The organism is Desulfovibrio sp. MES5 (genome assembly GCF_002237645.1).
Classification (GTDB): Bacteria; Desulfobacterota; Desulfovibrionia; order Desulfovibrionales; family Desulfovibrionaceae; genus Desulfovibrio.
Genome location: NZ_MJUZ01000048.1, coordinates 1 through 57,671, shown reverse-complemented (window position 1 = coordinate 57,671; position 57,671 = coordinate 1). Strand labels below are relative to the sequence as shown.

General features: G+C 58.7%; 40 protein-coding genes and 1 pseudogene (1 of these 41 running past the window's edge). 33 read left to right on the top strand and 8 right to left on the bottom strand.

The window, feature by feature from the left end:
• The 7 genes and pseudogenes from BCS36_RS11610 to BCS36_RS11580 form a co-directional block, all read left to right on the top strand.
• Positions 1-924 carry the end of a cytochrome c-type biogenesis CcmF C-terminal domain-containing protein gene (locus tag BCS36_RS11610; RefSeq protein WP_291303053.1) on the top strand. The gene continues 1,077 nt to the left of window position 1, outside the view, so only the last 924 of its 2,001 coding nucleotides appear in the window; its start codon lies off the left edge, out of view; its stop codon occupies positions 922-924.
• An 18-nt stretch (positions 925-942) separates the two neighbouring features.
• Positions 943-1,566, top strand: a pseudogene (locus BCS36_RS11605) (ATP-binding cassette domain-containing protein); the annotation flags it as partial.
• Positions 1,567-1,769: 203 nt separating this feature from the next.
• Positions 1,770-2,447: a heme exporter protein CcmB gene (locus tag BCS36_RS11600; RefSeq protein WP_291303052.1), complete on the top strand. Its 678-nt coding sequence runs from the start codon at positions 1,770-1,772 to the stop codon at positions 2,445-2,447.
• Entirely contained in the window at positions 2,447-3,139 is a 693-nt protein-coding gene (locus BCS36_RS11595; RefSeq protein ID WP_291303051.1) for a cytochrome c biogenesis protein, read from the top strand. The genes BCS36_RS11600 and BCS36_RS11595 overlap by 1 nt, the downstream gene beginning before the upstream one ends.
• A 72-nt stretch (positions 3,140-3,211) precedes the next feature.
• Complete coding sequence (locus BCS36_RS11590) at positions 3,212-3,349, top strand: CcmD family protein (protein WP_291303050.1); 138 nt, start codon at positions 3,212-3,214, stop codon at positions 3,347-3,349.
• Positions 3,342-4,037, top strand: a complete 696-nt coding sequence (locus BCS36_RS11585) for a hypothetical protein (RefSeq protein ID WP_291303049.1) — start codon at positions 3,342-3,344, stop codon at positions 4,035-4,037. Before BCS36_RS11590 ends, BCS36_RS11585 begins: the two co-directional genes overlap by 8 nt.
• 465 nt (positions 4,038-4,502) lie before the next feature.
• Positions 4,503-5,303, top strand: a complete 801-nt coding sequence (locus tag BCS36_RS11580) for a tetratricopeptide repeat protein (RefSeq protein ID WP_291303048.1) — start codon at positions 4,503-4,505, stop codon at positions 5,301-5,303.
• Here BCS36_RS11580 and BCS36_RS11575 read toward each other — a convergent pair.
• Complete coding sequence (locus BCS36_RS11575; protein ID WP_291303047.1) at positions 5,300-5,581, bottom strand: hypothetical protein; 282 nt, start codon at positions 5,579-5,581, stop codon at positions 5,300-5,302. The two genes, BCS36_RS11580 and BCS36_RS11575, sit on opposite strands and share 4 nt — an antisense overlap.
• Positions 5,582-5,817: 236 nt before the next feature.
• Between BCS36_RS11575 and BCS36_RS11570 the strand changes: the two genes are divergently transcribed.
• Together BCS36_RS11570 and cls are read left to right on the top strand one after the other, a co-directional pair.
• Positions 5,818-11,208 (top strand): 7TM-DISM domain-containing protein, encoded by a 5,391-nt coding sequence (locus BCS36_RS11570; protein ID WP_291303046.1) that lies wholly within the window; start codon positions 5,818-5,820, stop codon positions 11,206-11,208.
• A 717-nt stretch (positions 11,209-11,925) separates the two neighbouring features.
• Entirely contained in the window at positions 11,926-13,344 is a 1,419-nt protein-coding gene (gene cls, locus BCS36_RS11565; RefSeq protein ID WP_291303045.1) for a cardiolipin synthase, read from the top strand.
• 605 nt (positions 13,345-13,949) lie between these two features.
• Here the strand turns inward: cls and BCS36_RS11560 are convergent.
• The 4 genes from BCS36_RS11560 to BCS36_RS11545 form a co-directional block, all read right to left on the bottom strand.
• Positions 13,950-15,548, bottom strand: coding sequence for a sensor domain-containing diguanylate cyclase (locus BCS36_RS11560; RefSeq protein ID WP_291303044.1), 1,599 nt, complete (start codon positions 15,546-15,548; stop codon positions 13,950-13,952).
• Between the two features lie 407 nt (positions 15,549-15,955).
• Positions 15,956-17,782 (bottom strand): glutamine--fructose-6-phosphate transaminase (isomerizing), encoded by a 1,827-nt coding sequence (gene glmS / locus BCS36_RS11555; RefSeq protein WP_291303043.1) that lies wholly within the window; start codon positions 17,780-17,782, stop codon positions 15,956-15,958.
• 275 nt (positions 17,783-18,057) lie between these two features.
• The gene (locus BCS36_RS11550; protein ID WP_291303042.1) at positions 18,058-19,977 is read right to left on the bottom strand and encodes a SurA N-terminal domain-containing protein; all 1,920 of its coding nucleotides are present in this window, start codon (positions 19,975-19,977) and stop codon (positions 18,058-18,060) included.
• 108 nt (positions 19,978-20,085) lie between these two features.
• Positions 20,086-21,732 (bottom strand): sigma-54-dependent Fis family transcriptional regulator, encoded by a 1,647-nt coding sequence (locus BCS36_RS11545; protein WP_291303041.1) that lies wholly within the window; start codon positions 21,730-21,732, stop codon positions 20,086-20,088.
• A gap of 339 nt (positions 21,733-22,071) precedes the next feature.
• Here BCS36_RS11545 and BCS36_RS11540 point away from each other — a divergent pair, with 339 nt between their 5' ends.
• From BCS36_RS11540 to BCS36_RS11490, 11 genes are all read left to right on the top strand, one after another.
• Positions 22,072-22,356, top strand: coding sequence for a UxaA family hydrolase (locus BCS36_RS11540; RefSeq protein WP_291303040.1), 285 nt, complete (start codon positions 22,072-22,074; stop codon positions 22,354-22,356).
• A gap of 4 nt (positions 22,357-22,360) precedes the next feature.
• Positions 22,361-23,521: a UxaA family hydrolase gene (locus tag BCS36_RS11535; protein WP_291303039.1), complete on the top strand. Its 1,161-nt coding sequence runs from the start codon at positions 22,361-22,363 to the stop codon at positions 23,519-23,521.
• A 123-nt stretch (positions 23,522-23,644) separates the two neighbouring features.
• Positions 23,645-24,892 (top strand): nickel-dependent lactate racemase, encoded by a 1,248-nt coding sequence (gene larA, locus BCS36_RS11530; RefSeq protein ID WP_291303038.1) that lies wholly within the window; start codon positions 23,645-23,647, stop codon positions 24,890-24,892.
• A 311-nt stretch (positions 24,893-25,203) separates the two neighbouring features.
• Complete coding sequence (locus tag BCS36_RS11525; protein WP_291303037.1) at positions 25,204-25,971, top strand: SDR family oxidoreductase; 768 nt, start codon at positions 25,204-25,206, stop codon at positions 25,969-25,971.
• A 57-nt stretch (positions 25,972-26,028) separates the two neighbouring features.
• A complete protein-coding gene (locus BCS36_RS11520) occupies positions 26,029-27,099 on the top strand; it encodes a glycine betaine ABC transporter substrate-binding protein (protein WP_291303036.1) in 1,071 nt (356 codons plus the stop codon).
• A gap of 95 nt (positions 27,100-27,194) precedes the next feature.
• The gene (locus tag BCS36_RS11515; RefSeq protein WP_291303035.1) at positions 27,195-28,040 is read left to right on the top strand and encodes an ABC transporter permease; all 846 of its coding nucleotides are present in this window, start codon (positions 27,195-27,197) and stop codon (positions 28,038-28,040) included.
• Positions 28,037-28,816, top strand: a complete 780-nt coding sequence (locus tag BCS36_RS11510; RefSeq protein WP_291303034.1) for an ABC transporter permease — start codon at positions 28,037-28,039, stop codon at positions 28,814-28,816. Before BCS36_RS11515 ends, BCS36_RS11510 begins: the two co-directional genes overlap by 4 nt.
• Positions 28,813-29,583 carry an ABC transporter ATP-binding protein gene (locus BCS36_RS11505; RefSeq protein ID WP_291303033.1) on the top strand — a complete coding sequence of 257 codons (771 nt, stop codon included), beginning with the start codon at positions 28,813-28,815 and terminating at the stop codon, positions 29,581-29,583. Before BCS36_RS11510 ends, BCS36_RS11505 begins: the two co-directional genes overlap by 4 nt.
• A gap of 9 nt (positions 29,584-29,592) precedes the next feature.
• Positions 29,593-30,366, top strand: coding sequence for an ABC transporter ATP-binding protein (locus BCS36_RS11500; protein ID WP_291303032.1), 774 nt, complete (start codon positions 29,593-29,595; stop codon positions 30,364-30,366).
• Between the two features lie 486 nt (positions 30,367-30,852).
• Positions 30,853-32,313 (top strand): NAD-dependent succinate-semialdehyde dehydrogenase, encoded by a 1,461-nt coding sequence (locus BCS36_RS11495; protein WP_291303031.1) that lies wholly within the window; start codon positions 30,853-30,855, stop codon positions 32,311-32,313.
• A gap of 82 nt (positions 32,314-32,395) precedes the next feature.
• A complete protein-coding gene (locus BCS36_RS11490; protein ID WP_291303030.1) occupies positions 32,396-33,253 on the top strand; it encodes an NAD(P)-dependent oxidoreductase in 858 nt (285 codons plus the stop codon).
• Between the two features lie 457 nt (positions 33,254-33,710).
• On the opposite strand, the gene BCS36_RS11485 is transcribed toward BCS36_RS11490, so the two are convergent.
• Positions 33,711-35,261, bottom strand: a complete 1,551-nt coding sequence (locus BCS36_RS11485) for a sigma-54 dependent transcriptional regulator (protein ID WP_291303029.1) — start codon at positions 35,259-35,261, stop codon at positions 33,711-33,713.
• 221 nt (positions 35,262-35,482) lie between these two features.
• Between BCS36_RS11485 and larB the strand changes: the two genes are divergently transcribed.
• Positions 35,483-36,256 (top strand): nickel pincer cofactor biosynthesis protein LarB, encoded by a 774-nt coding sequence (gene larB, locus BCS36_RS11480; protein ID WP_291303028.1) that lies wholly within the window; start codon positions 35,483-35,485, stop codon positions 36,254-36,256.
• A 793-nt stretch (positions 36,257-37,049) separates the two neighbouring features.
• On the opposite strand, the gene BCS36_RS11475 is transcribed toward larB, so the two are convergent.
• Both BCS36_RS11475 and BCS36_RS11470 read right to left on the bottom strand, forming a co-directional pair.
• Positions 37,050-37,274, bottom strand: a complete 225-nt coding sequence (locus BCS36_RS11475) for a hypothetical protein (protein WP_291303027.1) — start codon at positions 37,272-37,274, stop codon at positions 37,050-37,052.
• Between the two features lie 28 nt (positions 37,275-37,302).
• Positions 37,303-38,856 (bottom strand): M23 family metallopeptidase, encoded by a 1,554-nt coding sequence (locus tag BCS36_RS11470; protein WP_291303026.1) that lies wholly within the window; start codon positions 38,854-38,856, stop codon positions 37,303-37,305.
• 471 nt (positions 38,857-39,327) lie between these two features.
• Between BCS36_RS11470 and BCS36_RS11465 the strand changes: the two genes are divergently transcribed.
• From BCS36_RS11465 to BCS36_RS11410, 12 genes are all read left to right on the top strand, one after another.
• On the top strand, positions 39,328-40,716 hold the full coding sequence (locus BCS36_RS11465) for a DnaA/Hda family protein (RefSeq protein WP_291303025.1): 1,389 nt from the start codon (positions 39,328-39,330) through the stop codon (positions 40,714-40,716).
• A 149-nt stretch (positions 40,717-40,865) separates the two neighbouring features.
• Positions 40,866-42,020 (top strand): DNA polymerase III subunit beta, encoded by a 1,155-nt coding sequence (gene dnaN, locus BCS36_RS11460; RefSeq protein WP_291303024.1) that lies wholly within the window; start codon positions 40,866-40,868, stop codon positions 42,018-42,020.
• On the top strand, positions 42,020-44,425 hold the full coding sequence (gene gyrB, locus BCS36_RS11455) for a DNA topoisomerase (ATP-hydrolyzing) subunit B (protein ID WP_291303023.1): 2,406 nt from the start codon (positions 42,020-42,022) through the stop codon (positions 44,423-44,425). Before dnaN ends, gyrB begins: the two co-directional genes overlap by 1 nt.
• A 238-nt stretch (positions 44,426-44,663) precedes the next feature.
• On the top strand, positions 44,664-47,231 hold the full coding sequence (gene gyrA / locus BCS36_RS11450; protein WP_291303022.1) for a DNA gyrase subunit A: 2,568 nt from the start codon (positions 44,664-44,666) through the stop codon (positions 47,229-47,231).
• A gap of 14 nt (positions 47,232-47,245) precedes the next feature.
• Complete coding sequence (locus BCS36_RS11445) at positions 47,246-48,163, top strand: hypothetical protein (RefSeq protein ID WP_291303021.1); 918 nt, start codon at positions 47,246-47,248, stop codon at positions 48,161-48,163.
• A 5-nt stretch (positions 48,164-48,168) separates the two neighbouring features.
• A complete protein-coding gene (gene purF, locus BCS36_RS11440) occupies positions 48,169-49,572 on the top strand; it encodes an amidophosphoribosyltransferase (protein ID WP_291303020.1) in 1,404 nt (467 codons plus the stop codon).
• A gap of 61 nt (positions 49,573-49,633) precedes the next feature.
• The gene (gene hisS / locus BCS36_RS11435; protein WP_291303019.1) at positions 49,634-50,884 is read left to right on the top strand and encodes a histidine--tRNA ligase; all 1,251 of its coding nucleotides are present in this window, start codon (positions 49,634-49,636) and stop codon (positions 50,882-50,884) included.
• Between the two features lie 19 nt (positions 50,885-50,903).
• On the top strand, positions 50,904-52,778 hold the full coding sequence (aspS, locus tag BCS36_RS11430) for an aspartate--tRNA ligase (RefSeq protein WP_291303124.1): 1,875 nt from the start codon (positions 50,904-50,906) through the stop codon (positions 52,776-52,778).
• 43 nt (positions 52,779-52,821) lie between these two features.
• On the top strand, positions 52,822-53,340 hold the full coding sequence (gene def, locus BCS36_RS11425) for a peptide deformylase (RefSeq protein WP_291303018.1): 519 nt from the start codon (positions 52,822-52,824) through the stop codon (positions 53,338-53,340).
• Positions 53,313-54,326, top strand: a complete 1,014-nt coding sequence (gene fmt / locus BCS36_RS11420; RefSeq protein WP_291303017.1) for a methionyl-tRNA formyltransferase — start codon at positions 53,313-53,315, stop codon at positions 54,324-54,326. The genes def and fmt overlap by 28 nt, the downstream gene beginning before the upstream one ends.
• A 565-nt stretch (positions 54,327-54,891) precedes the next feature.
• On the top strand, positions 54,892-55,776 hold the full coding sequence (locus BCS36_RS11415; RefSeq protein ID WP_291303016.1) for a DUF116 domain-containing protein: 885 nt from the start codon (positions 54,892-54,894) through the stop codon (positions 55,774-55,776).
• Positions 55,760-57,448 carry a transcription antitermination factor NusB gene (locus BCS36_RS11410; RefSeq protein ID WP_291303015.1) on the top strand — a complete coding sequence of 563 codons (1,689 nt, stop codon included), beginning with the start codon at positions 55,760-55,762 and terminating at the stop codon, positions 57,446-57,448. Before BCS36_RS11415 ends, BCS36_RS11410 begins: the two co-directional genes overlap by 17 nt.
• The last annotated feature ends 223 nt before the right edge of the window (positions 57,449-57,671 follow it).

Below are 57,671 nucleotides of genomic sequence, written 5' to 3'. Positions count from 1 at the left end.
GCCCTGGCAGCCATCATTCTTGTGGCCACCATGTGGCCTGTGATCAGCAAGCTGTGGGCCTCGGCCCCGCGCGGGCTGGACGCCAACTTCTACAACCGCGTCTGCCTGCCCCTGGGCGCAGTGCTCATGCTCATGATGGCTACCTGCCCCTGGCTTGGCTGGGGCGGCGGCCTGCGCAACAAAACAGCCTTTTTCAGCATTTTGGGAGTTTTTGTGGTCAGCGGCGCGGCCATCTGGTTTATGGGCTATCGCCAGCCCACGGCTTTGCTGGGCGCGGCTTCGGCCATCGCCATTGTTACGGGAATGCTCTTTCAACTGGCCGACAAGGCCGTGCGTCGGCAGCCCAACACCCTTGGCGCTCTCGGCGCGCACCTGGGCATGGCGCTCATGGCTCTGGGCATTGCCTTTTCCGGCCCGTACAAGCAGGAACGGGACATGCACTTTACCGTGGGGCAGTCACAGACGCTGGCTGGCTACACGGCGACCCTGCTGGAACTGAACGAAGGCGCGCGCCCCGGCTACGACTATATTGCCGCCCGCATCCGCGTTGTGGACAAGGACGGCAAGGAGCTTGGCATTGTGGCCCCGGAACGCCGCTTGTACGAAAAATTCGGCACCATGCAGTTCTCCGAAGTTGACGTGATCCCCAGCTTTGGCAATGAAATTTATGCCTCGCTGCTGGGTCTGGACGAAGATTCGCACGTTGTTGTGAAGCTCAGCGTAGAACCCTTGGTCAACTGGCTGTGGATTGGCGGCGCCATCATGAGCATTGTGCCCCTTGTGGGGCTGCGCCGCCGCAAGCAGGCCAGCGCCGCCGAGGCCGCTGAACTGGCCGAGGGCCTGGACGAAGAGGACGGGGATGAAAGCGGAGAGACCACAGGCGCAGCCAGCGCCGGCTCCGCAGGCAGGAACAAATCGGCCTAGTCCGCCGGAGTGCCGCCAGTGCTGGAGCTTGTGCGCGTTGCCAAGACCTACGGGGTCAAGGTCATCTTCAAGGATGTGAGCTGCGCTTTTGCGCCCGGCAGCGTTTCTATGCTGGTGGGGGGCAACGGCGCGGGCAAAAGCACGCTCATGCGCGTCATGGCTGGGCTTTCGCGTCCCAGCGCGGGCGAAGCCCGGCTGGCGGACAACGTCCGTGTGGGCTATCTCGGGCACGCCACGTTCCTGTATCCCGGTCTTACGGCTCTGGAGAACCTTGCCTTCTGGCGCGACGCCTGCGGCCTTGCGCTTTCACGCAAGGACATCATGGCCGCCCTTGAGCGCGTGGGGCTTGAAGCGCACGCGCAGGAACGGGCCGGGATTTTTTCGCGCGGCATGGCGCAGCGCCTGAATCTGGCCCGCATACTCATGCAGGAACCCAACCTCCTGCTGCTGGACGAGCCGGGCACAGGCCTTGACGCCAACTCGCTGGCTCTTTTGCGCCGTGAAGTAGTTGAAGCCCGGTCGCGCGACGCCTGCGTCATCCTTATCAGTCATGATCTTGCGGGCGACGCGCCGCTGGCGGACCGTCTGCTGGCTCTGGACGGACGCAGGCTGGCCTATGACGGGCCGCCCGCAGGCTACACAGCGGGCGCAAGCGCCGCACCGGACAATGCCCCTGACGGCGCCCCGGGCGACGCCGCTGAAAAAGCCGCTGCCCAAATGGCGCACGACGCAAGCGCCGCACCGGCAGGCGACGAGCATGAAAGTGGGCCTGAAAGCGGGCAAGAAAACTCCCGCAGCGGCAAAAATTCCGGCACAGACGGCGACACGCCGCAGGGAGGCCCGCAGTGCTGCGCCTGACCCTGGCCATGGCCCGCAAGGACCTTTCCCTCACGCTGGCGCGCGGCAGCGGTCTTGTGCAGGCCCTGCTGCTCGGCCTGCTGCTGCTCTTTGTTTTCAGCCTGTCGCAGGGCGTGGGCGAACGCATGACGCCGCAAAGCGCGGCTGCCGTGTTCTGGCTCAGTTCCGCCTTTTGCCAGGTGCTGATCTTCAATCAGCTGTACGCGCTTGAAGAGGCCAACAACTCCCGCCTGGGCCTGCTGCTCTGCCCCGCGCCCATCCAGGCCGTATGGCTTGGCAAGGGCTGCGCCGGGCTGATTTTGCTGCTCTTGGCCCAGATCATATTTTTGCCCGCGGGCGTGATCTTTCTTGGGCAGGAACTCAGTGGTCCCCTGCCGCAGGCTTTGGCCGCCCTGGCCCTCACGGACGTGGGCATGTGCGCCATGGGTTCCCTGCTGGGCGCTCTGGCTCAGGGGCAGGCCGCGCGCGAATCGCTGCTGAGCATTGTGCTTTTTCCTTTGCTGACGCCCCTCTTGCTGGCGGGCATAAGCGTGGGGGCGCAAGCCCTTGGCGCGCCCAGCGCCGACGGCCCCGGCATTTGGCTTGGGGTGGCGGCGGCTTTTGACGCCGTATTTTTAGGGGCCGGGCTGCTGCTGTTCGGCCATATCTACGCGGGAGACGAATAATGCCCAAATTTTCTGCGCTGCCGCAGCTGCTGGCCCTTCTGGGCGGCCTGGCTTTCGCCGCCTGCCAGTGGCTTATCTATGCCTATGCCCCAGTGGAGCAGACCCTGGGGCTGCCGCAAAAGATTTTTTACGTTCACCTGCCTCTGGCCTGGTGGGCGCTCATGAGCTTTTTTGTGGTGTTTCTGGGCTCGGTAGCCTATCTGTGGCGTCGCAATCCTGCCGCTGACCGCCTGTGCGCCGCCGCCGCCGAAACGGGCGTGCTGCTGAGCGGGCTGGCGCTTGTCACCGGCATGCTGTGGGCGCGCCGTTCGTGGGGCGTCTGGTGGACGTGGGACCCCCGCCTCACAACCACCCTCATCATGTGGTTCATCTACGCAGGCTACCTTGTGCTGCGCGGCCTCGACCTGCCGCAGCAGCGCCGCAACGTGGTCTGCGCGGTGGTGGGCGTTGTGGCCTTTCTGGACGTGCCTCTGGTGTTTTTGTCCGCCCGCATCTGGCGCTCCATCCACCCTGCCGTGTTCGGCAACAAGGGCGGCGGCCTGGAGCCGGAAATGCGCCTGACAGTCATAGCCTGCGTGATTTCTTTTGGCCTGTTGTGGGCCGGGCTGGTATGGATTCGCAAACGCCAGCTGGACCTGGCCGCGCGCCTTGACGCGCTGCAGCAGAACAGACTGATGCAAGAAGGACTGTAACCGCGCGGCCCGCAGGATGCCGTGCAAGCGATCGCTGCGCGGACGCGGGTTCGGGCCTTCCCCGGAGGATATATGGATACCCTGACCTGGATTATCATGGCCAATGCCGCCGTGTGGGTTGGCCTTGGCGCGTACCTGGCCTTTATGGGAGCGCGCCAGCGCGCCCTTGCCGCACGTCTGGCCCAATGGGAGATTATCAATCATGACTGACAGCCCCAAGCGCACCACCTCTTCGCGCGCGCTTATTCTCTTGCTGGCCCTTGGCCTTGTGGCCATGCTGGCCTCTTCGCTCAAGGAGCGCTTTGAAAGTCCCGGCCTTACCGAGCAACGGCGGCCCGGCCCGTCGGCCCAGGCGGGCGGGCAGGAAGACGACGCCCAGCAGATCGGCAAGCTCATGCGCCAGATCGCGGAAAATCCCAATGACAGCACCGCCATGATCCACCTGGTGGAGCACCTCATCGGCGCGCAGAACTGGGACGCGGCTGAAACCTTTGCCCAGCGGGCCGTAACGCTGGATGCAAGCAACTCCAAGCCGCTGTACCTGCTTGGCGTCATCATGCACAACCAGGGGCGCAACAAGGAAGCCGCCGAAGCGCTGGAAAAAGTGCTCGCCATCAAGGACGAAGCCTCAGTGCGCTACAGCCTGGGCGTGCTGTACATCTATTTTCTTGAAAACCCTGCCAAGGGCATAGAGCATCTGACGGCCGGTCTTCATGACCCCAAGGCTTCCGATGAACTCAAAAAGGCCATCATGCAGGAGCTGGAAAAGGCCCCGAAGCCCGAGCAGAACGCCACGGCAGCGCCAGCCAAGGCAGCGCCTGCAGCTGGCGAAAACGCCAAGGCCAAAAACGCAGACAAGGCCGCCAAGTCCAAGGCCCCTGCCAGCAAAAACCAATAGAGCGGTCTGGCGCGGAGCCTCCGCCGCCGTGCCCTGCCATTGGGCTGCAAGAGCCATTGTCGCAATGACCGGCATGCCGCTCTAAAGCAGTTTGCCTTTGAAAATTGCTGCACGCGGGTCAACGCACTGCACGCTGATGTGGATTCGGCCAAAATCGCATTTTCGGCAGAACGACGCCTTGAAATGCGAAGCCTTGCGAAGTTGATCTGATCCAGACGCACAACTATGGGCAAGCCCCCAGCGCATACAGAAGCTGTGGGCTTGCCTCTTTTTTTTACTGGTTGTACCTTTTATTGCAAATATTGTGGTCTTCAAGCCGCAACAACTTCGCCAACCGGCAAAAATACCGCCTGTATCCGCCGCCGCTTTGGCCCAGGCATATTTTCATGTGACCCAACCGCCCAACTGGCGTTAGCACACCCCGGAAGCAGCCGTTTCCGGCGCAAAATGCTCCAAGAGGTTTTCATGGCCCGTCGTAAAAGCAAGAGCAAGAGTTCACCCGGCACTGCGCACGAGCAGGCCCCTTCACAGGTTACGCCCACCAGCGCGCCCCTGCCCGGCACACGTCCAGCCCCTCAGGCGGCCCCCACGGCCCACGCCAGGGAAGCACAGCAGGATGCTGGCCCAACAGCCCCTACAGGCATGGTCCGCAAGGGCACCTTTATCATGGGCGTAGGCTTGGCATTGGTGCTGGGCCTGTATGTGGGCAGCCTGATACCATCCATGCTGCACGGTTCCGCCCAGCAGCCCATGCAGCAGCAGGCCGCCGCCCCCGCCGCGCAGGCTCCAGCGCAGGCTCCCGAAGGTGCACGCCCCGCGCCGCAGGCCAGCATGCCGCAAATGACGCCCGAAGTGTCCGCGCACATAGGCGAACTGGAAAAAGCCCTGCTGGACAATCCCCGCGACGCCTCGCGCTGGGCCAGCCTGGGCAATCTCTATTTTGACACGGGGCAGGCGCAAAAGGCCGTCTCGGCGTACGAGCGCTCCCTGTCCATTGAGCCCGCCAACGCGCATGTGCTCACTGACCTTGGCATCATGCAGCGCGAACTGGGCCAGTTCGACAAGGCCGTGGCAAGCTTTCGCAAAGCTTCGTCCCTGCAGCCCGACCTTGAAAATGCCATGTTTAACGAGGGTGTTGTGCTGTACTATGACCTCAAGCGCAAGGATGAGGCCGAAATCGCCTGGAAGCGCCTGCTGAAGGTGAACCCCGGCGCGCGCGCGCCTGACGGCAAACCCGTTTCCGAACTGATACAGCATTTGCATTAGAGCATTTTGCCTTTGCAATAAGGTGTACGCTCTAACACGGCACGCAAGCGCCGCGCGCCGCAACGCGGCGCGAAATCTGCCGTAAAGGACATTTCCGGCAGAATGAACGCCTTGGCATGTAAAGCAGCAAAGAGACGCTGATCCAGAGCAATGTACTTTTTAAATTGCTCTGACGGCTGCGGGAGCAGACGTTTGCTGCAAAGGCGCAAGCGCAATTTGTCTGCGCGGTTAAACGCCGCAGCGAGCGTGCCTTGAACTATGAGAATGTATATTCTCATAGTTCATCTGATCCAGATCAGTATACGAGTGAAATGAGCTAACTGCTCTGCAAGGATTTTCCTGAAAATCCTTGTCACTAAATGCGCGTAGCGGGCTTTTGTCTGCCGCACACAAGCATTTCAAGTGTTAAATGCTCTACAGTTGCAGGCGCGGCGCGCAGCCGCTCCTCCAACTTCAAAACATGCCCTTGCAGGGGCATGGTCGCATACAGCCCGAGGATACAGGCGGAATTACCATGACACATACTCCCACCGGCCTTCATTCCGGCAAGAACCTCACCGATGCGCGCCAGTCCCGACGTGGTCGCGGCGCGGCTGCACGCTTCTGCGCCACGCTTCTGTGCCTGATTGTCCTGGCCGCGCTGCCGGGCGCGCTCAGGGCCGCGCCCACCGAGGCGCTTCTTTCGCCGCCGCCTGTCAGCGCGCAAAAAGTCATGGTGCCGCCCCTTCTGCTGACGCCCAACGCTCCGCTCTTGCCCAAGCTTCAGTACTTTATCGACCAGACAGGCACTATGGACGTGGAGGAAGTGGCAAGCCCCGCCAATGCCAGCGCCTTTCAGCCCCTGCAAATGAAAAATCTGCCCCGCGCCGTGGGGGTCATGTGGCTGCGCTTTACCCTTGCGCCCCTGCCGCAGGGCGCAAAAGCCGGGGCCATGCTGCTGGACATGGGATCAAGCGTGCCCGACGGGCCTGTCCTTTACGAGCCTCACGCCAATCCCCTCACGGAGAACGTCGAGTGGCGGGAAATTGTCCCGACGCAGCGCGCCGTGCTTCTGCTGCCCGAGGCAACCAGCGAACCCCTGACCTGCTACATACGCCTTGACGGCCTGCCGGGTCTGTGGTTTGAGCCCATGCTGCGCACCCCGCAGGACGCCGCCAACAACTGGGGCAGCCTTTCGGGCACAGCGGCCATTCTGGCCCTGGCCGTGGTCATGCTGCTCTGCCTTTTGCGCGGCCTTTCCGAAAAAGGCCAGTGGCGCGTGTGGACAGCCCTGTACGTGGCCGCTGCCCTGGCCCAGGCCATCATGGGCATGCCCGCCTACGGCTCAGGGCGCATCACCATGATGGAGGCCGCCGCCGTGCTCAGCCCCGGCGTGGCCCTCATGCTGCTGCCCCACGTGGGCCGCCATCTTTTGCGCGCCAAACAGCGCTCACGTCTTCTGGACGCGCAGTTCGTGCTGCTCTCCCTGCCGGGCGCGGCGCTGGCGCTGCTGCCCCTCATGCCCGGCTTCGGCTGGCTCATACGCTATCTGGCCCTGTGGCCCATGTGCACCCTGCTCTTTGTGCCCAGCGCCATCGGCGGGGCCATCATGGGGCTTGGCGGGGCACGGCGCTTTCTGCTGGGCTGCCTGCTGCCGCCCCTCTTTGTGACCGCCGGAGTTCTGGGACTGGACAGCGGATATGCCGCCAACCTTATGGCTTCGGCCCCCCTGTGGGGCACGGCTCTGAGCGCCCTTATCATCGCGGGCACGGGCGCGCCGCGCGACATGGCCCAGAGCGGCGCGGGCGAACGCGGACGCAAGAAGGGCAAAAAAGACGGTTCGCTGCCCGGCCTGGATGGGTTTGGCGGGCTTGGCGGCCCGGCCATGCCCGATTTTTCCGGTGATGGCGCGGCCCTTATGATGGAAGACGGGGCCATAAACCTTGACCAGCCTCTGGATGATCCCAATCTGCGCCTGCTGCCGCCCACGGCCAGCGCTGGCGGCAATGCCTGGAAGCAGTCGCGCGAAAACGCGCCCCTGGGCACGCCCATCGAATCGGAAATGTCCTGGGACGGCGCAACGGCAACGCGCCCGCAGACCGGCGCTCCCGACGCCAACGGGCGCTCCGGATTTGCCAGCACTGATCCCGGCCTGTGGGAAAACGCCCTGCGCGCGCCCCTTGACCGCCTCATGCGCGAAGGCGCGGCCCTGGGCAACTGCGCCCTGCCCCCGGCAGTGCGCCAGTACGCCGAAAACATGCTTCAGGCCGCGTCCGATCTGGCTCATGTGATAGATAATCCAGGCAAAAGCCTTGAGCAGAGCCTCATTGGCGAAACCCGCAGTCCTTTCAACCTCCAGCATCTGGTGCGTGAGGCCCACGACGCCGTCAGCGCCACGGCAGAAAATGCCGGTATTGGGCTCGCCTGGTACATGCCGCCCCAACTCGGCCACATGTACGAAGGGCAGGCGCAAACCCTGCGCGAAACCCTTTGCATGCTGCTGGAAAGCGCCGTGCGCGCCACTTCGCGCGGGGCCGTGCATCTTTCGGTGCGGCGTGTGCCCGAGAGCGCTGACCCCGGCCACCTGTTGTTTACGGTAACGGATACCGGCACGGGCCTGCCGCCGCGCAACCGCTCCACACTTGCCGTGACGCGTGCCTGGGAACTGGCCGGGACCAACAACTGCTACCTCAATGTCGAATGCGGCCCCCAGGGCACGACCATTTCCTTTACCCTGCGGCTCAAGCCCCTGGAGCACGAGGCCACCGCGCCGGAGACCCGTCACGGGCATGTGGCCATTGTGGCCGACAGGGCCGTGGAGCGGCAGGACCTGGCCCACATGATCGCGGCCCTTGGGCTGCAAAGCACAGAGGCCCGCACCATGCGCGAGGCTCTGGAACTGAACAGGGAAACCCCGGCCCTTCTGCTGGTGGTGCACTCCCCCATGGATGGACCTGCCGAGGCCGATGTTCTGGAGCGCTTCAAGAATCAGGCTCTTGAGGCTGGCCTGCCCTTTTTCAAGGCTCTGGCCATCACTGCCGATGACAGCCGCTGGGACGCCCTGGCGGAATCCGGGTACACCCATGCCCTGCTGGAGCCTGTGGAACGGGCGGCCTTTGCCCTCACCGTGCGTGAACTGTTTGAAGAAGCCGGATTCGCGCTTAAGGACGATGCCGCGCCAGAAGCCGCAGCCGACGCCAGCGCGACGGAAACGCCGGAAGACGGCAGCCATGCGACCCCAGCCGGAGACGTGCCCCCTGCCCACGCGGCTGACGATGCCTTCCCTCCTGAAGCCTCCTCTTCCATCCTGCCCGATCTCTTTGGCGAAGCTACCCAGTGGAAGACTGCCAGTGAAGATGCCTCACGTCTGCCCGACCTCTCGGCCCTGCCGCAGATTATGGACATGACCGACCAGATGCGCAAATCCGTTCAGTCCGTTCCGCCCGAGGCCGAGGTTCCCGTGGCTGAACCGGAGGCCGCCGTGGCTGAGGCCGCCATGCCCGAACCGGAGGACGATCCCGACGAGGCGGACGATCTGGATACCGCCATGGTGGCTGACGCCGGGGCTCTTCTGCCTGACATGGCCCCCCTGCCGGAACAGCCGGAAGACCCCGCTGATCCCGACATACCGGATCTTTCCAACATCGATTCCCTGCAGTTGCCGCTTCCTGGCATTGCTGGCCGCACGCATGCAGATGGCCCAGGCAACGGCAGCGAAAAAATTTCCGTCAATACGGATGCGGACCTGGGCGTTGCCCTGGACGATGACCTTGGCGTCGATATGGGCGTCGATATGGATGCGGGCCAGGACGCGGATATGGCTGCGAGACTGGACGTTGACCTGGATACGGAAATGGACGCCGAGCCACATGTCGCGCCGGATGTCGAGCCAGATGTGGAGCCAGACGCTGAGCTGGGCTCTGGGCCGGACGCCGCACAGGCTGCCGAGCCCACACCCACTGAATCTTCAGATGCCGCTGCATCTGAAGATGCCAGTGCCCCGGATCAGGTCAATGATGACGACTTCAGAGCCGCAGCAGGGCTGGAAGGCCCCCAGTGGGACGGAGACGCCAGTCCCGCGCCTGAACGCTCTGCCGCATGGAACGTGGCTGCAAACGCCCTTTCCGGGCCAGAACAGGCCATAACAGATGACGCTTCGGCGCAACAGACTTCTGACGCCCCGGCTGACGACACCGGACCTGAGAAAGGGACGGATATTGCGGAACAGAGTAAAGATATGATGGCCAGCCCTGTGATGGCCGAACCCATTCAGGACAAGCCCACTTTGGCTGAACCCGTGCAGGCTGAACCCATGCAGGACGAATCCGCGCAGGACGACTCAGCCGTAGGCGCGCCAACCGCAGGCGGCCCCGCATTGTCGCAAGCGGACGCCGCAACGCCCGAAAGCGCGGCGGAAGATGCCATTGCGGGCGCGTCCACAACGCAAGTCGCCACGGCTGAGGGTGAGGCTTCCGACGGTGAGTCCCTGCACGAAGGGGCCTCCCTGGTTCAGGGCGGTGTTCTGGCCGGGCCTTACGCCGCGCCGCAAACAGAGCCGCAAACGGCGGCAGACGCGTCACCGGCCCCGGCCGCCAGCCTCGCTGCCGCCATAAGCAATTCCGCCTCCAATGCGGGGCAACCCGTCATTACGGTTCAGGGCAAGATTGGCGAGGCCATACTCAGGCCGGTCAACGCGCCCCTGACGCCTGCCGCGTCCGCCGCAACCCCTCTGCACAAGCCGAGCAGTGAACAATCCGCCAGCCCGCAGGGCCAAACGTCGCCGCAGGCCCGCACAGCCGCAGACGCTGGCAGACCGCAATCCGCAAGCCCTGAAGAATACCTGGATCGCAGTCTGCCCGCTTCCGGCGCGGCGCTGCACGAAAACCTGAGATGGGGCGACGAATGGGTGGGCGACCCCATGCCCATTGGCACGCCAACTCCTGCGGGAACGCGCGCCGCCAACGCTGATGCCGGGGCTTCCGCCGCCCTTTCTCCCACAGGCAGTGAAGCCGCCGCGCCACGCGACTACGTGAGCCCCAGCCTGTCCGGTCCCGGCGAATGGGTAGGCGAACCCATGCCCGTTTCGCCAAAGCCTGCGGCAAGCGCAGACCATTCTGCACAGGCCGCAAACCTGACGCCTGCCATGCGACTGAAAACTCCTGGCAATGCGGTTACCGGGGCCAGCGGCCAGATGCCGGAACCCGCTGCCACCCCGGCGGCAAAACCTCTGGGGGCTATCCCCTGGCCCAAGCCCGGACAGTCTGAAACAGAACGCAAAAACGCCGCCACGGTTTCTGCGGAACCTGTGCAGGCCGCGCAGAAAACCAGAGAATTGCCGCGCACGGCAACCGGCAGGCTCATACTGAAACTTTTGGGCAATGTGGCGTCTACAGAACCGGCTGCCCGGCCCGTGCCGCCCACCGGCGACGCAAACGACACAAGCGCGGCAGTTGCCCAGCGCCCCACAGCGACACGGCAGGCTGGTTCCGACGCTGAATCCTCCATCGTGGACTTCATCGCGGGAGCCGCAGCGCCTGCCCCCGCAGAGCAGACATCGGGCACAAGGGACGACGCAAGGATCCCGGCGCGTCCTGCCGCGCCCACAGCGCCCTCCGCGCCTTCGAGGGCGGCTGCGCAACCGCCAGTTGATACAACTCTTTTGCAGATGCTGCACCGTCTGGACGCCGCCATGGAGGACGCACAGCGTGCGTACAAGGGCCGCAACTGCCGCATTGTTGGCGAAGCCGCTCGACGCATCGCCAGTGATTCCGATGCCTTCGGCCTCCGCGTGCTGGCACGTATGGCCAGTTGTGTGGAACGTGCCGCCAACGCCAGCGACATGAACGCCCTGCGCGACCTTTTGCCCGAACTGGCAGTGGCTGTTGAGCGTAACCGCATTACCCTCAACCCGCGCAATCAGGGTTAGAACAATGTTACGGTGAAGTGCTTTGTGGGGGAGGGACCCTTTTACAAAAGGGTCCCTCCCCCACGCCCCCTCCCCCCTAAAACTTTTATTGTATTTTAGTTTCAGGAATTTTAGAGGCAGCGCCTTTCGGCAGCACAGCATATCGAAGGTCACGAGCTCTACCCCTGTACACGGGTGCTGCGCGCGCTGCGTGGCGGGTATTCTGGCAAAAATCGTATTTTTCGACAGAATCCACCGTTGAAATATGAAGCATTTCATGGGGACTCTGATCCAGGCGCTACCCTTTGGGAATGAACATTTCTGATGGCACGGCATATCTGTTTCCGCGCAAGCGCAGCATGTCTGAGCCCGCAGCGCTGAAGCGGACGGCGCGGAAACATTGAGAATTTACATGCCAAGCGTTGACCAGCGCTAAAACATTTTGGGCCTGCTGTATGGCACACGGTGGCGTGTGCGTTGATGCGCGCCGTGCCGTGCGCCCCACCGTGCGGGGCGGGATGCTTTTCGACAAAACGCCCGCAGTACGCTGCCGTCGCCCGCCGCTTTTTCCAGAACCGGGTTTGCACCGCCCTGCCGGGCTGCGCGCTGCCCATAACTGCCCGTATCGGGCAGGAGCATGGCGCGGGCCCGCCAAGCGCGCCGCCACTTTTTTCTATTGCCCACAGGCGGCAGGCGTCACTGACCTGCGTAGAAAAGCGTAAATAAAAAGGATGTCGCATGATTATAGGAGTGCTGGAAACAGTGGCCATTGTGGCCATACATATCCTGTCATGGATTGCCGTCTGCCATGCGCTGCTGACCAAGCACGACCCGCGCGCGGCATTGGGCTGGACGGTTACAGCCCTGCTGCTGCCGCTGATCGGCCCGATTTTGTACGCCACCTTTGGCATCAGCCGGGCTGAAAGCCGCGCCAGCCGCATCATGCGGCGTCAGGAACCCCTTGAGCCGGACTACGCCCACCCGCCTTTTTCCGAAAATCCGCCGGAAACCGTGCCCGAGTACATCATCAGCATGGAAAAAATAGGCCGCCACCTTACGGAACAGCACCTCTCCGGCGGCAACAAGCTCACGATTCTGCACAACGGCGACGAGGCCTACCCGCAAATGCTCGCGGCCATACGCGAAGCCAAGGAGCAGGTCTTTCTCTGCACCTATATTTTCAATGCTGGCAAGGTTGCCACGGAGTTTGGCGACGCCCTGACCGAAGCGGCAAAGCGCGGCGTTGATGTTCGCCTGCTGGTGGACGGCATCGGCATGCTCTATTCCTGGCGCAAACCCTGGAAAAAACTGGCGGAACACGGCGTTCATGTCGCCATGTTTCTGCCGCCGCGCCTTTTTCCGCCGAACTTCAGCATCAATCTGCGCAACCACCGCAAGATGCTCGTTTGCGACAATACCGCCTTTACCGGCGGCATGAACATTTCCGATGACAACATAGCCGCCGGAAAGACCAAGTACGTGCAAGACGTGCACTTTCATTGCCAGGGGCCCATTGTGGACCAGTTGCGCCGCGCCTTTCTGCTCAACTGGGGCTTCTGCACGAGCAAATACTCGCCCCTGCCCCCGGCCAGCGGCCTGCCGGTTGGGGAGAGCCATTGCCGCATCATTATGGACGGCCCCGGCTCCGAAGCGGACATGCTCAACGATGTTTTTTGCGGCGTCGTCAACGCTGCCCGCCAGTCTGTGCGCATCATGACGCCCTATTTTCTGCCCACGCACGGGCTTGTGGCGGCCCTTCGCAGCGCGGCCCAGCGCGGTGTGGACGTTAAGGTGGTGCTGCCCGCCAAAAACAACCTGTTTTACGTGCACTGGGCGCAGTTTCGCCTGCTGCCCACCCTGCTTGAGGCTGGCGTGCGCGTCTGGTATCAGCCGCCGCCCTTTGCCCACACCAAGCTGCTCACCGTGGACTACTATTACAGCCAGGTAGGTTCGGCCAATCTGGATACGCGCAGCCTGCGCCTCAATTTTGAACTGAATATGGAAGTGTTCGACCCGCAGTTTTGTGACGGCATCGCTGCCCATATTGACGATGTCATCAGCCGCAGCACCGAATTCACAGCCGACAAGCTGAAAACCCTGTCCCTGCCCGTCAGGCTGCGCAATGCCGCCTGCTGGATATTCTCGCCGTATCTTTAGAATGGAATGCTTTGTGGTGAGGGATGCTTTTGCAAAGGCTCCCTCCTCACCGCCTCTTACCACTGAAATATTTAGTGTTTTACTACGCCTGGCAGAGTTTTGGAGCAGGTTGCCTTTGAAAAGGGTAAACGCTCGTTCGCTGCACGGGTGTGCGCCCACCCCTTGCCGCTGCGCGCCACGCAAAAATACAGACAGCCCGGTTTTCCGGGCTGTTTTACGTTGTATCATGGATGGTTACAAAGAATGGCACGAAGGCTGGCGCGCTTGCGGGGCAGCGTGCCCCATGCGGAAAGCCGGGCTGACGGACCATAATGCCGCTGGCAGCCTCTGGGTTTGGGGACGGCCAGCGCAGGCCTGCGGCCAGTGGCCCCAAATGCAGATGGGCTGACAGTGGGAAAAGGGGCGCGGCGGTTCGGACGTTTATGGCGGTTCGCGGGCAGGGTTCGGACGGTTCCAGTTCGTGCGGGCCAATCGGGCGGGCGCTTTTGCCAGCTTTTTTTGCGTTTTTTCAGATTATTGCGGTCAGTTTGCTCTGGCGCTGGCTGCGGGCGGCCCATCGGCAGCCATATACGCGGGCAGCGGGGGGAGGGGAGGCACTGATTCCTCTAGACTGAGCTTACGCTGGACATGACGCAGTTTCTTTTCAGCTTTTTGCCAGCGTAAAGATAAAAATCCGCTTCGTTGATGAGGGAATCAAAGGTTTTACCCTGAGAATATTCCACTACGCCCAGGGTTATGGTCATAGTGATGGTAATGTCGCCGTCATAGATGGTCGTGCTTTCCACAGCCTTGCGCAGGGCCTCTGCCAGAACCAGACCTTCGTCCAGCGAGAGCGAAGGGGTAAGGATAAGAAATTCCTCGCCGCCCCAGCGCGAGGCGCTGCCCTCCGGGCGGAGATGCTGCCGAAAAATCCCCGCAATGGCCTTGAGCACCTTGTCGCCAGTGTCATGCCCGTAGGTGTCGTTGATGGACTTGAAGTGGTCAATGTCGGCCAATACGAGGCAAAAATTGAGCCCCTCGCGTTGCGCCCGCATAACCTCCTGCTCAAGCCTCTCATACATGGCCCGACGATTGAGCAGCCCCGTGAGAAAATCGCTGTAGGCAACGCGCTGCAATTCCTGGTAGGCATGGTCCAGCTTGTTTTTTTCTTCGCGCAGCGCGGTCTCGTCTTCTCTGAGCTTGTCTATAAAAAGATTGATCATGCCGGTCAGCCTGCGCTCGAAAAGGAACATCATGCCAAGGTACAACAGACTGATGACAGAAATGATCTTGGCATACGATGAAATCTGGTTGCTGAAGGCATTGTTGAAATCAGTTTCACGTTTCGCCACAATGCTCAGCATGTCGTCAGTGTGTATGCCCGTGCACACAATCCAGTCGAAAGGTTTGTAAAGCCGGGCATAGGCGAGTTTTTCGCTCATCTCTTCAGAATTGAGCTTCTTGAAGACATAGGAAAAAAAGACGCTCCCGTACTTGAGCACGCCTTCAAGCTCCTCCTTGTAGGACAGGTTGCCTGCGGGGTCTGCGGTTTCCGTGGACAGCAGCACCTCCTCATCCCCCTCCATAGAGGGGTGCACGACCCGAACGGCATAGCCCGGCCCGCCGCTGTAGTCGCGGATGCCGTTAATCCACACATACTGGTTAAGCGGAAAATGCAGGCTGCGCACAATGGCTATGCTGCGCTTCTTGGCGATGCTGTCCAGGGCCTCCCCATTGGCAAAAATGACAATTATACGGTTGTCGGCGAGGTTGCCCACGGCCCATACAGGGAACTCTTCCGAGGGGCCCTGCTGCGCGTGCTTGAAGGCCTCAAGCAGCTGGGGCACAAGAGCCTCCTCATCAGTCCAGAGGATCTTCTGATTTTCGCGGTCGTACAGCGCAAGACCAATGCCCGCATTATGCAGCGCAAACCTTGTGGTGCGTTTGGTCACCTTTGGGTCAAAACCGTTTATAATATCGGCAGTGTTCATTTTCAGAGTAGTCAGCAGGGCGCATTCGGCTTCGGCCAATGTCTGATACTCTGTGTACACCGTCTCGCGAATGACCTCGATTTCGGCAATGATCCTTTCAACCCTTTCAGCAAGGGCGTCTTTTTTTTCACCAAATATGCGGGCCTTCGATTCGGCCACCATCGTATCAAACTGTTTGCGCACCGATATGAAATAGGGCACCGACAAGGCCACCGACAAGGCCAGCAGCGCCACGAAGCTTGTTGCGTAATAGAATATTCGAATCTTCCTTCTTGCCAGTCTTTCCATTCACATGACCTTGATGAACTCCGCATCATAGCGGTATTTATATCTTTTTGCACAGAGTGTAGAAAGCTCTTGCCTCATCTTAGCAAAAGACATTTTTATTTGAAAGCTCCATATCCTTTCTCATACCGGTAAATTACAGACAAATATACTTTTTCACATAAGAGAAAAGCCCCTGAAGCAGGGGCTTTTCTGGAACCATAATACAGTGAAATTGCACTGGCGGCCGCGACAGGCGCTCACGTGAAGGAGCAAATGCGGTCTATTCACGCTGTCATGCGCTGAAACGGGCATCCACGATCTTTTAACAGACTATTTTAAAAACCTTTTTCCCTGAAGCCGCATCCTGTAAGGTGTTATTCCACAGTAACGCTTTTCGCCAGATTGCGGGGCTGGTCCACGTCCTTGCCAAGATAGTCCGCCGTCTCATAGCTGAACAGCTGCAGGGCGGGCAGGGCCACAAAAGCCGAGAGCGGGGCAGAGAGGGCAGGGATTTCCCAGCGATCTTCGGCGTCCAGTTCCACGCCCTTGTTGGTCAGGGCAATGACCTTGCCCTGCCGGGCCTGAACCTCGACCATGTTGGACTTCACCTTGGGAAGCAGCACATCGTCCAGCGCCAGGGCAAAGGTGGGAAAGCTCGGGTCAATAAGCGCTATGGGGCCGTGCTTCATTTCGCCCGCCGCATACCCCTCGGCATGGATGTAGGAAAGTTCCTTGAGCTTGAGTGCGCCTTCCAGCGCAAGGGGATAGCAGTGCCCACGGCCAAGGTAGAAGAAGTTGCGCGCCTGTGAGTACTTGCGGGAGATTTCCTTGGCGCGTTCGTGCAGCGCGGGCAGGCAGTCGTCCAGCAGGGCAGGCAGATTTTCCAGAATCTGCAACGTGCTCCGGCACTCGTCAGCAGGCAGGCAGCCTTTGCGCGTTCCCCAGTACAGGGCCATGAGGGCCAGCATAAGCATCTGGCTGCACATGGCCTTGGTGGAGGCCACACTGATTTCCGGCCCGGCCTGGGTATAGAGCACGGCGGAAGCGTCGCGCGCGATGGACGAGCCCACCACGTTGCACAAGCCGAGCACGGTCACGCCTTTCTGTTTGGCAATGCGCAGGGCCGCAAGGGTGTCTGCGGTTTCGCCGCTCTGGCTGATGACAAGCACCATGTCGTCCTTGTCCAGCAGCAGGGTATCGCGGTAGCGAAACTCCGAGGCAATCTCCACCTGCACGGGCACGCGCGCCCAGTGTTCCAGCAGATGCCGCCCCCACAGGCCCGAATGATAGGAGGTGCCGCAGGCCACGATGTGCAGGCGTTTGGGCACGGGCAGGGCGTCCAGTTCTTCCAGGCGCACCTGGCTTTTGTCCGCGTTCAAACGGCCCGTGAGGCCGTCGGAAATGACGCGGGGCTGCTCAAAAATTTCCTTGAGCATAAAGTGGCGGTAACCGCCTTTTTGCGCGGCCTGCATGTCCCACTGGATGGTCTGGGTTTCGCGGCTCACGGAGCTCAGGTCTTCAAGACGCAGGATTTCATAGCTGCCCGCCGTGGCGCGCACGAGGTCGCCGTCCTGCAAAAAGACCACTTTGCGCGTGTAGGGCAGAAAAGCCGGAATGTCGGACGCCACAAAATTTTCGCCCGTTCCCTGGCCGAAGATGAGCGGCGCGGACATACGGGCGGCATAGATGACGCCGGGCTCGGCCTTGTCCATAAGGCATACGGCATAAGCGCCGTGCGCCTCGCGCAGGGCTGTGGCAAAGGCGTGCAGCAGGTCGGGCGAAGTCTTGCGGCGCTCGGCAATAAGATTGACCAGCACCTCTGTGTCGGTTTCAGAGCCGAAGGTATAGCCCTTGCCCGTCAGTTCCGCCTTGATTTCCTGGTAATTTTCAATAATCCCGTTATGCACGATGGCCAGCGAGCCGTCGTTGCTGCAATGAGGGTGTGCGTTGCGTTCAGCGGGTACGCCGTGCGTGGCCCAGCGCGTGTGCCCCATGGCGCAGGTGGGCGTGGTGACGGACTCGTGGGCGAGCTTTTCTTCCAGAGCGGCCAGTTTGCCCATGGCGCGCACCACATGTATGTCGTTCTGGCGCACAAAGGCCACGCCAGCGGAATCATAGCCGCGATATTCAAGCCTGCGCAGCCCTTCCACCACAACGGGAACGGCTGGTCTGTGTCCTGCGTAACCGATAATGCCGCACATAACGTGCCTCCTTATATACAGCCGGAAGACCATGCCTTCCGGTGCCGCGAAAATTCACGGCACTGAAACGTCCTTACCGTTCTCTGGCTGCGGGTCTGCTATGCCTGCGGCCATGATCACATGCCTTGCTCTGACAAACAAGGCCGGAGCCGTCAAGCGGCTCCGGCCAGAATATTATCGAATCAGGCGCAACAGCCTCGTTATTCAGGCTTTTCAAGACAGCAGCGCGACACGGCCTGTGCGCGCTACTCCCATGGCCTGACAGACGCTTGCTGTTACATGTTCTTGCGGTCAACAAAATCTTCTTTGTAAACCTTGATCTTGGCGCTGGAAACAAGCCGCTGCATGAACATTTCGAACAGGGCGTTGGCCCGGTCACGGGTAACGGCGCTGCCCATTATATCCTTGACCATATCCCATTCGGCGGCGTCAGGGGGCTGTATGCCCTTGACCCGCACGAGAACAGCGCCGGAACCGTTTTCGCCCTCAACCGCGTAGGCCACGGGCAGCCACTGGCCAGCTTTGGCTTCAAACAGCGCTTCAGTCATTTCGGGGTTGGGCGCAAAGCCGGGCAGACCGCCGTTACGCTCCACGCCCTTGGCAATCTTGATTTCACGACCCTTCAGTCCCGCTGCGCCCAGGGGCGCGGTGTCCAGCTCCTTACGCAGCTGGCTGGCGGCGTCCAGAGCCGCCACAAGGGCCTTTTCTTCGATCAGGGTCTTTACGATCTGGCCCTTGACGGAATCAAGGGGGGCCGTGGTTGCAGGCTCGGACTTGAGCACACGGGCCACCACATAGGACTTGCCGGCTTCAAGCGCCGTATCCACTGGGTTGCCCGCCGGAGTGCCCACAAGCACCGCTGCGCCTTCGGCAGTGACGCCCAGGGTCTTAATGAGGTCGGCTGCGGTAAGCAGGCCGGTTTCGCCCCATTTGAGACCATACTTTTCCGCGCCCTGCTTCAGGGGACGGCCAAGGATATTGTCTTCAACAAGGCTGTCCACCACGTCGTGCAGCTTGTCCACGCCCTGTTCCTGAGCCATGGTGGCCAGAACTTCGGCTTCAACCTGCTTGAAAGGCGGCAGACCGCCCGTCTTCTTTTCTTCAACCTTGATGATGTGCAGGCCGAACTGACTACGCACCGGAGCGGAAACCTTGCCAGCGTCAAGGGCAAAAGCGGCGTCTTCAAAGGGTTTCACGGTCATGCCGCGCTTGACCCAGCCAAGCTCCCCGCCAGGCCCGGCGGCGTTGGGGCCGTTGTGTTCGTCGGCCACAGCGGCAAAACTTTTGCCGGACTTGAGCTCGGCTTCAATTTTGGCGGCCTGCTCCTGAGCCTTTTTCACATCGGCCTCAGGGGCGTCTTCGGCCAGGGGCACAAGAATATGGGCCGCCTTCACTTCTTCTTTCTGCTCGAAACGGGCGGCGTTTTCTTCATACCACTTCTGCGCGTCGGCGGAACTAATGCTGCTGGCCTTCACGAGATCCTGCGGATTCACCAGCACATAGGAGACGTCGGCCTTGGCGGGGACGGCAAACTGGGCCTTATGGCTTTCGTAATAGGCCGCCACGTCCGCATCGGCAGGTTTGATGGAAGAGGCGAAATCCGCCTCGTTGATGAAAATATAGTCCACATCCCGCTTTTCGCGCAGGAATTCAAAGCGCTTCTGCGCTTCGGCGGGGTCGGCCCAGGCAGGAGCCGTCACCATGGCGTAGATCTTCTGCCGCAGCATCTCGCGCGCCGTATCCTGCTCGAACTGAGCGGGCGTAAGGCGCTGCGCCGCCAGAACGCGGGCGTACACGGCGGGATCAAACTGCCCCTTTTCATTCTGGAAGCTCTTGATGTTGCCAATGGCCACGCGCAGTTCCACCGGCGTGACGGTCACGCCTGTGCGGGCGGCCTCCTGGGACAGCAAGGTCTGAGTGACGAGGTCACGCAGCACCTGGCGGCCCAACTGCTGCTGCTTCAGCTGCTCGCGCGTAAGCCCGGGGTTGCCCCGGAGCAGGTTTTCTTCGGCATTACGGTACGCAAGCTCAAATTCACGCATGGTAATGGCGTCGCCATTGACCACGGCCACCAGAGTGCCCGAGCTGCGGTCGTTAAAGTTGCCCACGCCCCAGAAAACAAAGACGAGGATGATAAGCGCAAAGGCCAGTTTGACGCCCAGGGACTGTGATTTATCACGGATATACTCAAGCATGCGGACTCCGGAATGCGTAATTGCTCTTGACGTAGAGCGGCATCATATGCGCAATCCTGTGGAAACTCAAGAAAGACTGCACATCCGCCGAAAACAGGGGCAATACCCTTACTGTATGCCCAGTTTGCGCATACGGTGTTGCAAGGTGGAACGCGGCACGCCGAGCATATCCGCAGCCCCGCCCGGCCCGGAAAGCTTGCCCCCGCTGAGCCGCAAGGCCTTCTCGATATGCGCTTTTTCGTTTTCCTCAAGGGTGGGCAGCACAGGGGAAACCCCCGCTTTTTCAGCGCTCGACTGGGGAAGCAAGGGCACTTGCCAGCCGCCTGACGGCGCGCCTGGCGGAAAAACGGTCACCGAACCCGTCGGGCCGGACACGCCGCCGCCTGCCGGATTTTTCCACAAATGCAGGGCTTCAGACACGAAGCTGTTGGTAATGGGGCCATCCAGCGTTTGCAGCAGCAGGCGGCTCACCACGTTGCGCAATTCGCGCGTATTGCCCGGCCAGGAGTGTTCATAAAGGGCTTCCATGACGGAACGCGTAAGCTTTGGCGGGGTTATTTCATATTCCTTGGCAAATTGCTGTACAAAATGGTCCATAAACAGCGGTATGTCATTTTTTCTTTCGCGAAGCGGCGGCATGCGCAGCACCACAGAGCCAAGCCGGTAATAGAGGTCCCGACGCAGGCATCCCTCATCCATAGCGGTCGCAATGTCGATGTTGGTGGCCGACAGGACGCGGATGTCCACGCCAATGGGCGAGGCCTCGCCCACACGTTCAAAAGAGTTTTCTTCAAGCACCTGCAGGAGCTTGCTTTGCATTTCTGGCGCAAGCTCGCCAATTTCATCAAGAAAAAGCGTGCCGCCCTGGGCCAGTTCAACGCGGCCCACGCGCTTGCTCGTGGCCCCGGTAAACGCCCCCTTGGCGTAGCCGAACATTTCGCTCTCAAAAAGGGTAGGGGGCAGGGAAGGGCAGTTGACCTTCACAAAGTTGCTTCCCCTGCGCGGGCTGTGCCTGTGCAGCCAGCGGGCCATCATGCTTTTGCCCGTGCCCGTTTCGCCCACGATCATTACCGAAATATGCAGTTTGGCCACCTTGCGCGCCAGGGCCATAAGTCCGCGCATGTCGGGCGTTTCAAGCAAACTCGTGGCAAGCTGGATGCTGCCCGTGGTGTCCGTGTCCGTCTGGGACACGGCCGCGTGCGTGGCGCGGATCTTTTCAAGCCGTTCCTCTGACAGCACGGCAAAAAGAAAGGTGGACAGCACCGGGCTCAGCTCCAACAGCACGTTGAGAATCTGCACGATATTTTCGGGGGGCTTCACAAATGAGACGTGCAGGGTGCCGATAACCTCACCGCTGACAATGAGCGGCAGGGCGATGGTGGAGTTGAGGCCCACGGTGGAAAGAGGCATGGGCGAGTCGCCGAAATCGTGTTTTGCCAGGTCATTGATGACCACAGGCTTACGCGAGGAGATGGCCAGTCCTGCCACCGTGTTTTGGGCAATGCGCGTGTTGGAGAGCGATTCCACCACTGTGCCGTCAGCCGCCGTAAAAAGATTAAGGAATTCCCTTTCGGCGTCATACAGGTTGATGCAGAAACGGTCGTAGTGAAACAAAACGCGAAGCTGCGTTGCAAGCATGCGAAAAAACGCGTTTCTGTCCATTTTGCCCACGACCAGTCGTGCCAGATGGTGAACCACCTGACCTACTGTCTGGGAAGGATTGCTCAAACCGTCTGCTGAAATCTCGTAGGGCATAACTCACCTCTGCCCATATTTAATCATTTCTCTGCCCAAATACAAGCAAACTTCCCATGGTCGGGCATAATTAGCTGAGTAATCAAACTATTTTGTAAGGAAATATCCTTTAATGACGCAGACTCCCGCCAAACTAACCACTTTGGCATGCACCTTGCTGTTAGTTGGGAAAGACCAAGGCAAAACAAGTGATCGCGTTGCATCTGCCATTTGATATAAGAAAACCATCTTGTATTCACAGTCCCGGCAAATGCAAATACGCATTCATGTGCATGCTATAATGATCGCTTGCCCATTAGTTTGCGTTTTATTACTACCATACTATCCAAGGAGACCAGTATGACAACCCACTTTGTGGTGCATGAACCCGGCGACTGCGTCGGTGTGGTCGTGGTTGAAGGCGTCAAAAAGGGCGACCAACTCAACGGCTGGGTTATGGACGGCGACACCACCCTCGTGTTCGAAACACTGAGCGACATCCCGATCGGTCACAAGATCGCCCTTCAGGACCTTGCTGAAGGCGACACCGTTATCAAATACGGCACCGACATCGGCAAGGTGATCAAGCCCATCAAGCGTGGCGAACACCTGCATGTGCACAACGTCAAAACCAAGAGGTGGTAAACCAATGAGCAAGACAATTATGGGCTACCGCCGCGAAAATGGCCGTGTGGGCATCCGTAACCATGTGGTCATTCTGCCTTTGGACGACCTTTCCAATGCCGCCTGTGAAGCTGTGGCAAACAACATCAAGGGCACCATGGCCCTGCCGCACGCGTATGGCCGCCTGCAGTTCGGTGAAGACCTTGACCTGCATTTCCGTACCCTTATCGGCGTGGGCAGCAACCCCAACGTGGCCGCTGTCGTCGTCATCGGCATCGAGCCCGTGTGGACGCAGCGCGTGGTAGACGGCATTGCCAAGACCGGCAAGCCTGTTGTGGGCTTTGGCATTGAGCAGCATGGCGACCTGGAAACCATCCGCGCCGCTTCCCTCAAGGCCAAGGAATTTGTCCACTTTGCCACCGAACTGCAGCGTACCGAATGCAAGATGGATGAGCTGTGGGTTTCCACCAAGTGCGGTGAATCCGACACCACTTCCGGCATTGCCTCCAACCCCACCGTTGGCAACGCCTTTGACAAACTGTGGGAAATGGGCGCCACCACCCTGTTTGGTGAAACCACCGAAATCACCGGCGGCGAACACCTGGTTGCCGCCCGTTGCGCCACCGAAGACGTGCGCAAAAAATTTATGGGCTTCTTTGACCGCTACGCCAAGGTTGTCGATGACCACAAGACCAACGACCTTTGTGATTCCCAGCCCACCAAGGGCAACATTGAAGGCGGCCTGACCACCATTGAAGAAAAGGCCCTCGGCAACATCCAGAAAATCGGCCGCAAGGCTCCGGTTATCGGCTGCCTCGACAAGGCCGAAACCCCCACCGGCCCCGGCCTGTGGTTTATGGATTCCTCTTCCGCCGCCGCCGAAATGGTCACCCTGTGCGCCGCTTCCGGCTTTGTGGCCCACTTCTTCCCCACCGGGCAGGGCAACATCATCGGCAACCCCATTCTGCCCGTGATCAAACTGTCTGCTAACCCGCGCACCGTGCGCACCATGAACGAGCACATCGACGTTGATGTTTCCGGCATTCTGCGCCGCGAAATCAACCTGGATCAGGCAGGCAACATGCTGCTTGAAATGCTTGTCCGCACCTGCAATGGCCGCAATACCTCGGCTGAAGCCTTGGGGCATCGCGAATTTATCATGACCAGACTTTACGAAAGCGCGTAATATCTTCATCCGCGTGCCGTAGGGGAGTCCTTACGGCACGCGGATGAAAACAGGCCACGGCCCTCCACTGGAACTGCATGCATAAAAAACATCGCGGTGGACAGCTACCAAAGGATTCCGTCCATGAACCACACGCTCAAATACGGATCAGGCAGCCTGCACTTGGAAATACCGGATGTGTGCGATGTCAGCGTGTTTACACCGCAGCAGGTAGAACCGCTCAATAATCCGCTGGCTGTTTTCATGAAAGCTCTTGATGCGCCCGAAGGCTGCCCGGCTCTGGAAAACATGCCGGCCCCCGAATCCGTAGCCATCGCCGTGCCCGATGAAACCCGTCCCTTCCCCATCAAGCTGCTGCTTCCCCCGCTGCTGGAAAGAATTTTTACAAGCTATCCGTCGCTGCCTCCCCACATGGTTCGCATTGTGGTGGGTGGGGGGCTCCATGAGCCGCCCGACCAGGCCCAACTGGCGCGCATTCTTCCTGAAGACCTTCGAGGCTGCACGGTGGTGAGCCACGATGCGCAAAACTCCCCCATGCGGCACATGGGCTTTACCAGCCGGGGAACCCCGGTGGAAATCAATGCCGCCTACGCTGATGCAGACCTCAAGATTGTCATGGGCATGGTGGATGCGCACCAGTTCGTTGGCTTCACCGGCGGGGCCAAGGGCGTGGTCATCGGATGCGCTTCAGCGCGCATGATCACCAAAAATCATAGCCAGCTCCAAGATCCAAACGCCTTTGCAGGCAACCTTGAAAACAACCCCGTACGTGATGACCTCAACGAGGCTGGCATCTTGGCCGGGGTCAAGATGGCCATCAATGTGGTCATGACCCCGGACAAAAAAGTTGCCGCGCTTTACGTGGGCGATCCCTGCACGCTCCTGCACACCCTGGCGGAGAAAACTCGCAAGCTTTACGGTTTCAAACTCGCCAGAAACTGGGACATTGTTGTTGCCTCCTGTGGTGGCGCGCCAAAGGATATCTGCCTCTATCAGGCGCAAAAAGCGCTGGATTCGGCACGGCGTTGCGCAGGAGAGCACGGGCGCATTTTGCTTCTGGCAGAATGCGCTCAGGGCATCGGTGATGAAAGGTACGAAGACTACGTGCGCAACTTCACCGATCACAAAAGCCTTCTGGAAGACTTCAAGCAGCAGGAATTCAAGATGGGCGCGCACAAGGCTTTTCTGTTTTCACGCGTGGCGGCGCAACATGAACTTGTGCTGCACACGGCGCTCTCAGAGGCTGACGCGGCCCGCTGCCTGCTGCGCAAGGCAGACGCGCAAACAACGCTTGACACATGGCTTGCAGCAAATCCCCGTGCGTCAGTGGCAATTTTGACCCACGCCAATTCAATGTTTTTTTACAACTAACGTTCACCAACCTGAAAAAATAAATAGCGGAGTGGGCCTCTTCTGCGGTTATGGGACAGATCAAAAGGCAAAGTCCAGGCTTTGGTCCCCTTGATCAAGCCCCGCAGAGGGTGAACACCCCTCGCCCCCGAAAAAGAGCATAAAAGATTTTTCGGGCGACGATAAAACAGCTCTCCCAGCCATTAAAGAATTAATGTAGGCCAGGGCTTTGCAAATGTCAGAAAAACCTGTTTTTTGATTCTATTCACGACAAACCGGGCGGCCAGGCAACAAGACGTATAAACCCTGCATGTTTGAGTGAAGGGGCGCATATGAACACGGCGAGTCTTTTTGATCTGACGGGCAAGACAGCCCTGGTGACGGGCGGAAGCTCCGGCATTGGCCAAGCTATGGCCACGGCCCTTGCGTACGCCGGTGCACGGGTCATTCTTGTTGCTCGTGACGCTGCTGCCCTGGCCCAAGCGGTGGATCGCCTGCGCACTGACAACCTGCAGGCGGACCATATGGCCGCAGACCTTTCACAGCCCGAATCCGCCCTCGCCTGCGCCACTGCAGCATTAAAAAAGTACCCTGAAATCGACATCTTGGTAAATGCTGCCGGGGTGAATCTGCGTCAGCCTTTTACAGACGTGACGCCGAAAAGCTGGAATCAACAAATCAACCTGCTTCTGGCCGCGCCATTCTTTATGACGCAGGGTCTGGCCCCTCAGATGGCTGCACGCAAATGGGGGCGCATCATCAACATGGCCTCTCTGCAATCGTTTCGAGCGTTTGAAAACAGTGCGCCCTATGGCGCCAGCAAGGGCGGCATCGTTCAGTTGACCCGTGCCACGGCCCAGGCCTGGTCGACCTCGGGCGTAACATGCAATGCCATAGGCCCCGGCTTTTTCCCCACCAAACTTACCGATTCCGTTTTTTCCAATCCGGAGCTTGCAGCCCGCCGCGCCATGCAGACGTGTGCGCAGCGCAACGGCAAGCTAGAAGACCTTTATGGGTGCGCTGTTTTTCTGGCGAGCAACGCATCCGCCTACATCACCGGCCAGACAATAATGATCGATGGAGGATTCACAGCCTGCTGAACAGGCGGATCAACAGGATTAACAACGCATATAACCATCCCCTGCAAGGAGACCGGCATGAAAAAATTTTCTGTTTATTCACTGTGTTGCCTGTTTTTATTTACTCTTCTGCTGTTGGTTCCCAGCCAGCCTTTCGCGCAGAAAATTGAATTGCGCACAAGCGCGCAACCGTGCCTGCACGGCTTTCCCATGTGGTATGCCGAACAAACCGGCATGTTGAAAGACGCTCCCTTTACCATGAAATTCATGCTCTTTGCCTCCGGCGCGCCCCAGACTGAAGCCCTGGCCGCCGACCAGTGGGACATCGGCACCATGGGCACGGTGCCTACCATGATGGCAAGCATGCGCTATGGGTACAAGCTGATTGGCATATCCAACGAAGAAGCCGCCACCAATGACATATGGGTACGCCCTGACTCTCCTCTGGCCAAAGCTGCGGGCGCACTGCCCAACTACCCTGAAATTTACGGCAATGCCGACTTGTGGAGGGGCAAAAAAATATTGGCCACCACTGTGTCCACCGGCCACTACGCCCTTACAAGCACCCTTAAGGCCATGGGCCTGAAAGACAGCGACGTTAACATTGTTCACATGGAGCAGGGCCAGGCCATGACGGCCTTTAACGCGGGCGAAGGCGACATCCTGCAGCTTTGGGCCCCCCTGAGCTACGTGGCCGAAGCCAAAAAATGGGTTCGCGTATCCTCCGGCGCCGCTGCCAAGGTGAGCATTGCCGGCGGCATTGGCGTGCGCAAGGAATTTGCAGAAAAGCATCCGGACCTGACCGTGGCGTGGCTTACCATCTACATGAACATTCTTGAAGACATGAAAGCCAATCCCGACAAGTACATAAAGCCCCTTCTCGATTATTTTAACAATTACTGTGGACTGGAGCTCACCGAAGATATGGTGAAGCTTGAGTTCAAATACCGCCCCCTCTACACCGTGCCCGAACAGATCACCGAAATGGAAACCCCTTCTATGCTTCCGGCTTCTTTACGGGGCGTGGCCGAATTTATGTTGAGCCAGGGACGCATCCGGGAGAAGGAGTTCGACAAGTATGTGAAGCAGAATTTCTACATTGACTCCTCGTTCATGAAGAAGGTCGCTCAGGAGCGCGCCAAGAAGTAACCTTATCTCAAGTGCGACAGCCCTGATACACACAGCCGGAATTACCGGACCGGAGGTCGTCCGACAGGGGCGACCTCCGGGGAAAAGGAGTAAAGATGCAACCTCCCCTCAACAAAGAGCAAGGCAACGCTACCTTGAGCCTTGAAATAGAAAAGGCCAATTATTTTGCCACTGCAGCCAAAGAAAACTGGATTTCTTTCGTCAGCTTTCTCATGTTCCTGCTGGCATGGGAACTGGTCTGTTATTTCGAAGTCATCGGACCATACCAGCTTGTTCCGCCTTCTGAAGTCATTGTTGGTTTTTTTGAAAAACTGAGTGACGTCAATCCTGACGGCGCCCTGTTACAGCGTCATGCCCTGGCCAGCCTCGCTTTGGCTCTTACGGGATTTGTGGCCGCTGTAGTGATTGGCGTACCCCTTGGACTCTTCATGGGCTGGTATCCCAAGGTCAACCTGCTGGTTCGCCCTCTTTTCGATGCCATCCGTCCCATCCCTCCCATTGCCTGGATACCCATCGCCATTCTCTGGCTGGGCATCGGCATGGTTGCCAAGGCGTTCATCATCTTTCTGGCAGCCTTTGTACCGTGCGTGATCAATTCATACACGGGCATCAGGTTAACCAACCCCGTGCTTATCCGCGTGGCGGAAATCTACGGCGCGTCCAATTTTGAAACTTTCCGCAAGATCGGGGTTCCTTCAGCCATTCCGATGGTTTTCACAGGAATGAAGCTCTCGTTGAACGCGGCCTGGACAACCCTGGTGGCTGCCGAACTGCTGGCCGCCTCTGAAGGTCTGGGATTCATGATCCAGCAGGGGCGTCGCCTGGCCAGGCCTGACATCATTATCGTAGGCATGCTTGCCATCGGCTTTCTTGGCGCTCTTATGTCCTGGGTTCTCACTCAGGTCGAGGCCCGCTTCGCCTCGTCACGGAGGCTGTCATGAAGGCATTTATGAAAAAAAATTCCAAATGGCTTGCGCCTATTGGTTCTTTTGCGGCCTTTTTGCTGCTGTGGCAGGTGGCCTCTCTCAATGTAAGCGAAGAATTTCTGCCCTCTCCCCTGATGGTGTGGGATGAGCTTGTGCGCCTTTCACAAACGCCTATTGGCGGCACATCGCTGCTCGGTCATGTGGGCTACAGCCTCCGCCGCGTTATGATCGCTTTTATCCTGGCCGTGGCTCTGGGCTTGCCCCTGGGTCTGCTGATGGGCTGGAACCGCGTGTGCGACAAAATCGTTTCGCCCATTTTCGAACTGCTCCGTCCCATTCCGCCCATCGCATGGATACCCATTGCCATTCTCTGGCTGGGCGTGGCCGAAGGCTCAAAGATATTCATCTGCTTTGTGGGCGCGTTCGTTATCATGGTGCTCAATTCCTACACCGGCATGCGCTATGTTGATCCGCTTCTCATTGATGCCGCCAAGTCTTTTGGGGCCAACCCCCGGCAGCAATTCTTCAATGTTGCAGTTCCCGCCTGCCTGCCCTCCATTTTTGCCGGAGTGCAAAACGCGCTTTCCATGGCCTGGATGTGCGTTCTCGCGGCTGAAATGGTCGGAGCGCGCGAAGGCGTTGGCTTTATTATCATCCAAGGGATGGATCTGAACAAATCCTCAATGATTCTCGTGGGAATGATCCTTATCGGCATTGTGGGATCGATGCTTGCCGCCTTATTGCGCGGGGCCGAGCGGGCGCTCTGTCCCTGGAGGAGTGAAATGGTATGAGTGAGGACAGAGAAGTTAAAATCGCATGTAAAGGTATCTCCAAAACCTTTCATGTGCCTGGACAGAAAAAATTGCTTCATGTGCTGAACGCCGTTTCTCTTGAAGTGTACAAGAACGAATTTTTGGTCATCCTTGGCCCGGGTCAGAGCGGCAAAACAGTTCTTCTCAATTGTATTGCCGGGCTCATAGAACCGACGCAGGGGTCCATTCTTATCAACAACAAACCCATTACCGGCCCGGGGCCGGACAGGGGCATGGTGTTCCAGCGCTACGCGCTTTTCCCCTGGAAAACCGTGCTGCAAAACGTGGCCTTTGGCCTGACCATACGCGGAGTGCCACTAAAGCAGCGTATGGAAGTGGCCCGCCACTATATCGACCTTGTGGGTCTGCAGGGCTTTGAAAAATCCTATCCGGCAGAGCTTTCCGGCGGCATGAAGCAACGCGTCGGCATTGCCCGCGCCTATGCCAGCGACCCGGACATCCTGCTCATGGACGAACCCTTCGGGGCTCTGGATGCGCAGACGCGGTACGCCATGGAAAAAGAACTGCGTCTCATATGGGAAAAGGAAAAACGCACGGTCTGCTTTGTGACGAACAATATTGAAGAAGCCATTTATCTGGGGGACCGCGTGGTCATCATGTCTGCCCTGCCAGGCAGGATCAAGACTGAACACAACATCACCATCCCCGTGCCCAGGGCTTATACGCATCCGGACTTTTTGACCCTGCGCAAGCAGATTTCCGAAGACACCGACCTTGTCCTCTAGGAGTTAGATATGACCGCCGATAGAAAATCAGCGTACGCAGCAAAACGAGAAGTCAAGGTCTCGGTGAAAAACCTGACAAAAAAATACGGAGACCTGCTGGTTCTCGATAACATCAACTTCGACATCTACAAGGGTGAACTCCTCTGTATTGTGGGACCAACAGGCTGTGGCAAAACCACGTTTCTCAACTGCCTGTCACGTTTCATCCCCATAACAGAAGGAACCATCGACGTGGACGGCATACCCGCCGACCCGCATGTTCACAATATCGCCTTTGTGTTTCAGGAGGTTTCAGCCATTCCCTGGCTCACAGTGGAAGACAATATCCGTTTCGGATTGCGCATCAAACGCCTGCCGGAAGATGAGATTGAAAAGCGCGTTGAGCGCATGCTGGATATCGTGGGCCTTACCAAGTACCGCACCTACTATCCGCAGCAGCTTTCCGCCAGTATGGAGCAACGCGTAGTTATTGCTAGAAATTTCGCCATCAACCCCGACCTGTTGCTCATGGATGAACCCTACGGGCAACTGGACGTGAAGCTGCGCTACTACCTTGAAGACGAGCTCATGCGCATCTGGAAAGAGCTTGGCAGCACGGTGGCCTTTATTACGCATAATATTGAAGAAGCCGTGTATCTGGCAGAAAGGATACTCATACTTTCTCCAAAGCCTTCGACCATCAAGGAAGAAGTCATTGTCGATCTGCCGCATCCCCGGCAGTTCGATGACCCCAAGTTTGTGGCTTTGCGGGATTACGTCACAGAGAGCATCAAATGGTGGTAGTGCGGCTATGCGTGCGTATGGCGCACGCATAACAGATCAGACCTCCTGTAGGTGACACGGATGCAGATCATGATGCAGGCGTCTAAAAACGGTTCGGGCACCCTTTATCACAGCGCTCCTTGCGGGCGACCCTGCCACGGTGTTTGGCACTACCACTACGGAAGTGCCAAACATATAGGGTTTCATTTGAAAACACCTGTGATGATTGGCCGTGCTGACCCATGCCACTCCATTTTTTTCTATAAGACGCAAAGACGCCTTTCATGAAAAAGCCGTAGAAACTGATCGTGTTAACTTTAAACTGCATTAGCAGGTTCATCTGCAGCAGATGCAATGGATAAATCTACGATGAACACGACATGACGCTGAATCTGGCGTCTGCAAAATTTAAAACAGGTTATATTTTAGGTGTCGCCTTCTCTAACAAGTCGTTACCCACTATGCATCGGGAAATAACTCCCATGCGACAAAATCAGGAGAGCTTTAATGTTGACGCTTAATGATCCTTCCTTGTTTCGGGAACAATGCTATGTGAACGGCCAATGGATTGATGCGGACGACAAGTCCGTCATCAAGGTAGACAATCCGTCCAAGGGTGAAATCATCGGCTCTGTGCCGAAGTTCGGCGCTGCGGAAACCCGGCGCGCCATTGACGCCGCCGAAGCCGCCTGGGCAGGATGGCGCGCGCTCACGCCCAAGGAACGCGGGGCTTACCTGATAAAATGGAACGACCTCATCCAGGAAAACAAACAGGATCTGGCCCGTATTCTTTCCTATGAGCAGGGCAAGCCTGTGGCGGAATCTCTGGGTGAAATCGCTCTGGGTTCGTCCTACATCCCCTGGTACGCCGAAGAATGCCGCCGTACCTATGGTGATGTGATCCCCGCGCCGCGCAAAGGCATACGCCCCATCACGCATCACCAGCCTGTGGGCGTGGTTTTCGCCATTACGCCCTGGAACTTCCCCATGTCCATGATTACCCGCAAGACCGCCCCGGCGCTGGCCGCCGGCTGCCCCGTTCTTGTAAAGCCCGCTTCGGCCACGCCATACTCGGCTCTGGCTCTGGCGGAACTGGCGCACAGGGCTGGTTTCCCCGCAGGCGTGTTCAACGTGCTCACCGGTTCTGCCAGCGTCATGGCTGGAGAAATGGCCTCCAACGTGAAGGTGCGCAAGGTTACCTTTACCGGCTCCACTGAAGTGGGCAAAAAATTGACCGCTCAGACCGCGCAGACCATGAAGCGCGTTTCGATGGAACTGGGCGGCAACGCTCCCTTTGTGGTTTTTGACGATGCCGACCTGGCCCTTACCCTCAACTGCGCTTACGGCAGCAAAATCCGTAATGCAGGCCAGACCTGCATCAGCACCAACCGTATCCTCGTGCAGGAAGGCATCGCACAGGATTTTGTGACTGGGCTTGTGGAACGGTTCAAAACCCTCAGGGTGGGCGATGGCTTTGAAGACAACGTAGAGGTCGGCCCCCTGATCAACCAGAGCGCTGTGGAGCACTGCGAAGCACTGCTGGCGGACGCCGTGAGCAAGGGCGCGAAAATCCTGCTGGGCGGCAAACGCCATGCTTTGGGCGGCAACTTCTTTGAGCCCACCGTGCTCACTGGCATGACACGGGAAATGCGTATTTTCCACGAAGAAATCTTTGGCCCCATCGCTCCCATCATGACCTTTGCATCAGAAGCAGAGGCCGTTGAGCTGGCCAACGATACGCCTTTTGGTTTGGCCTCTTATGTATTTACCCAGAATCTGAGTCGTGCCTGGCGTATACCCGAAGCTTTGGAATACGGCCTCTGCGGCGTGAACGATGCCGCTCTGGCTCTGGCGGAAGCGCCCTTTGGCGGGGTGAAGGAAAGCGGAACCGGGCGCGAAGGCGGCCGCGAAGGCCTGCTGGACTTTATGGAAACCCGTTATGTTCTCATGGGTGGCATTGGCGCGTAATTGATTGATTCTGTCTCAGGATGAACTGCGCGCGCAGCCATCCGTAGTCATTATCCTGTCCATACTTCCAAAGGAGTTTCATATGCAGTTTGGATTCATCGGCGTGGGCCTCATGGGTGGCCCTGTGTGCCGCAATCTTATTCGTGGCGGCAAGTCCGTTTTGGTATATGACCTTTCCAAAGATGCCGTGGAACGTACCCTGGCAGTCGGGTCCACGGGCAAGGCCGCTGCAGCCCTTGAAGACTTGGCTTCCTGCGATGTGCTGTTCACGTCTCTCCCGCTGCCGCAGCATGTCATGGGCATCATGCGCGGCAACAAGGGACTATACAAGATCATGAAAAAAGGGGCCATTCATGTGGAGCTTTCCACCATTGACCCCACAACAGCCGCTATCCTGGCTGAAGAAGGCGCGCAGTCCGGCGTGGCCTACATCCAGTGCACCCTGGGCAAAACACCCGCTCAATGCGAAAAGGGCGAAGAACCCATGTTCATTGGCGGCAATCAGGAAGCCATAAAGAAGCTGGAAGACGTGTTCAAAATCATCGGCATTCCCAACTATGTTGGCACTGCCGATGCGGCCTGCGCCGTTAAACTTATCAGCAACATGATTGGCATGAGCAACCTTGTGATCCTGGCCGAAGGTCTTCGCCTGGGCGAAAAATCCGGCATGGACCTGGGGCAGCTGCTTACCCTGCTCAGCGACACCGGCGCGCGCAGCTTCCAGATGGACGTGCGCGGCCCCTGGATCGCTCAGGGCGACTTCGCAAACCGTTTTGGTCTTGATCTGGCTCTTAAAGACGTGCGTCTTGGCTGCGAAATGGCGCGGGCCTGGGGTCTTGACCTCACGGGTATAGAATCGGCCCTGGCTGTTTACAAAGAGGCCAGCGCGGCAGGATATGGTCAGGAAGACTGCAATGCTGTATTCAAGGTTATCAAATAGCGTATAGCTAAACAGGCTTCTTTTACGACCGTGGCCTCCGGGTGTTGGAATACCAAGCACCTGGAGGCCACAAACTTTTCAGCAGCCCTGCATGGGCCGCTGCGAATGTAAAATTGGGGGTCACGCCTGACTGAGAGATTTTCCGCCCAGACCAGATCAACTTCGAAATGCTTCACATTTCAAAGTTGTCATTCTGCCGAAAAATGCGATTTTCGGCAAAATCCACGCCACATTGTAGCGCGCTGCACTTTTGCGCTGCGCCAGAGCATTTACATTTTTTCAAAGTTAAAATGGCTCTATCGCTGTCCAACCCGGAAAATTGCAGGCGCAGTACTTCACGATCTCGCATAGCGCCCAACCGCTGACGCGGCCAGTAAGGTCGGCGCACGCAATTTTTATGCAATAAAAGAGCTTCAAAAAGCCTGCAAAATCGCCGTGCAAGTTCCGCCATCCCAAATCAGTCGATGGGATGCCCCGCTGCGCGGTACTCGTTGAGCTTGTTGCGCAAGGTGCGCACTGAAATGCCCAAAAGGTCTGCGGCCTGCGTTCTGTTGCCCGATGTGGCCTCCAGCCCCTTGAGAATCATGATGCGCTCCATCTCGTGCAGGGGGATGACCGCGCCGCCTGACGCCATGGCGCTGTCGCCCGAACTTTGGTTCAGGCTCCTGAGAGCGTCCTGAACGCCGCTGGAGCCCTCGGACGGGGCTGCCTGACCATTTACCGCGTACGCGCTGTCCAGACCCGCCAACGCGGCGTCTGTGCCGTCGTCGCAGTTGCTTGCGTCAGGGGCAAATTCCGCTTCGTCTTCTTCAAACAGCGGCCAGTCGTCATTTTCGAGCAGAAAATGGCGCGGTTCCACCGGGCGGCCATTGGCCAGAAGCACCGCGCGCTCCATCAGGTTTTGCAGTTCGCGCACATTGCCGGGAAAGTCATAGTCGCGCAGCCAGTCAATGGCGCTCTGGGACAGGCCCGTCTGCTGCAACTCATACTCGCGCACGTACATGTCCATAAAAAAGTGGGCCAGTTCCAGCACATCCTCGCTGCGTTCCCGCAATGAAGGCAGGCGCAGGGGAATGACGTTCAGCCTGAAATACAGGTCCTGACGGAATTTGCCCTGCTTGACCCAGTCTTCCAGGTCGCGGTTTGTGGTGGCGAGCACGCGCACGTCCACCTTGAGGGTTTCCGTGCCGCCGACGCGGTCGATCTCGCCCTCCTGAAGCACGCGCAAGAGCTTGGCCTGCAGGGCCATGTCCATTTCAGAAATTTCGTCCAGCAGCAGGGTACCGCCGTCGGCCAATTCAAATTTGCCGGGCTTGCGCGCAATGGCCCCTGTGAAGGCGCCCTTTTCATGCCCGAAAAGTTCGCTCTCAAGCAAATGCTCTGGCAGAGCGGCGCAGTTGACGGCCACAAAGGCCTTGTCGGCGCGTTTGCTCATGGCATGCAGATACCGGGCGAACATTTCCTTGCCTGTGCCCGATTCGCCGGTAATAAGCACCGTGGCGCGCGAACCAGCCACCTGACGCGCCAGTTGCAGAACCCTGGTCATGGCCGGGTGTCTGCCCACGATGCGTGGCCCCCCGGTGCCCACGTAATGGGGTTTGCGGCCGCCAAGGGTGGAGGAGGGCGGAGCCGCCTTACGAATCGTCGCCCCGTTGCCTAGGGACCGGGCCACGGCCACAATGCGCTCCACATCAAGAGGCTCAAGCCAGTAATCCCTGGCTCCGAGACTCATGAGGCGTTCGGCTTCCTCAGCCGTGCCCTTGTCCGTAATGACGATGACAGGAGGAAAATTGGGGTCTTCAGCACCCACGGCCAGAAGATCTTCAACCCTGAAGCCGGGCAGGGAGGGACGCGCAAAAATAATGCCGGGGCCGGATTTGCGGATAAAGACTGAAGCTCCCTTGAGATTTTCAGCAATACCAAGTTCATATCCGGCGTCGCGCAATGAAGGAAAGACCGTTGTTACGGCTTGTGCGGGGGTAAGAAATAGTAAACGGCGCATCAACATGAATTTTTCTTACCGTGTCGGGCGATACAATGCAACCAACGGATGCAAAAAGGCAGTAAAACCGTAACTAGTTGCGCCGCCATGCGCGTAAGGTAAATTTGCGGATCTGCCCTTACCCGACGCCGAAGCCGCACGGCATGAAAACGGAGACGTCGCGCTTGGCGGAAAATGACCGTGCAACACTGCTGACAAGAGGCAAAGCCTGCCGTATATAAAGGGGCATGTCCAAACCCCAATTACTTAAAATTCTGGAACAGGTGGCCACAGGCAGTCTCAAGCCGGAAAACGCTCTGGAACTTCTTGGCACACAGGCAGTGCGGGACACCCTGCGCGGGCTTACCCTTGACCCGCAGCGCGCCCTGCGCACCAGCCTCTCCGAAGTGATTCTGGCACAGGGAAAAAGCGACGAGGCCCTGCTGGCGGCTGTCGAAGGACTGTCGCATCACGGCCCGGTGCTGGTCAGCCGCGTGAATCCGAACCAGGCCGCGCTGCTTGAAGAACGCTTTTCCGTGGGCAGTTACTGGCCCGATGCCCGGCTTTTCGCCCTTGGCGGTTCCAAAAAATTTGTCAGGGCCGTGCAGCCCCCCTGGCCGCAAGAAGGCGAAGTCATGATCGTGACGGCAGGAGCGGCGGATATCCCTGTGGCCCTTGAGGCATACAGCTGCCTCGCATTCTGGGATAAAAACTGCGGTCTGGTCACAGACGTGGGCGTGGCTGGTCTTGACAGGCTGACTATCCATGTGGAAGCCCTGCGCAAGGCGCGGGTCATCATTGCCGTTGCCGGTATGGAAGGCGCGTTGCCGGGAGTGCTGGCGGGCCTTGTTTCCTGCCCGGTTCTGGCTGTGCCCACATCAGTGGGATACGGCATCGGCGCAGGGGGCTTTGCCGCTCTTTCCACCATGCTCAGCACATGCGTGCCCGGCGTGGCCACCCTCAACATAGATAACGGCTTTGGCGCGGCGGCCTTTGCCGCAAAGCTGCTGAACAAGAAATAGCAGAGCACTAGAACGCAGTACTAGCGCATGTACTCTTTTTCAAAGGGCAAATGCGCTACTGCTGCGCGCGGGTGCAGCACGTCGCGCCATGCTGCATATTCCGTTGAGCTTTAGCCTTTGTGAAGAAGAAAGCTACGGATGCTTCAAGCGGTGTGCCGCAGGCTTAAAGCGTTGCGACGCAGTAAACTACGCTTGAAGACAGTATGCGTAACGACACGGCTTCGCTGTCGCCATCCGTAGCGATGCTGTCCTCCCCGTGAGACGGTTCCGTCATCAGTTCAGGCAAGCCCTGCGGGCAGCGCCTGCCGCAAAAACCGCAATTAGTTACTTGAACGGACAGTCTTCTGATGCCTGTCGCTATTCGTAAGCGGCAAAGACCCGCTAACAACTAGCGCAAATCTCTTTTTTCATGAGAATGGCACCTTGAAATGTGCAGCATTTCAAGGTGCTTTGGTCTTGAGCGAAGGCGCGACCTGGATGAGCGTCCAGGACGCCAAGTCAGAACGTGCGCCCGTCGCCTCAACTATAATAAATAATTATTTCAATTTATTATGTAAGTTATTCACACTATTTTCATCCCTGTCAGCCAAAGGCAGCCACAAATCCAGCGCATGACGGCCCGTCAGATATCCGGCAGCAATCAGGCAGCGGTAAAAACTCTATAGTTCACTGAAAATATTGAAATATTATACTTCACTCTTTTTGCGTTCATAAAAAAACCCGCCGCAATCCCCAACCTGTTTTCAGGCCGGAATCGCGGCGGGTTGATCAACCTTGTCTGTTTTGTAATATATCAGGCCCAACCGCTGGTAACAACTCCAAGGCCGAGTATGTTTTCGGCGGCCATCCTGAATTGCGTCTGCATGAATGACTGAGCGCTTTCTGCCGACAAAAGCTGGTCGGCCGCAGCCGTGCTGTCGTTGATGACAGAAGGCGTGTAGGTAATGACATCCGTCGTGTCGGGCGGGGTGTTCTGCACCACCACGGCCAGTCCGGACATGGGTTCAAAGTACATCATGGCTGCCCTCCTAACGGAGGAGGAGGCATCAGCGCCTACTCTTCCTGGCGGGTTTACTCTTTTCTTTTTCCACAGGCTTTTCGGGTGCGGCAATGGGCGCGTCCGGCACCACACTGTTCACCTCGTATTCCGAGAGATTTTTTTCTCCCTTGAGATAAGCCATCTCCACGGCCACCGTCTTTTCAAATTCCGCCATGGCCCTTTTGGGAACCGGCTCGCCACGCGGGTTGATGGCCTTGGTGGGGTCAATGAACTTGCCGTTCTGACGAAGCCGGAAATCCAGATGCGGCCCGGTGGCCAGCCCTGTGCTGCCCACGAAGCCTATAACCTGTCCCTGGCGCACCCGCTGCCCCTTTGCCAATCCCCGCGCGTAGCCCGAAAGGTGGGCGTACATAGACTCAAGGCTGGCAGAGTGTTTGACAATGATCTGGTTGCCATAGCCTCCGGCCCAGCCGCGCTGTGTTACCACACCGTCGCCGACGGCCTTGACGGGGGTTCCTGTGGGCGCGGCGTAGTCCACGCCGTGATGAGCCCGCGTATAATTCAATATGGGGTGCAAACGGCTGTTTGTAAAGCGGGAGCTTATGCGCGTGAAGGCAAGAGGAGCCTGCAGCAGGGTTTTACGCAGGTTTTCGCCCTTGCGGTTATAATATTCGGCCCGCTGATTGCCGTCACGAAAAAGGTAGGCTTCGAAGGTTTTGCCCTTGTTGGTGAAGTGGGCGGCAAGAATACGCCCATAACCCTTGTATTCGCTGTCGCGATAGCGCTTTTCGACAAGGACGGAAAAAGAATCGCCCGATTGCAGATCGCGGATGAAGTTGATTTCAGAGCCGAAAAGATCAGCCAGCTTGAGGGCCATCTGCGGGCTTTCGCCAAGATCGGCCACTGCCTGAAAAAGGTTGTCGTTGATGGTGCCTTCAACCGCGTTCAGCAGAACCACATATTCAATGGGCTCCACGCGCGCGGCGGGATTTTCCCTTCCTTCCACCACGAGGCGACGGCGACTGTCTATCTCATATTCAAAGCGTTTGACCTGCCCGGATTCCTTGTCGGTCACAACAACATAGGGCTGGCCTTCGCGGAAAGAACGCATGGAAAAAACCTGACGGGCGGCGCTGACATACTGCTGCACCCCCTGGCCCCCGGCGCTCTCAAGAACCTTGCTGACAGTATCGCCTTTTTCAAAGGTTCCCCTGACCACCGCCTCGCCGGGCGCGGCCCCGGCATCTGCCGCATCGGCGTCTGCGTCTGCGGCACTGGCGGCGTCGGCATTGGCCGCTCCGGCGTCGGCGCCTTCGGCTGTCTGTCCGGCTGCGTCAGCGGCATCTGCTTTTTCGGGAGAGGAAGAATCTTGAGAAGCGGAATCAGGGTGGGATGCGGCGTCTGTTTCAGGCGAAGAAGGCCGGGCCGCATCCGGAGCGGGGGCGTTTTCACCGGCAGTGCCGCTGTCCGCACTTGTGGTCTGTTCCTGTTGCGGCGCAGCGCCGTTGCCGGATATAAAAGAGGGCACCCCGGCATGGCGCGCCAGAACAAAACCCAGCAGCACCAGCAGCAGGACCCCAATCAACCATAATCTTTTCATCGTAAACCCCATTCAGAGCTTATACCCATGGGGACAAGGCTTGTCCAGTTCAGGAGATTTACGTTGCAATGGGGGCTGACCGGCAGCCTCTGCCACGAAATCGCGCAGCTCACCACGGCCTTACTCTGCATTGGCCATTGTCCACACCGAATGGACGTAGCATCGGGATGCCAGCAGCGCGCGTTCCAAAGGACAGGCAGTCATAAAAGCGTCCCTGCCCGCTTCTTTCTGACACAAGCAGGATATGTCGTAGCCGCAAGGCCTGGCAAAAAGCGTGCGGTTTTCCACAGTTGTCCACAAGCTGCCCTCCATGCGGGCCAGGACGCGCCTCTTGTTTGCGTTCATCTTTTGTGTTATGAACTTCCCTTGTTCCTGTATGGCGGAAGCCGAAAAAAACGGAGCCGGGAACAACCCTGCGGACCAAGCCTTTATCCACAGGGCACGGCCTGTGCGGGCACTGAACATAGAACTATGCTGAAAAACGAGTTGCGGAACATACTGGCGGAACACCAGGCCATCGCGGGGGAAACCTCCTGGCTGGACAGCCTTACACTGCGCCAGGAAGAGAATACTCTGCGGGTGGTTTTTCCGCACATGTATTTCGCGGCATGGTTCAGCCGCCACAAACGCGCCGCCTTTGAAGAGGCCCTCAACCACCACTTTGAAGAACTGAGCGCAAGCCCGGCCCCGCAAATCGTGTATGAGCGCGCCGCCCCCCTCGCGCAGCATGTGGAAGCCCCCATGCCCGTGAACGCGGATTGCGGCTCTGACAGCCCCGATGGCGAGGCCGCCCGCGAAGACCCGTTTGCCGGGTTCATTTTTAACAACAAGAACACCTTTCCCCTGGCCACAGCCAGAGAAATTGCCGTAAATACCGACTCCACGGCCTATAATCCTTTTCTGGTCTGCGGGCGCAGCGGCACGGGTAAAAGTCATCTGCTGCAAGCCATTTCAGCCATGCTGGCGCGCACCACGGATGCGGCGCGCATGGTCTGCGCCAATGCGGCCCGCTTTTGCTCTGAAGACACGGTGTGGGCCAAAAGGCCCGAACTTTTTTGGCAGCGGTACGACGTCCTCATTCTGGACGACATACAGGACATGTCCGGGCAAAGCGGCTGGCAGGGCAACCTTGTGGCCTGTATGGACGCCTGCCCCGGCAGACAGGAAAACGTCGTTTCCCTTGGCCGTCAGCAGGGCAGCGCCTTTGTGTGCGATACGCAAGCGCGCAAAGAGGGAAAGGGCAGAGCTGCCCCGCGCATGATTTTTGCCTGCTCCGGCCATCCGCAAACGCTCAAGACGCTAGACGAACGCCTGCGCTCCCGGCTTGAAAGCGGCCTTGTGGTGGAATTGATGGAACCTGACCTTGATGTGCGGCTGCGCTATCTGCAACTCATCTGCAGGGAGCGACGCCTGCCCCTTACCCGCGAACAGCTGCTTTTTCTTGCGCAGCGCTGTTCGCAGTTCCGTCTTTTACAGGGGCTTATGCTCAAGGTCGGCGCCTACTGCGCGGTTAAGGGGCACAGTCTGACCCAGACAGACCTGGAAAATATCGTGCGCACGGGCGTGGCTGAAAAAATGCCGGGCTGCCGCGAAATTCTGGCCGATGTGGCCAAGAGTCTCAGCCTCAAGACTGAAGACGTTCTTGGCGGCAAACGTCGGCCTGATCTGGTGCTTGCCCGGCAGATAGCCATGTACGTCTGCCGTAAAAAACTGGGGCTTTCCTACCCGGAACTGGGCAGGGCTTTTGGCGGGCGTGATCATAGTACTGTCATCCATGCCATTAAAAAGATTAACAAACTTCTAGTTAGTGACAAAAGGGTCAGCGCGTTAGTGACAGAACTTGAATTAAAAACACCCTGACCCCCTGTTACTGCTGGGCATCCCACGCGGCTGTTCCCGACGTTCCTTGAGAGCAGCCCGGAGTGTTCCATAAAAAATTCAATCTTTACAACATGTTTTATAAATTACGCACAAAGAAACAGCGCTAATAATAGTTAAGGAAAGAATTTATGAAACTAACTGTGAATAAAGAACAGATCATCGAAGGTCTGCTGAAGGCTGTTGCCATTATTCCTGCCAAGGCAGGGGCGCAGTATCTGCGCTCCATCTGGCTCAAGGCGGATGAAAACGGGCTTTCGGTCATGTCCACTGACGCCAACATCGAGTTCACGGGCTGCTATCAGGCAGAGGTGGCGGAGCCTGGCCTCATAGGCGTGCAGGGCAGAGCCTTTGTGGATCTGGTGCGTCAGCTGCCTTCGGGCTTGCTGCATCTTTCCCTTGACGAGGCGTCGGGCAATCTGCTTCTTGAGCAGGGTCGCCGCTCCTACAAACTGCCGGTAAGCGGCGCTGAATGGTTTCAGAATTTTTCCACCTTTCCTGAAGAAAACACCGTGACCTGGTCAGGCGACTTTCTTCAGGATGTGCTGGACAAGGTGACGTTCTGCATCAGCGAGGACGACGCTATGGACGCCATAGCCTGCCTGTGCATGAAGCCCAGGGGCAACGGACGCATTGACGTGTGCGGTCTTAACGGCCACCAGTTCGCCCTTGTGTCCTTCACCCATGACGAACTTGCCGAAAGGCTGCCCGAAGAGGGCATACTCATTCAGAAGAAATACCTTCAGGATATCAAAAAATGGCTGGGCGTTGACGAGATTGAACTGAACATTACCGAAAAACGCCTGTACCTGCGCAGCCTTGGCAAGGCCGAGACCCTGAGCCTGCCGCGTGCGGCGCACCAGTACCCCGACTACAACATCTTCATGAGCAAGCTGGCCAGCGGCGACATGCATCCTATGACCCTTGAGCGCAAGGAAGCCATGGAAGCTCTGGGCCGCATTCTTATCTTCAATACCGAAAGCGACCGTTGCACCTATATGGACCTTTCCGCCAGCGAAGCCCTGCTTTCCGCTCAGGGGCAGGACGTGGGCTCGGCCAATGAAAACCTTGAAGTTGCCTACGGCGGCGATATCAAGCGTATTGCCTTTCCCACGCGCAGCCTCATGGATGTGCTCGGACACTTTGTTTCCGCCAAGATAGACATGATGCTCACCGGGGCTGAAGGCCCCTGCGGCGTGCGCGGCGCTGACGACCCGGATTATACGGTCATCATCATGCCCATGAAGGTTTCTGAAACGACCTACTATAGCGAGGAAGACGTTTAATGGCTCCCCAAACCCCCGGTAACGGCGGCTACAACGCCTCTTCCATTACCATTCTGGAAGGGCTCTCTGCCGTGCGCAAGCGCCCGGCCATGTATATTGGTTCCACAGACGCGCGCGGCCTGCATCACCTGGTGTACGAAGTGGTGGACAACGCCATTGACGAGGCCATGGCGGGCTACTGCACGCGCGTTACCGTCATTCTGCACGCTGACAACAGCGTCACTGTGCGCGACGACGGGCGCGGCATTCCCGTGGACATCCACCCCAAGGAAGGCGTGTCCGCGGTTCAGGTGGTCATGACAAAGCTGCATGCCGGCGGCAAGTTTGACAACTCCAGCTACAAGGTATCCGGCGGCCTGCACGGCGTGGGCGTGTCCTGCGTCAACGCCCTTTCCGAAGAGCTCACCGTGACCGTGCGCCGTGACGGCAAACGGTACCGTCAGCATTATTCGCGCGGTATTCCCCTGGACGAACTGACAGTCATCAGCGAAGGCGTGGACGGCCACGGCACCACCGTGCGCTTCAAGCCCGATGAGGAGATTTTTGAGGTTTTTGAATATTCCTACGATACGCTCAAAAAGCGCTTTGAAGAGCTGGCCTATCTCAACCAGGGCCTGACCATCGAGTGCATTGACGAGCGCATTGGCGAAACGCACGTTTTTCACGCTGAAGGCGGCATCCGGCAGTTTGTGGCCGACCTCAATTCCGGCGAGCAGGGCATTCATCCCATTATTTTCGGTGAAGGCCTTGTCGACAACGTCACCGTTGATTTCGCCCTGCAGTACAATGCGGGCTATAAAGAAAATATCCTTACCTTTGCCAACAACATCCGCACCAAGGAAGGCGGCACCCACCTTGTGGGCTTCCGCACCGCTCTTACCCGCGCCATTAACGGCTATATCAAGGGGCAGGCGGACCTGGTCAAAAAGATGAAAAACACCAGTTTGTCCGGTGACGACGTTCGTGAAGGGCTCACGGCCGTTATCAGCGTCAAGCTGCCCCAGCCGCAGTTTGAAGGGCAGACCAAGACAAAGCTCGGCAACAGCGAAGTGGCCGGGCTTGTGGCTGGCGTCATTTATGACCGCCTCAGCGTGTATTTTGAAGAAAATCCCAAGGATATCCGCCTTATCATCGACAAGGCCGTGGACGCCGCCCGCGCCCGCGACGCCGCCCGCCGCGCCAAGGAACTGGTGCGCCGCAAGGGCGCGCTTTCAGACAACTCCCTGCCCGGCAAGCTGGCTGACTGCCAGAGTAAGGATCCGGTGGAATCTGAACTCTTTATCGTGGAAGGTGATTCGGCAGGCGGTTCGGCCAAGCAGGGGAGAAATCCCAAAAATCAGGCCATCCTGCCGCTGCGCGGCAAGATTCTGAACACCGAGCGCACCCGCTTTGACAAAATGCTTGCCAACAAGGAAGTCAAAGCCCTTATCACGGCCATGGGCGCCGGCATCGGCGAGGAAGACACCGACCTCGACAAGCTGCGCTACCACAAGATCATCATCATGACAGACGCCGACGTGGACGGAGCGCACATCCGCACCCTGCTGCTGACCTTCTTTTTCCGTCAGTATCAGGAAATGGTGGAGCGCGGTTTTGTCTACATCGCGCAGCCCCCGCTGTACCGCGCGCACAACTCGCGCATGGAAAAATTCATCAAGGACGATACGGAGCTCAACGCCTTTCTGCTTTCCCGGGTGAGTGAAGACGTCACCATTGTGGCGAACAATGGCCGTGAATATACGGGCACCGACCTCACCGCCTTTGTGGAGCGCATCGAGAGCATCGAGGCGCGCCTTGGCGACGCTGAAATGAGCGGCATCCCGCGCGATCTCTTTCTGGCCATGGCCACCTACCCCGCGCAGATTGAACCGGCCATGCTGGAACGGCAGGATACCGGCTTCACGGACTGGCTGAACGAGCGCGGCTATATGCTGACCCTTGAGCATGAGAAGAGCGAAGACGACGAAGAACGCCTGTTCGCCATATTTGAAAATACCGGCGGGCACCAGACCCGGCGCGGCATGGAATTTTTCGCCTCGCGTCTGTACCGCATAACCTGGCAGCTTTTTGCCGATCTGCGTGAAGAATGCGGCGGTCTTGACTTCAGCATCCGCCGTAAAGACGGCCTAGCGCCCGCTGAAAGCCTTGCCGACCTTGTGCGCATGGTGCTGGATGAGGCCCGCAGGGGCATCAATATCCAGCGCTACAAAGGTCTTGGTGAAATGAACCCCGAACAGCTCTGGGTAACGACCATGAATCCTGAAAACCGTATTCTTCTGCAGGTTTCTGTGGAAGACGCCAACGAGGCCTCGGACGCCTTTATGGAACTTATGGGCGACAGGGTGGAACCGCGCCGCGAATACATCGAGCGCAATGCCCTGGCTGTTCAGGATCTGGATATTTAATGAACTGATGCTGTTGGAAGAGCGTGTTTCAGGGAGGCCCATGGTTTGGGCGGGGCCTCTCCGCCACCTCTTCCGGTAGATTTTTTATTTTTGTTATGGCGCGAGAACATTGACCGGCAGTCGGCGGTTTTTCGCGGTATACCACTTGAAAAGGGGATTAAGGGGGCAAGCCCCCGGCCGCCGGAAACGGCGGTTCCCTTGCCCCTCAAAAAACGCAGCGAGGCCCGCAGTGGCAGAAATGCAGCAGCCGCAGATAAGCATAGAAAAAGAACTCCGCAAATCGTATCTGGAGTATTCCCTTTCAGTCATCATCGGGCGTGCCATCCCGGACGCGCGCGACGGCCTGAAGCCCGTGCACAGGCGCATCATGTTCGCCCAGTACGAGCTTGCCAACAACTATAACCGTCCGCACAAAAAGTCCGCCCGCGTCGTCGGTGACGTCATCGGTAAGTATCATCCCCATGGCGACTCTGCCGTGTATGGTGCCCTGGTGCGTATGGCGCAGGAATTTTCCATGCGCGATCCGCTGGTGGACGGGCAGGGCAACTTCGGTTCCATTGACGGCGACGCCCCGGCAGCCATGCGTTATACTGAAGTGCGCATGTCAAAACTGGCCCAGGAATTTCTGGCCGACCTTGACAAAAACACTGTCGATTTTCGCCCCAACTACGATAATACCCTGCAAGAACCTACGGTTATGCCGAGCAAGGTTCCCAACCTGCTGCTCAACGGCAGTTCGGGTATTGCCGTTGGTATGGCCACCAATATTCCGCCCCATAACCTTGGGGAGCTGTGCGACGCCCTGCAGGTGCTGCTTGATAACCCCCAGTGCAGCATTGACGACCTTATGGAGCATGTGAAAGGGCCGGACTTCCCCACCAGCGGTTTTGTCTACGCGGGCAAGGGGCTGTACGACGCCTATCACACCGGGCGCGGCACCGTGAAAGTCCGCGGCCGCATGGAAATCGAAGACCGCAAGAAGGGCGCGCAGTCCATCGTCATCAGGGAAATTCCCTACGGGCTCAACAAGTCCTCGCTGGTGGAAAAAATCGCGGCCCTGGTCAATGACCGCAAGATAGACGGCATCACCGACCTGCGCGATGAATCTGACCGTAAGGGCATCCGCGTGGTCATTGACCTCAAGCGCGGCACCATTCCGGATATCGTCATCAACGGCCTGTACAAGTTTACGCCGCTGGAAACGAGCTTCGGCATCAATATGATGGCGGTGGTGGACAATCGCCCGCAACTGCTTAATCTCAAGACAGCGCTTACCTGCTTTATTGATCATCGGCGTGAGGTGGTCATCCGCCGCACCCGGTATGATCTTGAAAAAGCCGAGGCCCGCGCCCATATTCTTGAAGGCCTGCGCGTCGCCATCGACAATATTGATGAGGTGGTGGCCCTTATCCGCGCGTCCGCCAATCCGGAGGAAGCCCGCGCCGCCCTCATGAAGCGGTTTGAATTTTCAGAGGTTCAGGCCAAGGCCATTCTTGAAATGCGCCTGCAACGCCTCACGGGCCTGCAGCGCGAAGAACTTATGGCCGAATACAAGGACCTTTTGCAGAAGATTGAGTTCTACCGCTCCATTCTTGAAAATGTAGAGGTGCTGCGCAGCGAGCTCAGGCGTGAAATCCGCGAGATCCGCGAAACCTTCGTGACGCCGCGCCGCACCGAAGTGCTGCGCGAGGCTCTGACCGACATTGATATTGAAGACCTCATTCCGGACGAAGAAGTGGTCATCACCCTGTCGCGTCGTGGCTACATGAAGCGCACAGGCCTTGAAAACTATCAGCAGCAGAAGCGCGGCGGCAAGGGCATTGCCGCCCTGCACACTTCTGATGACGACTATGTGCAGGAATTTTTAACCACGACCAATCACCAGTACCTCTGCCTCTTTACCAACAAGGGCCGCATGCACCAGCTCAAGGTGCACCAGGTGCCCGAAGGCAGCCGTACGGCCAAGGGCGTGCATATCAACAACCTGTTGCCCCTTGAGGAAAACGAGTGGGTCACCACCGTGCTGGCCCTGCGTGAATTCGCCGAGGACAAGTACTTCCTCTTTGTGACCAGGCGCGGCATGGTCAAGCGCTCCTCGGCCTCGCTGTATGCCCGGTGCCGCAAAACCGGCCTCATGGCCGTGGGCCTGCGTGAGGACGACGAACTCGTGGTGGTGCGTCCCATCCGTGAAGACAGCCACATAGTGCTGGCCACGGCCGACGGCATCGCCATCCGCTTCTCGTGCAGGGATGTGCGGCCCATGGGTCGCGTGGCCACCGGCGTCAAGGGCATAGCCCTGCGCAGGCAGGATTTTGTGGTCGCGGGCGTTATCGTGAAGGAAACGGACCAGACCACGGAGATCATGTCCATTTCCGCCAACGGCTATGGCAAGCGCACCAGCGTCGAGCTTTACCGCCTGCAGTCGCGCGGCGGCAAGGGCATCATCAACTTCAAGGTCACCGGCAAGACCGGGCCTGTGGTTGGGGCCATGCCCGTACGCGACAACGACGGCCTGATCCTGCTGACTTCGGCCAACAAGATCGTGCGTATCAGCGTGGATGAAGTGCGCACCAAGGGCCGCGCCACCATGGGCGTCATGCTGGTGCGTCTGGATGAAGGCGGCCATGTTGTGGGCTTTGACCGTGTGGACGAAGGCGGGCAGACCGGCCGTTACGTCAATGAGGAACTGGACGATGCAACGCCCATTGCGGTGGGAGAAGGCGCGCAGACCCCTGAGGGGGATGCCGCTGACACCGCCGAGGACGAAGCAGCGAGCCAGCGGGACGAGCCGGAAGATGACGCCTGATAAGGCCTTGCGGCATGTTTTTTACTGTTGAAAAACAGGGGTTCGGGGGGGCCGTTGCGCCCCCCCGGTCGCCGCAGAGCGCGTGGGGGCAGCTTGCGGCGTTTACAGGGCAGGGGGCTGCATGGCGGCCCCGTGTGCGCGGTTTCACCGTGTGCCTGCTCTGGTGCCTGTGTTTTTGGCTTGTGGGCTGTGACAGCCCTGCCCTGAAGGGCGACGACCTTTCACAGGCGCGGGAGGCTGTTTCGCAGCGGCAATGGTCGCTTGCCGAAAGGTTGCTTGAGCGGTATCTGCGTGAGTCGCAGGACAGTCAGGACGCCGACAGCAGGTGGGAGGCGTGGCAGCAGCTGCTTGTGGTGGTCAATGCCGCCGGCCAGGAGCCACGCGCGAGCCTTGAGTATCTTGAAACCATGCAGGAAGAGTATCTGGACGACGACGCCCGCAGCGCCGTCATCCTGCAGCGTATGGCTGAAGTGTATGAGGGCCTGCACCGCTATGAGCGCGCCGTGGATATGTGGAACGCCTATATCGGTCTTGGCGGGCTGAGTGCGCAGCAGGTGCTTGAAGGATACAGGCGTCTGGCGGCCATGCAGTTCAGCCTGCGGCGGTTTGACGCTGGCGAGGACACCCTGCAGCAATGTCTGGCCCTGCCCCTGGCGGACCACGACAAGATCATGTGCATGTATGATCTGGCTGACCAGAATATGGCCAGAGAGCGCTGGCAGGAAGTCTCCGACCTGTCGCAGCAGATTCTGGACAGTGACCCTGACCAGAACGTACGGGGCCTTGCCGGGTATCTGCTGGCGGACGCCCTGGAACAACTGGGCAAGAACAGTGAAGCATTGAAGCAATTTGAATTGGCGCGCGACGCATACCCAAATCCGTCGGTCATCGACAATCGCATTGCGCATCTGCGCAAAAAACTGAAGAAGTAAGGCTTATGATTAAGCACGAATGCGGTGTTTTCGGCATTTATGACCATGACGAGGCTGCCCGTCTGGCCTACTTCGGACTTTACGCCCAGCAGCACCGGGGGCAGGAAAGTGCGGGTATAGTCACTTTTGACAAAGACGGCGTGCACGAGCACAAGGGCATGGGTCTTGTGCCCGACGTTTTTACCGAAGCCAATCTGCAAAAACTCACGGGCCGCAACGCTGTGGGCCATGTGCGCTATTCCACCACGGGCAGTTCTTCTGCCGGTAACGCCCAGCCCTTTCTGACCACCTACAAGGGCAGGGCCATAGCGCTGGCCCATAACGGCAACCTGGTCAATGCCGGGCAATTGCGCGAAGACCTTGAAAACGAGGGGGCCATTTTTTCCACCAGCAATGACACGGAAGTGTTCATGCATCTGCTGGTGCGCGCCCTGCGCCACAATGACCTGCCGGGAGCCGTCAAGGAGGCCTGTTACAGGGTGCGCGGCGCGTACTGCCTGCTGGTCATGATGGACGGCATTATGGTGGCCGTGCGCGATCCTCACGGCTTTCATCCTCTGGCCTTTGGCCGCATGAACGGGAGCCCGGTCTTTGCGTCCGAAACCTGCGCCTTTGACCTGCTGGAGGCGGAGTACGTCCGCTCCGTGGCTCCTGGTGAAGTGGTGGTGGTTGAAGGCAACAGCGTGCGCAGCGAGAGCCTTATTCAGCCCATGCCCGAAAAGCCCGCCCAGTGCATTTTCGAGCTGGTGTATTTCGCCCGGCCCGACTCCTACGTGTTTGACGAGCAGGTCTACCTGTGCCGCAAAAAAATGGGCTGCAACCTGGCCAATGAATCCACGCCGGACGTTGACTTCGTCATGCCCTTTCCTGACTCCGGCATCTATCCCGCCCTGGGCTTCGCCCAGTGTTCGGGCCTGCCGTACGAGCATGCCATGATACGCAACCACTACGTGGGGCGTACCTTTATTCAGCCTTCGCAGAGCATGCGCAGCTTCGGCGTGCGGGTGAAGATCAACCCCGTGCGCGAGATGATCGAAGGCAAGCGCATCTGCATTATTGACGACAGCATCGTGCGCGGCACCACCATGATGACCCGCGTCAAAAAGCTGCGTGAGCTTGGGGCCAAGGAAGTGCACATCCGCATTTCGTCGCCGCCGGTCGTCTCGCCCTGCTATTACGGCATTGATTTTTCTTCGCGGGGCGAGCTTATCGCGGCCCAGCACAATCTGGCGGAAATAACGCGCAAGCTGGATGTGGATTCACTGCATTATCTCAGCATAGAGGGACTGCTTGGTTCCGTTGCGCAGCCGCAGAATTACTGCATGGCCTGCTTTACAGGAAACTACCCCGTGCCCTGTGAGGACTGCGGCGGCAAGTTTAAGCTTGAAGGCTCCTGCGGTTCACGCTAATTTCTGGCCCCCGGCCAGGAGGCCGAATAAGCGCCCGGCACCGGGTACATCTGAGGAAGACATGAGCATTGCACGCATCAAGGGTTTCGCGGACATGTTTCCGCCGGACAGCGAAGTTTTTACCCGCATCGAGAATACGTCGCGGGATATTTTCAGCCGTTATGGTTTTGTGGAATTGCGCACGCCCATTGTGGAATTTACCGAGCTTTTTCAGCGCTCCATTGGTGAGGAAACCGATGTGGTGCAAAAAGAAATGTATACCTTTCCCGACCGCAAGGGCCGGTCGCTGACCCTGCGGCCCGAGGCCACGGCGGGCGTCATGCGCGCCTATATTGAAAGCGGCCTCGCCAACAGGGAAGCGGTAAGCCGCCTCTTCACCACCGGGCCCATGTTCCGCTATGAGCGCCCGCAAAAGGGCCGCATGCGGCAGTTCCACCAGATCAACTGCGAATGCCTCGGTTCGCACAGCCCCTATGCCGATGCCGACCTTATCAGCATGCTGCTGCGCTTTCTGGACGCCCTGGGCCTTGCTGACCTGACCCTCAAGGTAAACTCCCTCGGCTGCTCCGAGTGCCGCCCCAGGTTCAAGGAGGCCCTGCTGGCCTACCTGCAAACCGTGGACAGCGCCGCCCTTTGCCCGGACTGCGCCCGCAGGGTGAATACCAATCCCCTGCGCGTGCTGGACTGCAAGCAGCCCGGCTGCCGCGCCATCACCGACGCGGCCCCCAAGCTGCTCGACTATAACTGCCCGGATTGTCGCGCCCACTTTGACACGGTGATGGGTCTGCTCGACGCGGAAAAGCTGGCCTATGAGCTTGATCACAGGCTGGTGCGCGGGCTGGACTACTATTGCCGTACCACCTTTGAGGTGGTAAGCGGCAGCATTGGCGCGCAGGCTGCCGTTGCCGGCGGCGGCCGTTATGACGGTCTTGTAAAGAGCCTTGGCGGCCCTGACGCCCCAGGCGTGGGCTTTGCTGCGGGTATGGAACGTCTGGCCCTCATGATGGGCGCAGGCGCGGCAAATCCTGCGGACTTCTATCTTGTGGCCATGGATGCCCAAAGCAGAACGCAGGGCTACGCCCTGGCCCAGAATCTGCGAAGCGCTGGCCTCAGGGGCGAAATGAATTTCAGCGAAGGCGGCTTTAAAAGCCTCATGCGCCAGGCTGGCAAGTCCGGCGCGCGCTACTGCCTTATTATGGGGCCGGATGAAGCGGCCCAGCACACAGTGGTCATAAAAAATCTGGAAAGCGGAGAGCAGACAGCCGTTCCGCAGTCTGAAGCACTACACTTTTTGCAAACGGGAACCAACTAACATGACTCAAGAAAGCCAGATGGCGGAACAGACGCCCGCGCAGGGCCAGGACGTGCAGCAGGAGCATCAGAAGTACATCGCTGACCTTGGCCAGTGGCATCGCACCCACAATTGCGGTGAACTGACCCTTGCCAATGACGGGCAGGATGTCTGCATCATGGGCTGGGTACAGTACCGGCGCGACCATGGCGGTCTTATCTTTGTGGATCTTCGCGACCGCATGGGCCTTACCCAGGTTGTGTTCAGCCCTGACGCGGCCCCCAAGGCGCACGAAAACGCGCACATTCTGCGTTCTGAGTATGTGCTCGCCATCAAGGGCAAGGTGCGCCCGCGCCCCGAGGGCATGATCAACCCCAATATGGTTACGGGTCAGATCGAAGTGGTGGCCACCGAATGGAAGCTGCTCAACACCTCCAAGACCCCCCCCTTCGCCATTGAAGACCGCTGCGACGCCGGTGAAAACCTGCGTCTGACCTGGCGGTACCTTGACCTGCGCCGCCCGCGCATGCAGGCCAATCTTCGCCTGCGCCACAAGGTGGCCCAGTGCGTGCGCCGCTATCTGGACGACAACAGCTTTGTGGAGGTGGAAACCCCCATCCTCACCAAGTCCACGCCTGAAGGGGCGCGTGACTTTCTGGTGCCCAGCCGCCTGAATTCCGGCGAATTCTACGCCCTGCCGCAGTCGCCGCAGCTGTTCAAGCAGCTGCTCATGGTGGCCGGTATGGACCGTTATTTCCAGATTGTGCGCTGCTTCCGCGACGAAGACCTGCGCGCCGACCGCCAGCCCGAGTTCACCCAGGTGGACATCGAAATGAGCTTTGCGGACGAGGAAACGGTCATGGGAATGGCCGAAGGGCTTATGGCCCGCGTGTTCAAGGACGTCATGGGCAGGGACATTGCGCTGCCCTTCCCCCGCATGCCCTGGGACGAGGCCATGGCCCGCTATGGCGTGGACAAGCCCGATACCCGCTTTGGACTTGAACTCGTCAACATTACCGACATTGTGCGCGGTTCCGGCTTCAAGCTTTTTGCCACCGCGCCCCTGGTCAAGGGTATGAAGGTTCCCGGCGGCGAAGGCATGACCCGCAAGGAAATCGACGCCTTTACCGAATTTGTGAAAATCTACGGCGCTCAGGGTCTGGCCTGGATCAAGATCAAGGCCGACGAGTGGCAGTCGCCCATCGCCAAGTTCCTTTCTGACGAGGAACGCAAGGGCATTGCCGAAGCTCTGGACCTCAAGGTGGGCGATATCGTGTTCTTCCAGGCGGGCGAACCCGGCATGGTCAATGCGGCGCTGGGCAACCTGCGCGTGCATCTGGCGCAGCACCTCAAGCTTATCCCCGAAGACAGCTTCAATTTTCTCTGGGTTACGGATTTTCCCCTGTTTGAATACAATGATGAAGAAAAGCGTTATGTTGCCTGCCACCATCCCTTCACGGCTCCGGCTCCCGGTCATATGGAACTGATGACCACTGATCCGGCCAAGGCCCGCGCCCGCGCCTATGACATGGTGCTCAACGGCAGCGAAGTGGGCGGCGGCTCCATCCGCATCCATTCGGGCGAAGTGCAGCGCCGCATGTTTGAAGCCCTTGGCTTTACGCCCGAGCAGGCCGAAAGCCAGTTCGGCTTCCTCATTCAGGCGCTGGAGCAGGGCGCTCCGCCGCACGGCGGCCTTGCCTTCGGTCTCGACCGCCTTATCATGTTGTTAGCTGGCGCAAGCAGCATCCGCGACGTAATCGCCTTCCCCAAAACGCAAAAGGCCACCTGCCTCATGACGGATGCTCCCGCGCCCGTGGCAGCCAAGCAGCTGCGTGAACTGGGTCTGCGTCTGCGTGAACAGCCAGGCGAAAATGGCAAGACCGGTAAACCCGGCCAAGAGGCAAAGGCGGAATAATGAACGCCTGCCCCGGCCCTCCGCCGGGGCTCAAGGAAGAAATATGATTCTTGATATTGTTACCTATCCTGACCCGCGCCTCAAAGAGGTGTGCGAGCCTGTGGGCGAGGTGACGGATGAAATCCGCCAGCTGGCCGCAGACATGCTCGAAACCATGTATGAAGCGCCCGGTGTGGGCCTTGCCGCTCCACAGGTGGGCCGCAATATTCGCATGCTTGTGATGGATCCTTCCGTGCAGAAGGACGAGAGAAACCCCAGGGTGCTTATCAATCCCGTGCTGACGCTTTCCGGCGAGGAAGTGGTGAGCGAGCAGGAGGGCTGCCTTTCCGTGCCCATGAATTACCGGGCAGACGTAAAGCGCATGAGCAAGGTGCATCTGAGCGCGCGAGACCTGGACGGCAATGTTATTGAGGAAGATCTTGAAGAGTTTCCTGCCATTGTCATGCAGCACGAGTTTGACCACCTGGACGGCATTCTGTTTATTGACAGGATCAGCCGCCTGCGCCGCAGCCTGTATGACAGCAAGGTAAAAAAATGGCTCAAGAAAAAGACTGCCGAATAGTCTTTATGGGTACGCCGGATTTTGCGGCCGCCAGCTTGAAAAAGCTGGCGGCTTGGCCGCGTGCCCACATTGTGGCTGTGTATACGCAGCCTGACCGTCCAGCAGGGCGCGGCCACAAGCTTGCCATGTCGTCTGTAAAAAAACTGGCGCTGGAACTGGGCATTCCCGTGTACCAGCCAGCCAGCCTCAAGGGCGCTGTGGCGCAGGCCGAGCTTGCGGCCCTCAAGCCCGATGTGCTGGCCGTGGCTGCCTATGGCCTGATTTTGCCTGACGCCGTGTTGGCCATGCCCCGGCTTGCCCCTGTCAACGTTCACGCCTCCGTGCTGCCCGGGCTTCGCGGCGCGGCGCCCATCCAGCGGGCAGTTATGGAAGGCTGGCAGCCGGAATCCCGCGCTGGTATATCCATTATGCGCATAGGCAGCAAACTTGATGCGGGGCCTGTTTACGCCATGAGCGATATGCTCATTGGCGAGCATACCTCCGGCACGCTGCACGACGCCCTGGCCGAAATGGGCGCTGATCTGCTGGTAAAGGTGCTGGATGACATGCTTGAGGGCCGGGCCGAAGCTGTTGAGCAGGATGAAAGCCTTGCCACCCACGCTGCCAAGATTGCCAAACGTGACGGTTTTGTGGACTGGACGCGTACGGCGGCGCAGATTCATGCGCAGATTCGCGGCGTTACGCCCAAGCCCGGCGCGCGCACCGTGCTGCATCTTGATGCGGCCAATAATTTTGCCGCCCAGCTTCTGCCGCTGATTGTTTCACCTGGAACAGTGGGCGAGGCCACGGCGGGCGAAGAAACTGGCACATTGCGTCGTGACAGCCAGGGGCTTGGCGTTGCCTGCGCTGACCGCTGGTATATGTTCGGCATGGTGCGGCCCGAGGGTCGCAAGGACATGCCCGTGCGCGATCTGCTCAACGGCAGCCTCAAGAATCTGCCTGAAGGATTTTGCGGGCATGCCCGACAACCTGAAGAGCCAGCATAGGGCACAGCTTGCCCTGGAATTTTTGTGGTGAGGGATACTTTTTTAAAGGGTCCCTCTTTCTTGTTTTTGCAGCCGGTGCGTGCCTCTTTGTGTATGGTGATGCGCAGGCTTAAGCTTGAGGCGTCCGTTGCGGCCACGGCGTGAGTAGGCAGGCAACGGCTTTGGGTGACGCCTTTGGCGCAGCGTCTGAACAGCCTCCGGGCTGTGCCTGGGCAGCCTCGGGGTGCTTCATGGTTTTTACTGTTCCGAAGTTTTTTTGCTTCGACAGTTGCGGGCGCTGCCGATCGTACACGATTTTTTTGGGCGCACCCTCCGGACAAATATTTTAGGCTGACCTCTTCCGCTGGTACGCTCTTGAACCGCTGAGCGCACACCAAGAGCTGTGCAACCTGCTCTGCTGGCGGCCATTTTGGGCCTGTTTTTTTCCTTTTTTGTGTACGGGATAGGGCAGAGCCCTTTGTTGCGCAGAAGCCGCCTGAGGCGTAAAATCCGGCATACGTCTTTTTTTCCTAAGATCAGGATATTTTTTTCATTCTTGCCGTTGGGCCTGACCGCATGAGGCTTCATGAAACTGCGTAAATCTCCCTTTTCTCTCCCTCCAGATCAGTATGGGGGCGCGCGCAAGCGAACCTTTATCGGACTCATGCTGGCATCGTGCGTGGTTCTTTGTCTGGGCCTGGCGATTTTTCTTATCCTGCCCTGGTCTGATGCCCTGAACGGCGTGGTCTGGCTTGAGCGGCTGAGTGTTGTTGTGGGGCTCGTGTGCATTACTGCGCTTATGTGGCTCTGCCTGATGCTGGTGTTTCATATCTATACCGGCAAGGCTCTGCCCGGCGCGGGCAGCGTGCGCCATGTGACCATACGCCTGTTTTTCCCCCTTATGGAGTTGCTGGCCAAGTTTGTGGGCATTGACAGGGGCAGGGTGCGGCGCAGTTTCATCAAGGTGAACAACGAACTTGTGCTTTCGCGCCGCAAACCTGTGGAGCCGCACAAGCTGCTGCTGCTTTTGCCGCACTGTGTGCAGCGTTCCACCTGTCCTCACAGGCTGGTTCATAATGCTGATCTGTGCCTCCGCTGCGGCGGGTGCCCGGTCGGGGCGCTGCTCGACCTGCGGGACAAGTACGGCATCAGATTCGCCATTGCCACAGGCGGGACCATAGCGCGGCGTATTGTGGTGCAGACCCGGCCCAGTTGCATCATTGCTGTGGCCTGTGAACGCGACCTTACTTCCGGCATACAGGACAGCTATCCGCTGCCTGTCTTTGGCGTGCTCAACAGCCGCCCCAAGGGACCGTGCCTTGATACCCTTGTGCCAATGGAGGCGCTTGAGGATGTCGTCCGCCTCTTTCTCGGGCTCAGCGACAACCTGACTCCGCAACCTTTGCTGGAAAAAAAGTTGCCGGTTCACGATGCAATGAAGGGGAGGGCAGGGCATGAGCAAGGCGAATAAACCGGGCCTGCAGTTGCGCGGTTTGCCGCTCAATGGCCGCACGGCGGCATTGCGGGCTCTGCTGCTGGTGGATCAGGGCATGAGCGCGCAGCAGGCTCTTGCTTGTGTGCTTGATGCGCCTGAGGCCCGTCAGCAGGGCGTGCGTCGGGAAGGCGCACAGGCTGGCGCGGCTAAGGTCTCCGCCAGCGCATCTAGCAATACAACTGTTGCGGCTTCAAGTGGAGCCTCGTCCGGCGTGGGTCTGTCAGGGCAGGACAAGGCGCTCTGCACGGAACTCGTGTATGGCTGTCTGCGCACGGAAATTCGACTGCGCTTCATTTTGTCGTCCGTGCTGTCCAAGCCCCAGGGGCTGCCGCCCGCCATGCTCACAGTGCTGGCTCTTGCCGTGTACGGCCTGCTGTTTCAGGACAAGGTGCCCGCACACGCGGTTATTCATGAGGCCGTGGATCAGGTACGCCGTCTTTTTGGTCAGGGTCTTGCCCGTGTAGCCAATGGCGCATTGCGCTCTTTGCAGCGAATGGGGCAGGAACCTCTGGAATCAGCGTTTTATCACGCAAAGCCCAAAGGCAAAAACGCCCTGGGGCACAGCGCGAATAACGACGGTTTTTTCGCCCAATGTATTTTTTATTCCGTACCTTTGTGGATAGGCAGCTTGTGGCGTGACGCCTACGGGGAAGAAGCCGCGTTGGGGCTCATGCGGCGTGCCTTTGCAAGGCCGTACTCCGCATTGCGGGTTAATCCCGGACATCCCGGCGCGGATGCACTGTATGCGGCTTTGGCTGCAGGGGAAGAGCCTGCAACCATACATAGCCACTCTCTGCCAGTTGCCACGCAGCCTTTTCCCTCTGATGTGCTTCTTCATGGCGCTTTTCAGCCGCAAAGTGCTTTGGAGCCGTCCCAGATTTCACCGCAACATGCTGTAAATACAGATGTAACATTGTCTCATTTCGGCGCGTCTTCTACGCATGGGCCTGTTGTAGACAAGTCCGTTCCCGTCAGGATAGGGCGTTGGGGGCTGGCCTTTGCGCCAGGACAAATGCCCCGCGCTGTTCTTGGCCACGATTTGCGCCATTGGCAGGCCCTTGGCGCTCTGAGCTGGCAATCAGCAGGATCGCAAACAGCACTGCTTGAGCTTGGCCTTGACAGCTGGCGCGAACCCGTGTGGGACGCCTGCGCCGGGTATGGCGGAAAGAGCATGGCCCTGATGGAATGGGGAGTGCCGGTGGGGTTGTGTACGGACCGCTCAGCCGTACGGTTGCGTGGCCTGCCAGGGCAGTGCGCTGCTCTGAATCTGCCGCTTCCCGCCATCTGTTTGGCTGATGCCGCCCGGCCTCCTCTGCGTGCATGGCCAGGGCATATTCTCGTTGACGCGCCCTGTTCCGGCCTGGGGGTTCTGGCACGCAGACCAGACATACGCCGTCGTGAACCGCAACATCTTGCTGAACTTGAAGGGCTGCAGCGGGCCATGCTCGCTACCCTTGCGGGTTATTTGCAACCGGGCAGTGAGCTTGCCTACATCACATGCACGCTTAATCCTGCCGAAAATGAACAGGCAGTGGCCTGGTTGCTGAAATCGCACAAGAATTTACGTATGGTACGGCAGTGGCAGACAAGCCATGAGCATGCCTGGCTGGAAGGCATGTATGGTGCGGTATTGCGTAATGAGGGCTGATTTTGGTCGCATGACGCTTACGTAAGGTCAGGTTGCTGCGCTTTGCGGGGGAGGGATTCTTTTGATAAGGGGCGCCTCTCCCACGCCCCCATTCCCTAGGTTGTGTCTACACGAGTTTTTGGTTATAAGAGAGCACCATATGCGGAGGGTGCTTTCATGAAAAACGTACAGCGGCGACACGACTTATCCGATGAAGCTTGGGCTCTCCTGGAACCCCACCTGC

What these genes read in the sequence shown, in the direction of transcription:
- BCS36_RS11595 (WP_291303051.1), top strand. Translation starts at nt 2,447, where the DNA reads ATGCCCAAATTTTCTGCGCTGCCGCAGCTGCTGGCCCTTCTGGGCGGC.
- BCS36_RS11590 (WP_291303050.1), top strand. Translation starts at nt 3,212, where the DNA reads ATGGATACCCTGACCTGGATTATCATGGCCAATGCCGCCGTGTGGGTT.
- BCS36_RS11585 (WP_291303049.1), top strand. Translation starts at nt 3,342, where the DNA reads ATGACTGACAGCCCCAAGCGCACCACCTCTTCGCGCGCGCTTATTCTC.
- BCS36_RS11580 (WP_291303048.1), top strand. Translation starts at nt 4,503, where the DNA reads ATGGCCCGTCGTAAAAGCAAGAGCAAGAGTTCACCCGGCACTGCGCAC.
- BCS36_RS11575 (WP_291303047.1), bottom strand. Translation starts at nt 5,581, where the DNA reads ATGAGAATATACATTCTCATAGTTCAAGGCACGCTCGCTGCGGCGTTT.
- BCS36_RS11570 (WP_291303046.1), top strand. Translation starts at nt 5,818, where the DNA reads ATGACACATACTCCCACCGGCCTTCATTCCGGCAAGAACCTCACCGAT.
- cls (WP_291303045.1), top strand. Translation starts at nt 11,926, where the DNA reads ATGATTATAGGAGTGCTGGAAACAGTGGCCATTGTGGCCATACATATC.
- glmS (WP_291303043.1), bottom strand. Translation starts at nt 17,782, where the DNA reads ATGTGCGGCATTATCGGTTACGCAGGACACAGACCAGCCGTTCCCGTT.
- BCS36_RS11550 (WP_291303042.1), bottom strand. Translation starts at nt 19,977, where the DNA reads ATGCTTGAGTATATCCGTGATAAATCACAGTCCCTGGGCGTCAAACTG.
- BCS36_RS11545 (WP_291303041.1), bottom strand. Translation starts at nt 21,732, where the DNA reads ATGCCCTACGAGATTTCAGCAGACGGTTTGAGCAATCCTTCCCAGACA.
- BCS36_RS11540 (WP_291303040.1), top strand. Translation starts at nt 22,072, where the DNA reads ATGACAACCCACTTTGTGGTGCATGAACCCGGCGACTGCGTCGGTGTG.
- BCS36_RS11535 (WP_291303039.1), top strand. Translation starts at nt 22,361, where the DNA reads ATGAGCAAGACAATTATGGGCTACCGCCGCGAAAATGGCCGTGTGGGC.
- larA (WP_291303038.1), top strand. Translation starts at nt 23,645, where the DNA reads ATGAACCACACGCTCAAATACGGATCAGGCAGCCTGCACTTGGAAATA.
- BCS36_RS11525 (WP_291303037.1), top strand. Translation starts at nt 25,204, where the DNA reads ATGAACACGGCGAGTCTTTTTGATCTGACGGGCAAGACAGCCCTGGTG.
- BCS36_RS11520 (WP_291303036.1), top strand. Translation starts at nt 26,029, where the DNA reads ATGAAAAAATTTTCTGTTTATTCACTGTGTTGCCTGTTTTTATTTACT.
- BCS36_RS11515 (WP_291303035.1), top strand. Translation starts at nt 27,195, where the DNA reads ATGCAACCTCCCCTCAACAAAGAGCAAGGCAACGCTACCTTGAGCCTT.
- BCS36_RS11510 (WP_291303034.1), top strand. Translation starts at nt 28,037, where the DNA reads ATGAAGGCATTTATGAAAAAAAATTCCAAATGGCTTGCGCCTATTGGT.
- BCS36_RS11505 (WP_291303033.1), top strand. Translation starts at nt 28,813, where the DNA reads ATGAGTGAGGACAGAGAAGTTAAAATCGCATGTAAAGGTATCTCCAAA.
- BCS36_RS11500 (WP_291303032.1), top strand. Translation starts at nt 29,593, where the DNA reads ATGACCGCCGATAGAAAATCAGCGTACGCAGCAAAACGAGAAGTCAAG.
- BCS36_RS11495 (WP_291303031.1), top strand. Translation starts at nt 30,853, where the DNA reads ATGTTGACGCTTAATGATCCTTCCTTGTTTCGGGAACAATGCTATGTG.
- BCS36_RS11490 (WP_291303030.1), top strand. Translation starts at nt 32,396, where the DNA reads ATGCAGTTTGGATTCATCGGCGTGGGCCTCATGGGTGGCCCTGTGTGC.
- BCS36_RS11485 (WP_291303029.1), bottom strand. Translation starts at nt 35,261, where the DNA reads ATGTTGATGCGCCGTTTACTATTTCTTACCCCCGCACAAGCCGTAACA.
- larB (WP_291303028.1), top strand. Translation starts at nt 35,483, where the DNA reads ATGTCCAAACCCCAATTACTTAAAATTCTGGAACAGGTGGCCACAGGC.
- BCS36_RS11475 (WP_291303027.1), bottom strand. Translation starts at nt 37,274, where the DNA reads ATGATGTACTTTGAACCCATGTCCGGACTGGCCGTGGTGGTGCAGAAC.
- BCS36_RS11470 (WP_291303026.1), bottom strand. Translation starts at nt 38,856, where the DNA reads ATGAAAAGATTATGGTTGATTGGGGTCCTGCTGCTGGTGCTGCTGGGT.
- BCS36_RS11465 (WP_291303025.1), top strand. Translation starts at nt 39,328, where the DNA reads ATGCTGAAAAACGAGTTGCGGAACATACTGGCGGAACACCAGGCCATC.
- dnaN (WP_291303024.1), top strand. Translation starts at nt 40,866, where the DNA reads ATGAAACTAACTGTGAATAAAGAACAGATCATCGAAGGTCTGCTGAAG.
- gyrB (WP_291303023.1), top strand. Translation starts at nt 42,020, where the DNA reads ATGGCTCCCCAAACCCCCGGTAACGGCGGCTACAACGCCTCTTCCATT.
- gyrA (WP_291303022.1), top strand. Translation starts at nt 44,664, where the DNA reads ATGCAGCAGCCGCAGATAAGCATAGAAAAAGAACTCCGCAAATCGTAT.
- BCS36_RS11445 (WP_291303021.1), top strand. Translation starts at nt 47,246, where the DNA reads ATGTTTTTTACTGTTGAAAAACAGGGGTTCGGGGGGGCCGTTGCGCCC.
- purF (WP_291303020.1), top strand. Translation starts at nt 48,169, where the DNA reads ATGATTAAGCACGAATGCGGTGTTTTCGGCATTTATGACCATGACGAG.
- hisS (WP_291303019.1), top strand. Translation starts at nt 49,634, where the DNA reads ATGAGCATTGCACGCATCAAGGGTTTCGCGGACATGTTTCCGCCGGAC.
- aspS (WP_291303124.1), top strand. Translation starts at nt 50,904, where the DNA reads ATGGCGGAACAGACGCCCGCGCAGGGCCAGGACGTGCAGCAGGAGCAT.
- def (WP_291303018.1), top strand. Translation starts at nt 52,822, where the DNA reads ATGATTCTTGATATTGTTACCTATCCTGACCCGCGCCTCAAAGAGGTG.
- fmt (WP_291303017.1), top strand. Translation starts at nt 53,313, where the DNA reads ATGGCTCAAGAAAAAGACTGCCGAATAGTCTTTATGGGTACGCCGGAT.
- BCS36_RS11415 (WP_291303016.1), top strand. Translation starts at nt 54,892, where the DNA reads ATGAAACTGCGTAAATCTCCCTTTTCTCTCCCTCCAGATCAGTATGGG.
- BCS36_RS11410 (WP_291303015.1), top strand. Translation starts at nt 55,760, where the DNA reads ATGAGCAAGGCGAATAAACCGGGCCTGCAGTTGCGCGGTTTGCCGCTC.